Raw genomic sequence first — 46,698 nt, forward strand, 5'->3', positions numbered from 1 at the left:
GAGAGTATTTTTTGGATAGAAACAGTTCAAGACAAAGCAACAGGAAAAAGCTTTCAGCAATTACAATATTCTCAAAATACGATTATTGATTTTCCTGTAAAAGGAACTCCAAAAGGAGAAACCATACACTGGCCACATTTTAATGTAAATACATTAATCAAGCAGTAAATTGTTGATGTATACGCTTTCGTACTTCGACAAGCTCAGCATAAACTTCTGCGTCGTATACTCCTTGAAAGCGTACTTAATAATACAATCTTTTATACTTAAAAAAGGGAGATGCATAATATATGCATCTCCCTTTTTTAATAGTATATAAACACTATTACTCCTTTACTCCTATCAAATGAAAATCAAGATGCTTCTTGACAAGGTCTGCTTCTTTTACTTTGACAATGACTTCATCTCCTAAGGTGATTTGGTTATGAGTTCTCTGACCAATAATAGAGTAACTTTCTTGATCAAACTCATAGTGATCATCTTTAATATCACGTAGTCGTACCATTCCTTCACATTTATTAGAAATGATTTCGACATAAATTCCCCATTCGGTTACGCCAGAAATCACACCTAAGAATTCTTCATCTTTATGATCCTGCATAAACTTGACTTGCATGTATTTTATGCTGTCACGTTCTGAGTTGGTTGCCAGCTGTTCCATGGCACTAGAATGCTTACATTTTTCTTCATATTCTTCTTCATTTGCCGACTTACCACCATCTAGATAGTGTTGTAAAAGACGGTGTACCATCACATCTGGATAACGACGTATAGGTGATGTAAAGTGAGAATAATAATCAAAGGCTAGTCCGTAATGCCCTATGTTTTCTGCAGAATAGACTGCTTTTGACATCGTACGTATGGCGAGTGTATCCACCATATTTTGTTCTTTTTTACCTTTTACATCTACTAAAAGGTTATTAAGAGAATTTGTGACACTCTTACGATCTTTTAAATTCAATTTATATCCAAACTTCCCTACTACTTTTTCCAAAGCAGCTAGTTTCTCATCATCTGGCTCATCATGAATACGATATACAAACGTGTGCTTAGGTGATCTCTTTCCTATAAATTCTGATACTTTGCGATTGGCAAGCAACATAAATTCCTCAATCAGCTTATTTGCATCTTTTGATGTTTTAAAAAATACACCCGTTGGGTTTGCATCTTTATCTAAATTGAATTTTACTTCTACTTTATCAAAAGAAATAGCGCCATCTTTCATACGTTGTCCACGCATCATTTTGGCAAGTCTATCTAGTTCTAATGTTGCTTCGACAAGCGCATCTGATACTTGATAGGTTTCTCCAGTTAAGGATACTTCGGCTGGAATTACATTTGTTTTTGATTCTATAATGGCTTGTGCTTCTTCATAAGCAAATCGTGCATCACTATAGGTTACGGTACGTCCGAACCATGAATTAACAATTTTCGCGGAAGCGGGAATCATTTCAAACACGGCAGAAAACGTATATTTTTCTTCATGTGGTCGTAAAGAACAAGCACCATTACTTAGAATTTCTGGTAACATTGGTACGACTCTATCTACAAGGTATACAGAGGTAGCACGTTCATAGGCTTCATCATCTAGGATCGTTCCAGGAATCAGGTAATGGCTTACATCTGCAATGTGAATTCCAATTTCATAATTGCCATTATCCAGTTTTTGAAAACTCAACGCATCATCAAAATCTTTTGCATCTTTTGGATCTATCGTATACGTGAGAACATCTCTCATATCACGACGTTTTGCAATTTCAGCAGGCTTTATAGACGTATCTATTTTATTTGCATAATCTTCTACTTCTTGAGGAAATTCATATGGTAATCCATATTGTGCTAAAATAGAGTGAATCTCTGTATTGTGTTCTCCTGGTTTTCCAAGAACTTTGGTTACTTTTCCAAAAGGAGATTCGGCTTTATCTGGCCAATCTTCTAGTCGTACTACTACTTTATCTCCATGCTCTGCATCACCTATTTTCTTAAGCGGTACAAAGACATCGGTATACATTTTATTAGCTTCAGATGTGTGTACAAAGGCAAACTTTTTCTGTATTTCTATGACGCCTACAAATTCTTCGGTCTTACGTTTTAAAACTTTGACAATCTCACCTTCGTGTTTTTTACTACGGCGTTGTCTATATACATATACTTCTACTTCATCACCGTGCAACGCTTTATTCATATGTTGTGGAGGGACATAAATATCTTGCTCCATATCTTGTACCATCACATATCCTCCGCCTTTACCAGAAACATCAAGTATTCCTGTATAATAATTGCGATTAGGGGTTAGTTGGTATTTTCCTCTTTCAGGTTCTATCACCTGATCCTTGGCTTTTAATTGTCCAAGTTTTTTGATCACCATATTGCGACTACTCGTATCGTTTACATCGAGTTTTGCACAAATTTGTTTGTAATTAAAAGTTTTGTGGTGGTCTTCTTTAAGGATTCGAATGATCCTTTCTGTGAGGTTATTAATCTTTGCAGAACTCCGTCTGCGTTTCTTTCTAGTCATTTAAATTGTAATCATATTCATTTCTATCTCTATAGAAATTTATTTATTTTTTGCTTAATGAATTTTGTATTAATAATGCATTCGGATGAATGCGTTGTACTGTGAAGTCTATAAAAAATAGTATGAATTCTTTTGTAATAAATTCATTAAGATTACTGCAAAGCTACGTTTTAAATATTAAATGAATAATTCCGTATGTTATTTTACGGTTAAAAGAAGGTTTTGTTACTATATATAAACAAAAAGAGCTCACAGTATTTGCAAGCTCTTTTTAGATTTTATACGCTTTCGCGAAAGCATACTTAAAATGATTAGTATCTATTTTATTCTATAATTAATTTTCTAGATGCTTTCCCTTGTGTTGTATGCACTTCTACAATATAGATTCCTTTTGATAAGTTTGAAGTACTAATCGTTGTTTCTATACTTGTTTTTACGATTTGTCCTAAGCTATTATAAATGGTTGTTTTTTCTAATGTACTTCCATTTTCTAGATCTATCGTTATATGATCTGAAGCTGGATTTGGGTATAACTGAAATTGAGAAATATCAAATTCAGTTGTAGCAAGTAAACCACTAAGGTCAAACACACGAACATGACCTGAATTAACTCCATTAACTCCATCATTAAAATTTGCTCCAATAGCTAGAGTTGTACCTGTTGTATTTAAACTTATTGATCGACTTGATACATCAACTGCAGCTTCTCCGTCTATATCTATTCCTATTTGCGTCCATGTATTATTTATATTTTTAAATATTCTCACATGTCCAGAATTTTCCCCGTTTATTCCATCATTAAAATCGGCTCCAATAGCTATAATTGTACCATCTGAAGTTAATGATACGGAAGTTCCAAATCCATCATCTGCAGCTTCTCCGTCTATATCTTGTCCAACTTGTGTCCAGGAATTATTTACATTTTCATATACACGTGCATGACCAGAAGAGTTTCCGTTTACTCCATTATTGCTTCTTGCTCCTATAGCTACAATTGTACCATTAGCATTTAAACTTACTGAGTTTCCAGAAAAATCACCAGCTGCCTCTCCATCTATATCTTGTCCAACTTGTGTCCAAGAATCGTTTACGTTTTCATAAATACGTACATGACCAGATCCTCCTCCATTACCATCATTTAATCCAGCACCTATAGCTACAATTGTACCATCAGTATTTAAATTTACTGAACCTCCAGAAAAATCACTACCTGCTTCTCCATCTATATCTTGTCCAATTTGTGTCCATATGTCATTTATATATTCATAGATACGTACATGACCAGAATCAGAACCATTATCATTATTACCAGGAGCACTTATTGCTATAATTGTGCCATCAGTATTTAAACTTACTGAGTTTCCAAAAGAATCACCGCCTGCTTCTCCATCAATATTCTGACCTATTTGGATCCAGTTGCCATTAGTATTCATATATATACGAACTTGACCTCTATCATTTGTATCTTTTAAGGGTGCACCTATTGCTAATATAGTACCATCGCCATTTAAACTTACTGATCTTCCTGATTCATCACCTGTTGATTCTCCATCAATATCTTGACCTATTTGTGTCCAGGTACCATTTATATTTTCATATACACGCACATGGCCTATGGTAGAGTTTGTATTATTACCACTTAAATTTGCTCCAATAGCTACAATTGTGCCATCATCATTTAAACTTACTGATCTTCCTGATGCATCGCCTGTTGATTCTCCATCAATATCTTGACCTATTTGTACTTGTCCATAACTTAAAAAAGGAAATAATAAAATAATAAGTAATTGTTTTTTCATAGTTTTTTAATTTTTTGAAACAAAATTACGTTTATATTTCATTGATTTAAAAATATTTAGTTAAATACATTCATAAAAAAAGCCTACACTTAGTATAGGCTTTTTTATAATTATATACACTTTCGTACTTCAATAAACTCAATATAAATTTCTTGAAAGCGTACTTAGAATGGTTAATATCTATTTTATTCTATAATTAGTTTTTTAGAAGCTTTTCCTTGTGTTGTAAGTACTTCTACAATATACATTCCTTTTGATAAGTCTATAGTACTGATTGTTGTTTCTATACTTGTTTTTACGATTTGTCCTAAACTATTATAAATGGTTGTTTTTTCTAATGTACTTCCATTTTCTAGATTTATCGTTATATGATCTGAAGCTGGATTTGGGTATAACTGAAATTGAGAAATATCAAATTCATTGGTAGAAAGTATTGCACTTAGATCAAATACACGTGCAGATCCTGAATCTTCTCCATTTACACCATTATTACGACTATATCCTATAGCTACAGTAGAACTGTCTGAAGAAAGACTAAGACCCATACCTTCAAAATGCTGAAATGTATCTTCGCCATTAATATCAGTACCTATCTGAGTCCAAACATTACTCACATTTTTGTAGATACGAACATGTCCAGAATTTTGACCATTACCATCATTATTTTGAGATCCTATAGCTACAATAGTTCCATCTGATGAAAGACTTACGCTACCTCCTGATCTATCATCTGTTGCTTCACCTACAATATTATCACCTATTTGAATCCAAGTACCTCCTTGATTTCTATAGACTCCTACAATACCAGTTTCACTTAAAACTCTAGGTGCTCCAGCAGCAAAAATAGTTCCATCTGATGAAAGACTTACACTAGTTCCTAAACGACCATTTCCAGAAAAGCCATCTACATCTTGACCAATTTGGGTCCAGGTTCCTCCTTGATTTTCATATACACGTACATGACCGGTATTTGATAACCCTCCTAAATCATTTCTTGGTGCTCCAATAGCAACGATACTACCATCTGATGAAAGACTTAAACCAGCGCCAGAACCATCATCTTCACCTTCTCCATCTATATTTTCGCCTATTTGTGTCCAAGTATCACCTACAATCTCAAAAATACGTACAACACCTGCATTATTGCCATTAGCATCAACATTCCTACTAGAAATAGCTATAATAGTCCCATCTGATGAAAGACTTATATTTGTACCCGAAAAATCACCTTCATTTTCTCCATCTATATCCTGACCTATTTGGGTCCAAGTACCACCTTCATTTTCAAATACACGTACATGACCAGCGCTATTATCATCGCCATTATTACCGTCATTAAGATTTGCTCCAATAGCAACGATACTACCATCTGATGAAAGACTTAAACCTCTACCAGAAAGATTACTTGGAGCTTCTCCATCTATATCTTGGCCTATTTGTGTCCAGGTACCACCTACATTTTCAAATACACGTACATGACCAGAATTAGTTCCATTCCCAGCATTTCTAATAGCACCTACAGCAAGCACAGATCCATCAGAAGAAAGACTTACTTCATTCCCCATATTATCTGCTGCAGCTTCTCCATCGATATCTTGACCTATTTGTGTCTGTCCATACATAATGAAAGGAAACAAAAGGAATAGCATTATTTTTTTCATATCTCAATTTTTATTTAATAATCAAATATCATAGTAACATATAATACTTACAATAATGAGTACATAAACGTGATAGATTATTTCATATTCGCTTTAAATAAATTCATTTTATATTATTTTCTAAAAACAAATTTCAATACTTTATAAAAATAAAAAAGACTTACAAAGTATATGTAAGTCTTTAATTATAAGATATTTAAAGTATATTTATTCTATAATCAATCTTTTAGAAGATACTCCTTTATCAGTACGTATTTTTATAAAATACATTCCTTTTGAAAATTGAGATGTATCTATATTTGTCTGTTGAGTAGTAGTATATACAAGTTGTCCTACACTATTATACATTGTAATTTTTTGTAAAACAATTTCTTCTTCTTCCGGAAATTCTATATGTACAGTTGTTACTGCAGGATTAGGAAATAATTTAAATCTAGATGCTATTGTTGTCGTATTTATTGATAATAATAATCCATTTAAATCAAATACACGTACTTCACCTTTACCTCCATTACTAAAATTTGATCCTATAGCTACTATAGAACCATTTGAAGAAAGACTCACACTAGTACCAGCTTGATCTCCTGTCATATCTCCATTAATATCGTTACCTATTTGTCTCCAGATATTTTCTTGATTTTGGTAAATACGTACTTGCCCAGAAGCTAATCCATTATCATTACTAAGTCTAGCTCCTATAGCTACTATAGAACCATCTGAAGAAAGACTTAAACCTCTACCAAATTGATCTTCATCTATTTCTCCTTCTATATCATCACCAGTTTGAATCCAACTTCCTTCTTCTTGTTTATAAATACTAACATGACCTATTTGTTCATCATCATTATTAGTAATCATTGAAGAAATAGCTACTATAGAACCATTTGAAGAAAGACATAAATCTCTACCAAACTGATCTCCTATCTGGCCATTACTAATATCATCACCTATTTGAATCCAAGAATTTCCTTGATTTCTATAAATACGTACATGACCTAATGTAAATCCATTTTCATTATCATAAGGAGTTCCTATAGCAACTACACTACCATTAGCAGAAATACTTACTGTTGTACCTAATACATCTGCAGCTGTAGTTTGATTAATATCATTACCTACTTGAACCCAAGAATTTCCTTGATTTTTATAAATACTTACTTGACCAGCTATTGGACCATCTCCATTACTTAAATTTGCTCCTATAGCTACAATTTTACCATCAGAAGATAAGCTAACACTTCTTCCAAAAAAACGTTGTGAAGTTTCTCCACTTATATCATTTCCTATTTGGGTCCAAACTCCAGATACATTTTCATATACTTGAACAAGTCCGGAATTATTATTACTATTACTAGCACCTATAGCAAGAATATTACCATCACATGAAATACTAATAGAAGAACCAAAATGATCTCCTATTACTTCTCCGTCTATATTTTGTCCAATTTGTATCCAAGTATTATTTTGATTCTCAAAAATTTGAACCTGACCAGAATTAATTCCATTACCATCATTATTAAAAGCACCTACGGCAAGAATAGTACCATCACAAGATAAACTAGTAGAAGTTCCAAAGTGATCTTCTAAAGATACTCCATTAATATCTTGGCCTATTTGGATTTGTCCATAGGTTATTATTGGAAATAAAATAAAAAGTAGAAAAATTTTCATTTTACCAAAATATGATCCTGCAAAATACATAAATAATTATATAGACTAAAAATTGTTGAAGTAATTCGTTAACTAACAACTAAATAATACAGGTATTTTAAACAAAATAAGGGAAATTCTTAAAAAAAACTTAAATTTAATGTAACATTATATATAAAATAGCGTCTTTACAATGAGATAGCCTTATGACTTCTACAAAAAGACTAAATAAAACCACCGTTCTATTTATCCTAATATTCTTATTAGGGCTTATTGTCATTGGAGTATATATCAATAATTCTTTTGAAGAAGAAGGAAATCATACTTCTGTTCCTTCTCCAAAAATTGAAAGAATAGCTAGTTAAACTTAACATATCTTATAAAAGATCTAGCTTTAATAAACTATTTTTCTTCTCAAACTATCTATTACTTAATTAAGTACCTTAAATTTTAAAATTAATTTGTCTGCCTTTAATTATTAAATTAAATCATTTTTGAAATTAATTTCAGTTATCAACATATAATATATATATCAAATGTTTTTCTTTAATAATTTAAAAATAAATGATGATTATAATAGCATGTGAATAGCGGTATAACTTTTTAATCTAATTTTTTGATTTATCACTTACTAAGAGTTATTCACTCTTTATTAAAAATCAGATAAGAGCATAAGTACTGATATATTAGGATTTACAAATTCCTATTAACAATTGTTAAAAACCAAAGTTCACTACTTTTTGAGTATAACTCTTTTTGTAAGTTATTAAATTTTCAGTTTAAATAGACTTATATGATTGGTAAGAACTAAGTAAATAAAAAGTTGCGGTTTAACCGTAATAGTTGCAGTTGGAAAAAAATAGATAGAAACCAACTTGAGTTATAAGTAAATCTTAAAAGTTATTGACAATAGCTATCAACAGTTTATAAACAGGTAACATCGTTATCAATATATATCTTAATATTGTTTATTAAAAGTGTGTTCGCTTTCGCGAAAGCATACCACACAAACCTTATAGTTTCTATAACTTTGTAAAAACAAATATGAGACTCTTATGAAAATTGCTATTGGAAATGATCACGCAGGCCCACAGTACAAACATGCTATTGTAGCATATTTAGAAAATGAAGGTCATACAGTAACTAATTATGGAACTGATACAACAGATAGTGTAGATTATCCAGACTTTGGTCATTTGGTAGCTACCGATGTAGAAAACGATGTCGTTGATTTAGGAATTGTTATTTGTGGTAGTGGTAATGGAATTGCTATGAGTGTAAATAAACACCAAAAGGTACGTGCAGCTCTTTGTTGGATGAAAGAGATTGCAGAGCTAGCTAGACAGCATAATGATGCAAATGTAATCAGTATTCCTGCTCGATATACGTCAGAAAATCAAGCATTAGAAATGGTAAAAGCATTTATTACTACTGATTTTGAAGGAGGACGTCATCAAAGGCGTGTAGATAAGATTTCGCATTGTTAGAATTTTGAAAAACCGCTCCGCGGAAATAATATGCAAACCAAGCCACTTTTTTTTAAGGTTAAACGTTATCAAGAACTTACTAGAGACGAACTTTACGCATTGCTTCAATTACGATCTGAAGTTTTTGTTGTAGAGCAAAATTGTGTCTATCAAGATATTGATGGCAAAGATGATCAAGCACTTCATGTATTGGGATATAAGGATGATATACTAGTTGCCTATACACGTATTTTTCCTCCAGGAACGTATTTTGAATATGCAAGTATAGGTAGGGTAGTAGTACATGCTTCAGAACGTAAATATAAATATGGATATGACCTTATGAAGGCATCTATAGAAGCAACAGAAACATATTGTAAAGTAGATACTATTAAAATTTCTGCACAAACATATCTGAAAACGTTTTATAATAATCTTGGTTTTAAAGTAGTAGGAGAGGGGTATTTAGAAGATGGAATTCCTCATATAGGAATGGTAAGGAAACCGTAAATATTATTTTTTATAGTTCACCTCTTTATTAAAAGGCAACTTCAATTGATATTTTAAAATATCTGTTTTTGTTTCATCTACGATGTCTAATCCAAACACAATTTTTTTAGAGTCATCGTATAAAAATGTACCAAAAATACGATCCCAAATAGAGAGAATATTTCCAAAATTAGTATCCGTCCAAGGCATTTCTCTGTGATGATGAAAACGATGCATACCAGGTGTTACAATAACATAACTTAACGCTCTATCTATACGCTCTGGAACATTAAATCGTGTATGTGTCCAATACGTAAAGAAAATGGTGATAATGCGATACAATAAGTAAAAAGAAATAGGCATACCCGTAATGATTACAGCAAAAAGCGCAGCTATTTCTCTCATAATAAAATCCATGGGATGATGTCGTGTTCCTGAAGTAACATCAAGATGAGTATCACTATGATGTATCGTATGTAAGTGCCATAGCCATTTATTTTTATGTAAGAAATAATGGATACCATATTGAGCAATCAGATCCAAAAATAATAATGCGATAATTAATTCTATCCATATTGGAGCATCAAACCAATGTAATATACCAAACTGAATTTCTTGTCCCCATAAAAAGATGCCTGCAGTTATAATACCAAAGACAACATTAATTATCATAGTAAAAGAAAGCAAGGTTAAATTTGTTCTTGCATGACGCCATTTTTGATATGCATTTTTACGAAAAGGATAATACCCTTCTAATATCCAGAAAATAGTGATAATGCTTATAAGCCATATTAGTTTTTGCCAAATAGGCATATGTTCAAAAAAGTCAAGAAAGGCAGTCATTTACTTTTTCTTTGGTTTGGGCTTTTTTACATATGTCACAAGAATTTCTACACGACGATCTAGTTTTGTATCTCCTCCTAAAGGATATTTACTTCCAAAACCTTCATAACGCATTCGTTTTTTAGAAACTCCATTTTTAGAAAGATAGTCATACACAAATTTTGCACGTGCAACAGAGAGATTACGTTTTCCTGTTTTTAAATCAATAGCATCTCGACCTTTACCTATACAACAGACGTGTCCTTGTATTTTAAAAATAATATTATCGTGCTCTTTTAGGTACTTTGCAAGTTGCCTAAGACTCTTATATGAACTTCCTCGTATATAGCTATAATTAATTTTAAAAAGGATGTTCTCTAGTAAAATACGATCCCCTTTTACAATCGTATCAGAAAAGGATTTATAACGCTTTTCTTCAACAGCAGTAGTTAGTTCTTTTTCAGTTTTTTCCTCTTCTTCAGAAATGATACGAGGTTGTTTTATAGAAACAATGATTTCTACTTTACGATTTAATTTGCGTTGTATTTCGTTTGTAATATCATCAAGTCTAGTAAGTAATAACTCACCTTTACCATCTGAGTTTTTAATAATGCTATCTGGTACCCCTTGTGCAGAAAAAATGGCTTTAATGGCATCTGCTCGCTGTTGTGATAGTTTTTTGTTATAAGCATCACTACCACGATCATCGCAATAACCATATATAGAAATATCCTCTATCTTATCTTTAGGTAGACTGGCTATAAACCGATTAAGCTTTGCCGTTTCTTTAAGAATAAGGTCATATTGATCTGTGTCAAAAAACGTCTCATGAGATCTGTCTACTTGTGCTACACAGATTACAGAGCATAATGCAAATACGATATGTAAATAAAAGTGTTTAATAGACAAACTTATTTTAAAATGCCTTCATAGCGATTAGTGTCATTTAAAACACGAATAGCTTCGGCAATTTCTTTATTATTTATTATTTGATATTCATATAATCCATCGCGATAGAAATATCGTTTTACAATCTCATCTACTAGTAAATTCTGGATTTCTTCTTGACGATCATTAAGTTCTTTGTTTTTTGCTTGATCAATAGTGTTTTCCAATTGACGATATACAGAAGATAACTGATCTTTTAATCCATCTTTTTCTGCTTGTTGCAATGCTTTTTCAAATGCATTCTCTGTTTCTGTTTCAAACTTAAAATTTGTCTTTTTTAAGAATTTTTTAAAATCCTCAAAATCACTATTGGTAAAATTAAATTCGTTTAAGTCTGCGTATTGATGTTTATAATAATAAGTTGTAGCATACTCAAAAATAGCGTTGTCTTTTGCAAGAGCTTTTGTAATAGGACTCATTTTTGCAGATGTAATTTCTATATCTGGAAAAACACCTCCGCCATCAAATACTTTTCGACCATTTTTTGTTTTAAACTCTTTATAATCTTGTGATTCAGTGCGTACTGCATTTCCTTTTTCATCACGATTCCAATAGTCTAATGCTTGTATACAACGACCACTTGGAGTAAAATAACGAGAGATGGTCACTTTAAGCTGTGTTCCATAGGTAAGCGGTTTAGGACGCTGCACAAGTCCTTTCCCAAAACTACGAGCCCCTATGACAACAGCGCGATCATAATCTTGTAAACCACCTGTTACAATCTCACTTGCAGAAGCACTACGACCATTAATAAGTACAACAAGAGGAATTTCTGTATCAACAGGGTCTTCTTTTGTTTTATAGGTCTTATTGTATTTTTTTACAACAGATTTTGTGGTAGTAATTAATTCTCCTTTAGGTAAAAATAAATTACAAATACGTATAGCTTCTATAAGCAATCCCCCTCCATTTCCTCTAAGGTCTAATATGATGTTTTCTGCACCATCATTTTTGAGACTAATAAGGGCTTCCCTTACTTGAGAAGAAGCTTTTTTGTTGAATTTTGTTAAAACAATATATCCAGTCTTTCCTTCTATTAATTTATAAAAAGGAACAGCATCTACATCTACTTCGGCTCTTTTTATAGTTGCTTGAGCTGTTTTTCCTTGACGAACATATGTTACATTAAGGTCACTTCCAGGTGAACCTTTTAATAAATCACCAGCATCTCCTTCAAAATCTACAACAGAAATATCTCCTATTTTTATAATTTGATCCCCGGCTTTAAGCCCAGCCTTATCTGCTGGATATCCTTTACGAGGCTCTATAATAGTCATTACTTTATCTTTAGTACGTACGGTAGACCCAATACCAGAATACTCTCCACTACGGTTAATTTTTGCATCTTCTACTTCCTGCTCAGTCCAGTATTTTGTATAAGGATCGAGATCATCTAGCATACCTTCTATAGCAGCATCCATAAGATCGGCAGGATTTGTTTCATCAACATAGTTCATGTTGAGTTCTTTAAAAAGTGTTGTAAAGATTTCGATTTGCTTTGCAATTTCAAAAAAATCACTTTTAAAACTTACGGTAGTAAATAGTATAACGACCGCAATTACTGGGATGAGGATTTTCTTTTTCATAGACTTAAATATACCTTCTAAATAGACGAAGGTTTTAGTATAGATTACACCTAGTATTGATAAAAACCAAACTTTAGGAATTATATTGTTTACGCTTTCGCGAAAGCGTATTATTTCTTCTTTCTTTTTTTGATCCAACGCCGAATCATAAAAGCGCTAAGAACCACTAAGATAATAAAAGGCCAGACGTGTACCAACCCAAGCAAAAATTCTGAAACGTTACTCCATCCATTTTTAAAAGCATGTACCATTTTGCGACCATAAGATACAGTAACACTTCTTTCTGAACTTATTTTATAAAAACGAATAGAAATCGTGCTTTCTGAAACTTGACTTTGTAAGTATTGTAATCTGCCTTCTCTAGCTTCTATTTCTTCACGTATTTTTGAGAGCTCGCGTTCTATTTCGAGAATTTCTTTTACATTTTTTGCTTGAGAAAGTAGTTCTAAATAACGTTTTTCTAATGTCCGTTTTGCTTTAAGACGCGCGTTGAGATCTACAAATTCCTCGGTAACGTCACGTTGTAAAATGGTCTTTTCTTCAAAATAAGAAACCCCATCAGAAATTGTTTGAATTACAGAATCAAAGCTTTCAGATGGAACCCTTATCGTTAAACTATGATATTGAGAATTGTATTCTTTTCCTGTATTATCCCGTTGTATATATCCATTTGCTTTTTGTACAGCAGCAAGTATTTTTTTATGTGTTTTTTCAAGCTCTTGTGTTTCAAAACGAAGATTTCCTGTTTTGATAATTTTTTGAGAAGTGGTTTGGGTAGGAGAAGATGAAGGGACCCTTGTTTTTTCTAAGGCTTCTATTTCTAAGTTTTCAAAGCCATCAGAAAGAGAATTACCAGAAAAATTTATAATCCCTGAGAGTCCTGCATTATCGTAGCTTCCGTCTGAGTTTTCTGGTTGCCATCCAGCAGTATCCTGCTCACTAGTGTTACAAGATATTAGTATAAATAAACTAAGAATGAGTAGTAGTAATCGCATCATTAAATCTTTTTAAGAGTTTAATCATAGCACGTTCTATCTCTTCATATGGAATGACATCACGTCCTGTATAGATGATAAGTACTGCAAATGTCGTGCCTTTTGTATCTATTATATTTTTATGGGTACGGTATGCTTCTCGCATGAGGCGTTTAATACGATTGCGGGTTACTGCTAGTTTGTGATTTCGTTTTGATACAGAAACACCAGCCTGTATATTGATTTCTGGGTAGGGTAGAGGTGTTTCTATAAAAACCATACGCAACGGAAACGATTTTACAGATCGACCCTCTATAAAAAGCGCATCAATAAGCTTTTTAGATTTGAGTTTTTCTTGTTTAAGATAGGTTTGCTGTTGCATAGCTATTTATATCAATATGTATAGAAATATACTCTATACAAGAATACTATTTTGGTAGTCCAGCAGATGTGTCTTTTGTAAGCAAAAACTTATAGTATTTTGTAATTCCATTTTGTGTATAAGAAACAACAGCTTCATCTCCAGTAAGTTCAAAAACATTTTTAGAAACTATTTCTTGTTTTGGTTTCTCTTTTGGAGCACTATCATAAAAAGGAGAGTTAACTTCTCTATTTTCTCCAGTATCAATATGACCAGAGTATACTTTATCACCATTACTTATTAAATCAACCGCATAATTTTTATAATAAAGACTATCTAGTTGTATCGCTTCATTAGAACTAGGGGCCATGATAATGTTTATTGTATATCCAGCTCCTCCTCCTTTTACACCAGCAACCCATTTTGCATATGTAGCTTTTGTAAAAACCAAAGCATTTTCTTTTTCAAATTGAGGGCTTTTGTGTCCTCCACAGCTTATAAGAATAATAGCTGTTACTATAATAATAGGTGATATAACTGATTTCATGATTCGATCTTTATTGTTAATAGCATTCAATTTTGATGCCATAAACTATACCGTTATTTGATAGTATAAATCTAGTTGAAATTATATATCCTCACAACATTTATAAGATTCCTAATTTAAAATAAATTATTAAAGGGTTTTCTAATGCTTTTTAGACATTAGAAAACCCTTTATATACTTTAACAGTGATTCTTTAAGCGGACTTATCCATAAAGACTTCTGATAACTGATCTATGGTAACGGGCTTTATTAAAAAGTCTTTTACGAGGTTTATTGTTTTTGATCGTTCTATATCTGCAGGGTTTATAGAAGAGCTTACAATATATAAAGTAGAATCTTTTAATTCAGGAAAGTTGTATTTACTTAGATTATTAAGAAATTGCCATCCATTCATAACGGGCATATTTAAATCTAAAAGAATCACTTGAGGAATTTTACGTTCCTCTAGCTTTTTTAAAGCACCAACAAAGTAATCAAGAGCTTCTTTTCCGTTTTTAAAGATGAGCAAGTTTTTTACAAGATTGCGCATATTAATAACCTTTGTTATAAGATTTACATACATATCATCATCATCGATGATACACGCCATTTCTATTGGGTATTTCATTTTAAGGAGTTAATGAAATTTATAATTTAGTTACTTGTATTCTATAATTGTACTGTAAACTTTGATCCTTTACCAACACTACTTTCTACTGTGATCTTTCCTCCTAAGGATTCTATTTGGCTTTTTGTGAGAAAAAGCCCAAGCCCTGTTGCATCGTCATTATGATGAAAAGTCTTATACATTTGAAAGAGTTGTTTTCCATGTTTATCAAGGTCAATTCCTAGACCATTATCTTTAACCACAAGATAGTTCTTTTTGTCCTCTTCGTATGTAAAAATATTTATTTCTGGATCTCTATCTGGATGTTTATACTTTATTGCGTTAGTAATAAGATTATGTAAAATACTTTCTAAATAAGCAGATACATATGGAATTTCTTCAACCTCAGAGAATTCAGTATAATACACCACTTTGTTTTGAAGACTTATTTGTCTAATAGAATCTGTAACTCTTTTGTACACATCTTCTATATTTATGATCTCTTTTTCTTTGTTTATGTTCGTTTGTAATGTTACAATTTCATTTAGATGTTTTAATGTAACATCTAAGTTTGTTGCAATTTTTGAAAAATTAGCAAAAAGTTCTTTTTGTTCTTCATCTAGGTTTTTTGTTTCAAAAAGGGCAGTAGTTAGTTGTAAATTACTCACATGTGACCTCAGATTATGGGAGACAATATGTGCAAAGTTATAAAGTCGTTTATTGTGTCCTTCTATAAGATCTAAAGAAGCTTCTAATTGTAATTCCTTTTTCTTTTCCTTATCTATACTTTGAAAGACACCTCTAATTCCTATAATTTCTCCTTCATTATTTGTGACTGGTTTTCCATAAGCTTTTGCCCAAAATACTTCTTTGGTAAAAGTTACCATTTTAATTTCGGTAGAAAACGATTCCCCTTGAGCACAACCAAAAAATAGATTCGTTGCTTTTTGCATATGCTCTTCAGCATAAAATAAATAAGATTGTTTTAATGTAGGTATATAGCTATCAGGAACTTGTAGAATCTTTCTTGCTTGTTTATCGAAATAACTTTTTTTATTTAGAAAGTCAACGCTCCAACCTCCAGCTAATGTAAGATTAGAAATTTCTTTATAATAAAAGTCATCCATAGTAAAGAGGTTTTCTTTTACTATAGGTGTATTTTTTTGGGTTGTATATAATCGTTTTTTTAAAGATTTTAACTCCATACAATCGAAATTGAACGTTGTAAGGTAGTTTTTTTTTTTGAGTTTATATGTTTTTTAAAAAGAAAATTGGTATTTCAGCGATAAAAATATGTGTTTTATCGATTATTATAACTATTGATGTAATAAAAAACAACAAAACATTAAAGACTTGCGCTTTCTATTATTATTCAAGTTGTACTGTAAATTTAGCACCTTTACCTAGTTTACTTTCTATAAAGAAAGATCCTCCTATAGCCTCAACTTGACTTTTTATTAGAAAAATTCCTAATCCTGGTTTATCCTCGCCATATGAATATGTTTTATATGTTCTTGATAATAGATAATCTATTTTATGTTGATCCAAGCCTACTCCATTATCTTTAACAACAAGGTATTTTTTACCATCTTCTTCATATGTAAATATGTTAATCTCATTTTCTCTATCTGGATGTTTATTTTTCAAGGCATTAATAATAAGATGTAAAAGAATGTTTTTTAAATAAATTGGGATATATTCAACAACTTCGACTTCTGAGAATTCGGTATAAAATATTGTTCTTTTACAATAAGTAGATTGCTTTATTTTAGTAATAACTTCATTATAAACTTCTTGTATTAAAAGCCGCTTAGGCTCTTTGTGTACATTTTGTAAGGAGGTAATAGTGTTAAAATGTTTTAAAGTGCACTCTAAATTATCACTTATGCTTTTTATTTTTGACGTTAGTTCTTCTTGATCCTGTGTTGAGCCTTCTAGGTCTATTAATCTAGATGTAAGTTGTAAACTACATATTTGAGCATTTAAATTATGGCTTACAATATGCGCAAGTTGATGTAACCATTTATTGTGTCCTTTAATACGTTTGAGAGATTCTTGTAATTTTAATTCTTTCCCTTTTTCTATCTCTATATTTTGAAAAACACCACGTATTCCAATAATTTTTCCGTGTTCATTTTTTATTGCTTTTCCTTGCGCTCTAGCATAAAATACAGCCCCCGTATAAGTCATCATCTTTATTTCTGTCTTAAACGATTTTCCTTGTGCACAAGAATTAAACAAAATAGTTGCTTTTTCTATTTCATCAGGAGCATAAAAACGATAACCATCTTTTAAAGTAGGTGTATAACTAGAAGGAACTTTTAACATTTTTCTAGCTTGTTTGTCAAAGTGAGATTGTTTTTTTTCAAAATCTACACCCCACCCACCAGAAAGAGTGAGTTCTGAAAGTTCTTCATAACTATAACGGTCACATAAAAACCGAATAAAGTCAGGAGATGCGTTTTTTGAAGCTAGTGTATTACTATAGCTCCATTTTTTAAGTAGCATATATTACGATTTGGGACTCATAATATATTTAAATTATATAATAAAAACTAATATTTATAACTCTTTGTTGTTGATATACAGTAGTTTAGAGGGATATCCGTATTGCTTTTACGTATTTCCCTCATCTCGGGTTCAAAAAATGAAATGCCTATTTTTAAAACGTCAGATTTACACTCAGAAAGAAACTTATCATAAAACCCTTTTCCGTAACCTACACGATTACCTTTAGTATCATAAGCTAATAATGGTATAAAAACGACATCTATTTTTTCTGGAGCGATTTCAATACCATCTTCAGGTTCAGGAATACCATAGTTATTTATAACAAACTTTGTATTATCTGTCAGTAAATAATGTTGCATTGTATGTGTTTCCATATTGCTTTTGGATACCAAAATATGTTTGTCTTTTCCTTGAAGAATGTTAAGAATATAGGTAGTATCTATTTCTTTATGTCTTGTAATGGGGATAAAAACATGATAGTATTGATGGTCCCAAATATCTATTTCAAGCAATTTGTTTGCTATTTTGAGACTTTTTTCATCAATATCTTGCGCAGATAAGCTAGCACGAAGTTTTTTATACTTCTTCCTCAGATTCGGTTTTTCCATATCTAGTAGCTTTATCTGTTGAAATATTAAAAATAGCATCTCCTTGATATACTAGAGATGCTTCATTTACATTTATAATGTATCCTGCATGGGGAGCATTAACTGGATATCTAAACTTCCCGTAAGGATCTGTTATAGTAGCAATGTGTTGTCCTTTTTCTATAAATTGTCCGCAAGTAACTTTTACGTGCATTAGTCCACTATATTTTGCACGCATCCATCGGGTTGCTTCTACAACGACAGAAGGCCTTTTTATTTCAGGAATTTCTATGGTTGATCTCATCATTTTTAAATGATTTAAAAAATAAATAGCTCCATTTACTCCTATTCTAGCAATTTCTTTATCACTTACTTTTGATTTACCCCCTTCGTATAGTAAAATAGGAATTCCTAACCTTGAACAAGTAGCACGATACGATTTTGGTATTGTTTTAGAATGTAGTGTAAAAGGGGCATTAAATATTTTTGCAAATTGTGCGGCTTCTATATTTTGTGGACTTATACGTATTTGTGCAGCATTAAAACGACTTGCTCCTCCAGTATGAAAATCCAAACAATAGTTTGCAATAGGAAGTATTTTTTTTACAAACTGATAAGCAAAACGACTTGCTAAAGACCCTCTAGGATTCCCTGGAAAAACTCGATTTAAATCTCGACCGTCGGGAAAAGCACGTTTCATATCCAAAAACCCAAAAATATTAAGAACAGGAATACATATAATGGTTCCTATTTTAGGTTTATTAATTTTTTTTGCAATGATTTGCCGTACAATCTCTACACCATTTATTTCATCACCATGAATTCCAGAAGTTATAAGAACTACAGGACCTGGTTTTTTTGATCGCTCTATAATGACGGGAATTTCTACTGATGAGGTAGTGTATAATTTTGCAAGATTAAAGTTAATGGTAGCACTTTGACCAGGAAGAATTTCTTGCCCTAGTAGCGTAAGTATATTATCAGAATTTATAAATGCCATGTATAGTCTTATGTATTTCTCTCAATATAGGAAATAATTGCTGTTGCGATATCTGTACCTGTTGCTCTTTCTATACCTTCTAATCCGGGAGACGAATTTACTTCTAGTATTAAAGGGCCTCTAATACTTTGTAGCATATCGACACCAGCAACTCCAAGTCCCATAGATTGTGCTGCTTTAATTGCAACGCTTTCTTCTTCTTCAGAAAGTGTAATGATTTTTGCAGTACCTCCGCGATGTAAATTTGATCTAAATTCTCCTTCTTTTGCTTGACGTTTCATAGCGCCTACGATTTTTCCATCTACAACAAAAGCCCTTATATCTGCACCTTTTGCTTCTTTAATGTACTCTTGTACGATCACTCTAGCTTCTAAACCATTAAAGGCTTCTATTACAGATTCGGCGGCGTTTTCGGTTTCTGCCAGTACAACACCGAGCCCTTGAGTTCCTTCTAATAGTTTTATAACCAAAGGAGCTCCCCCTACATGTCTTATAGCATCTTTTACATCTCTAGAGTAATTTGTAAAAATAGTCTTAGGGAGTCCAAGTTTTGCTTTTGATAGGATTTGTAAACTTCTGAGTTTGTCTCTGCTTACTATAAGGGACTGTGATGTCGTGGTGGTAAAAGCACCCATCATCTGAAACTGTCGTACTACTGCAGTTCCATAATAAGTAATAGAGGCACCTATGCGAGGAATTATGGCATCTGTAGTATCGAGATGACGTCCTTTATAATAGACTGTCGGATTCTTTTTTTCAATAATCAAATCACATTTTAAAGGATCTACCACCTCTACACTATGACCTCTTTTTAAACCCGCTTCTACAAGTCGTTTTGTCGAGTATAAATGTGGATTACGAGAAAGAATTTTCAGATTCATATAACAAAAATTTAAAAGGAATCGTTTTTATAATTAATGCTTTTTGGTCTTTACTATTGTTTACAACACTTCTGCAATTTACATATTTTCAGGGATGTGTTTTATTAATTTATTTAAGAAACCTTTAATCGTGTTTTAAACGTTTTTTAACTTATTGGGATTGTTTCTTTTTACGCTTTCGCGAAAGCGTACTTTTTATGCATAACTCATAGGGTCTATCCAAGAGAATATATATCTTTGAGTATGGCACTTTCTAAGCTCGAGATACAATTAAAAACACTTCCTTCAAGTCCAGGGATATATCAGTATTATGATAGTGAAGAACGGTTGTTATATGTAGGAAAAGCTAAAAATTTAAAAAAAAGAGTACTCTCTTATTTTAATAAAACATTAGATAACGGTCGTATCCGAACGATGGTTAAGAAGATAGATAAGATACAACATATTGTTGTTGAGACAGAGACAGATGCGTTACTTCTAGAAAACAATTTGATTAAAAAATACCAGCCAAGGTATAATGTACTTCTTAAAGATGATAAAAGTTATCCTTGGATTTGTATTAAAAAGGAACGATTTCCTAGAGTATTTCCCACCCGACGTCTTATAAAAGATGGTAGTGAGTATTACGGTCCTTATACAAGTATGAAAACCGTTAAGACATTACTTGACCTTATTAAAAGCTTGTATAAACTTCGCACGTGTAATTATGATCTCTCTCAAGAAAAAGTAGCTGCAGGTAAATTTAAAGTATGCTTAGAGTACCATTTAGGTAATTGTGAAGGAGGATGCGAAGGAAAACAAAGCGAAGAAGACTATCATAAGCATATAGAACATATACGACAGATTGTGCGAGGAGATTTTAAATCATCACTACATCAGTTTAGAGAGCAAATGCAAAAACACGCTGCTGCTATGGAGTTTGAAGATGCACAGCGTATTAAAGAAAAACTAGATATTCTTGAGAACTATCAAGTAAAAAGCACTGTTGTAAACCCTAAGATCACTAATGTAGATGTGTTTTCTATTATAAGTGATGAAGGGTATGGGTATGTAAATTTTTTACAATTATCCCATGGAGCTATTATTAGATCCCATACACTAGAACTTAAAAAACGCCTAGATGAGACAGACAAGGAACTGTTAGAGTTAGGAATTATAGAAATCCAACAACGATTTGATTCTCAATCGAAAGAAATATATGTTCCTTTTGAGGTTGAAATAGGTGATGAGATAAAGAGAACAATCCCAAAATTAGGAGATAAAAAAAGGATTTTAGAGCTTTCAGAACGCAATGCCAAGTATTATAGAATGGAGCGTTTTAAACAAACCAAAATTGTTGATCCCGATCGTCATACCAATCGGATTATGGCTCAGATGAAAGTTGACTTAAGGTTATCAGAAGAGCCACGACATATAGAATGCTTTGATAACTCTAATATTCAAGGAACAAATCCTGTAGCAGCATGCGTTGTTTTTAAAAATGGGAAAGCTAGTAAAAAAGACTACCGTAAATTTAATATCAAAACGGTAGAAGGGCCAGACGATTTTGCAAGTATGGAAGAGGTTGTTTATAGACGTTATAAAAGATTACTTGAGGAAGAAGAACCTTTACCACAACTCATTATTGTAGATGGAGGAAAAGGACAACTCTCAAGTGGGTTAAAAGCATTAGAGACATTAGGGTTGCGTGGCAAAGTAGCTATTGTAGGCATTGCAAAACGACTAGAAGAGATTTATTATCCAGGAGACAGTATCCCATTATATCTTGATAAAAAAAGTGAGACACTTAAAATTATTCAGCAATTGCGTAATGAAGCGCATCGTTTTGGAATCACTTTTCATAGAAATAAAAGAAGTAATGCTGCGTTAGGAACAGAACTGGAAACCATTATAGGAATAGGAGAAAAAACTATTATAACCTTGCTTAAGCATTATCGTTCTGTTTCTAAAGTAAAAACAGCAACAAAAAAGAGCCTTATAGAAGTTGTAGGCTCGGCAAAAGCGGCCATTATTTATAATCATTACCACTTGAAAGAATGAAATTAAAACTCACATTCTTATTACTCTTTATAGTGCTTTCTATTTGTGCTCAAGAAAAGGGTGCTCAAGATATAAAAGTTGGCCTTGTTCTTAGCGGAGGCGGCGCAAAAGGGCTTGCACACATTGGTGTTCTTAAAGTACTAGAAGATGCTGGAGTACGTGTAGACTACATAGCTGGGACAAGTATGGGAGCTATTGTAGGAGGACTATATGCATCTGGTTATAGTGCAACACAATTAGATTCTCTTTTTAGATCAATAGATTTTAATAAAGTAATTCAAGATGAATTACCTCGTAAAGCAAAAACTTTTTATGAGAAAGAAGCTTCAGAAAAATACGCAATTTCATTGCCCTTTGACAACTTTAAATTATCACTCCCCAAATCTCTTTCAAAAGGACAAAACATCTACAACTTACTCGTAAGATTATTAGAACATGTAGATGACACCAGTGAATTTAAAAACTTACCCATTCCATTTTTTTGCGTAGCAACAGACATAGAAAAAGCAGAGCAAGTTGTACTTGACTCTGGATATTTGCCAGATGCTATAAGCGCTAGTGGAGCTTTACCCACGCTTTTTAGCCCCATAATGTTAGAAGATCGAATGCTTATTGATGGAGGTGTTGTAAACAATTATCCTATAGATGAATTGCGCGCAAAAGGAGTAGATATCATCATAGGAGTAGATGTTCAAGATGATTTACGTAAAAGAGATGAACTTAATACAGCTCCAGAAATATTATTACAGATTAATAATTATCGTACTATCGAAGAGATGAAGGGAAAACGAAAGGATACGGATATATATATTCGCCCAGATATTTCAGGTTATACGATTGTAGATTTTGATAAGAAAAATGAAATCATTGATCTAGGAAAAAAAGAGGGGTTGTTGCAACTAGAAGCTTTAAAAGATATTGTTAAGATGCAAAGTACGCTTTCGCGAAAGCGTATAGAGAGACCTAAACTTAAAGATAGCATTACAATAAATGCTGTTACCTTAAGAGGGCATAAAGATTATACAAGGTCCTATATCTTGGGGAAATTAAAATTGGATTTACCAGTTACATTAGACTATGAAAGTTTTAATAATGGGATTAATAACTTATCTGCGACAGAGAATTTTGAACGTATAGGACATCGTTTTCAATCTATACCAGAAGGGCGATTATTAAAAATAGACATACAAGAATCAAAAAGTAAACAATCTATAGGCTTAGGATTACATTATGACGACTTATATCGTAGTGCAGCACTTGTAAACTATACTAGAAAGCGAGTTCTTTTTGATAATGATATTGCCACGTTTGACTTAATTATAGGAGATAACATTAGATATGCGTTTAATTATTATATAGATAAAGGATATTATTGGAGTGTCGGGTTTAGATCTACCTATAATACATTTAATAAGGGTGTGAGTGCAAGACTTGTAGAAGAGGTAAATAATGTTGACTTAGGAGGTCTAACCAATGTCACATTGGATTATCAAGATTTGACAAATCAAATTTATTTACAAACCCTTTTTGTTAAGCAATTCTCTTTGGATCTTGGAGTTCAACATAAATTTCTCGATGTAGAGACAGAAACAGTAGATGATGATGATGATATACCAGGATCTGTTTTTGAAAAAAGTCATTTTTTTGGGGCTTATGGTCAACTTAGGTTTGACTCCTTAGACAATAAGTACTTTCCAAAATCAGGTTTTTATTTTGATGGGGATTTTGATCTCAATCTTTTCTCATCAGATTTTAATGATGATTTTACAGAATTTTCTATTGCAAATGCATACTTTTTATATGCCGAAGATATTACTTCAAAATGGACGCTACTTACAGAAATAAGTGGAGGTTTTAAAGTAGGGGGAGAAGATTTGAGATCATTAGATTTTTTCTTAGGGGGATACGGCAATAAGAAAATTAATAACCTTATCCCTTTTTATGGATATGATTTTATTAGCGCAGGAGGCGATGGATATGTAAAAGCTGGATTTTCTATAGATTATGAATTTATAAGAAAAAACCATTTTAATATAGCAGCAAATTATGCAAATATAGGATACGATCTTTTTTCTTCAGATCGCTGGTTATCAAGTCCAGATTTTACAGGATACGCTATAGGGTACGGAATGGAAACAATCATAGGCCCTCTAGAATTAAAATATACTTTTAGTCCAGAAATAGATACTGGAGAATGGTTTATTGCGATAGGTTTTCAATTTTAATCAATAAAATCATGTTTTTAAGTTAAAATTATGAATAATTGTCAATATTTTAACAATATTACTTAAAATAATGGCACGTTATATGTGTTTCATAATAAAATGTTTAACTAAAACCTATTTATTATGAGAATCATCATTGCAACGATCGCCACAGCAGCTATTTTACTAACTAGCTGCACAAAAAAACAAAAAGAGACAACTCCTAATGCTTCATCTACAACAGTAGAAACAAAGAATGAAATATCTTCAGAAAAACCTTTATTAGCACAACTAGATAGCTCAATAGAAGCTCCTGCTGTTCCTTTATTTTATGTAAATGCTACTAGTGGACTTTCTTTAAGATCTGGAACAAATTTGCAATCTAAAAAAATACTAACGCTTCCTTATGGAGCTCAAATAACCCACATAAGCTCACCAGAACATACGACAATGACAGTAGGAGGAATTACTGGTGATATGATAGAAGTAGAGTATCAAGGTGCCAAAGGGTTTGTTTTTGATGGATACCTTACAAGGCTTGCTCCTCCTCAGGATGGAGAATCTGTAGACGGATATGCAAAACGTATTTCTACAAAAGATAATAAAGTAAAAGTGACAACGGTTAAAAGTCCGAAAGGAGATATATATGGAATGACAACAAGCATCGAATTACCAACAAAGAATTGGACAGAAGCATATAGAATCACCAAAGAATTATTTGATTTACCAAAGAGTCTACAGCTAGATCTTACATCAAAAAAAGAATCAGAGGTCGTGGGTAATGTAAATAAAAGAGAGAAAATATTTAAGGATGAAATTGCAGTAAATAGATCTTCTGCATCAGAGATAAAGTCTATTATTTATACTTATCAATTAAGAGATTATAGTCGCTCTGTAACGATTGTTAAAAGTAAGAAAGGGTTTATTGTAAAAGAAGTTGAAACTTCTAAATAAGATATTATTTATACCATCAAAAAAAGCGTTCATTAGAACGCTTTTTTTGTTTTCTTATAAGATAAAGTCTTATACTTCAGAAACTCGTAACGTATTTACCATGCCTTTTTCTACTATAGGCATTGCAGCAAGGTTAATAAGCATATCTCCTTTTTTTACAAAGCCCATATCAAATGCAATTTGATTTACATCTTCTACCGTCTCATCAGTACTTACGTATTTATCATAAAAAATAGCTTTTACTCCCCATAATAGATTGAGTTGTGTTAATATTCGTCTGTTTGATGTAAAGACTAGGATATGCGCTTGAGGTCTCCACGCCGATATTTGAAATGCAGTATATCCACTATTTGTTAATGTAGAAATTGCTTTTGCGCTTATTTCATTTGCCATATGAGCGGCATGGTAGCAAATGGCTTTTGTAATGTATCTTTTTGTACGAATATGCGGCGGGTCTTGCGGTACCTGGATGAGGTCAGAATCTTCTACGTTTTTAAGAATAGAAGTCATTTTTTGAATAACTTGTACTGGATATTGTCCAACAGATGTTTCTCCACTTAACATAACAGCATCGGCGCCATCCATAACAGAATTTGCAACATCATTTACTTCTGCACGAGTAGGTGTAAGACTAGAAATCATAGTCTCCATCATTTGGGTTGCAATAATTACAGGAATACGCGCTTTTTTTGCTCTTAATACAAGTTGTTTCTGTATAAGAGGAACTTCTTCGGCAGGAATCTCTACACCCAAATCACCGCGGGCAACCATTAATCCGTCACAATAAGCAACAATTTTATCTATATTTTCTACCGCTTCTGGCTTTTCAATTTTTGCTATAATAGGAATTTTATGCTCAGAATGCTTATCTATTATTGCTTGAAGTTGCTTTAAATCTTCTGCATGACGTACAAAAGAAAGTGCTAACCAATCTACCTTTTGACTTATAGCAAAAATGGCATCTTTTACATCTTTTTCTGTAAGTGCCGGTAATGAGATATTAGTATTGGGAAGATTTACTCCTTTTTTAGAACGTAATGGCCCTCCTTGAATAACTTTTGCTTCTACTTCGTTTTTACCATCAGTTTTTACGACTTCAAACATAAGTTTACCATCATCTAGTAAAATACGCTCGCCTTTTTTTACATCTTGAGGGAACTTTTTATAGTTCATATAGACGCGATTCCTTGTTCCTTCAAACTCTTCTTTTGTAGAAAATGTAATTTTGTCTCCCGGATTTACAACAACCTCTTCTTTCATGCGTCCTACTCTTAATTTTGGACCTTGAAGATCTGCAAGAATAGAGGTATTATGACCGTGTTTTTCACTTAGCGTTCTGATCATTTTGATGCGTTCTATTACATCTTCATAATCTGCATGCGAAAAATTAATTCTAAAAACATCAACCCCTTCTTGCATCATTTTTAAGAGGATCTCTTTGGTGCTCGTAGCTGGCCCTAAAGTAGCAACGATTTTGGTTTTTTTTCTAGTTGGCATTATTCAAAAATTAAGTTTTCTTTTGTTTTAAGTTGAGCTATATCAATAGTATATGCTGTGACAATCTGTGGTATTTGATTAAGAGCTTTTAACGTTTTTTCTTGAGCAAAAGAACTTCCGTCTTCACATACTTTTAATAAATAATCTACTCGGGGTAAATCTTCTATAAAAAACCTACGCTCTATAGCATTTTCTGATTCAAATAAACCAGACAAATCACTACTTTCTTTAGTGATTTTTGTGCGATTACTTAAAAGATGATAGGTAATATATTGTTGTTGATTATGATATTCATACATAGGAAACTTAGCAGAAATGGTATTGTTATTTATTGTCAAATCTTTTTGACCCCTACTAAGTCTAAGATTTAAATGCTTATTTAGTAAATAAGCGAGATAATAAGACTCTATAACCCCATGTATAGCAATAAGTGTAAAATCATACCCAAAATCATCTTCTAATACTAACTTAAATGTCCCCATAACATTACTACGAAATTTAAAGATACATAAAACTACCCTTACTGTATATGGTTATTTATGACAATCTTCCATAAAAAAGTACGCAAACGTTTGAGTTTTGTAATTAAGGAGAAGTTTTATGCTGGAAGTGTAAAAGAAGCGATCGTTCCTTTGGTATGAGTGCTCTCAATAGATAGTATACCTTCATGTATTTCTACAAACTGTTTAGATAAAATTAATCCTAAACCAGATCCTTTTTCTTGCATTGTTCCTTTTTGAGTAGTAATTTTTGTTACATCAAAAAGATGAGTCAAATATTCTTCAGGAATACCAATACCAGTATCCTCAATACTAAATGAAAAGAATTGATCGATTTGGGATAGTTCTATAAGGATGATACTTTTACTATGAGAGTATTTAATTGCGTTTGAAAGTAAATTGCGTATAACAGTCGCTATCATGTTTTTATCTGCTAGTACTTTTATATCCGTACTTGCTTCTATAACGACATTTATATTTTTATGAAGCGCCTGTTGTTTTTGAATTCTAACTTGATCTTTTACAATACTGAGGATATCTATTTTCTGAGGGTTATAATGTATGTTCCCTGTTTGGATTTTTGACCATTTTAATAAGTTATCAAGAAGAGATAGACTATTCTTACTTGAATCTTCTAAGGCACCTATGATTTGAGTTGTTTGATTACTCGAAAATTGTTCTTCTTTAAGAACATCCAGAAAATTTACTACAGAAGAAAGAGGACTTCTAAGATCATGAGCAATGATTGCAAAAAATTTATTTTTAGTTGCAACAAGTTCCGATAGTTCCTTTTTCTGCTTGGCTATAGTTTTGTTTTTACGTTTATAAAAATACAATTGGATAATTACAAATAGCATAAAACCTAATAATAATAAATACCATAAAACTAACAGGAGTAGTACGATGGGGTTTCTTTTATTTGTTTTCTTATACGCGGTTTCTATGATAAACTTTTTATTGAAAAAGGGGATTTTTGTGCTAATAAAATCAGAATCTTGTGCCTCAAAATTTCTCCAATATTGTGCATCTTCCTTGGTGTTATATATGTGCCCTCCATCATAAACACGTTCTCTATCAAACTCAACACCAGTTGATGTTTTAAAGCGAAATACAAATTGTGTAGTATCTATGTTGTTATATAAACGATCTATAATAGGTTTGAAATCTTTTATTATAGAAAAATAACCTAAGTTTTTATTTTCTTTATCAAGAACACCAAATGCTATAGGCAATCCTACACGTCCTTCAACAATGTTATAGGGGTTAAAAGCAACATAATGATTGTTTTTTATCTTTTTTTCCATGACCTCGATTCCTTTTTTATTTACGAGACTTTCAACAGAAGTACCAATAAGATTACTAGGATTAATCTGATCTTTAGTAAAGGAATACTTGAAAACATGAGTTGTATCAACATAGGATATGACATAACTGTCGTCTACAGGAAGGCTTGAGAATTGATGGTTTATAAAATTATATAGTTCTTCTTGAGATGGAAATTGATCAGAAAATTTAGTGTATGAACGTATTCCGGACATTAACGTTGCATAATTGTTAAGAGCTTCATGAAGTTCTGAAGCTGCTTTTTTGTTTAAGTTTTCTAAACGGATTTGTTGGTTTGTTTTTTCCTTTTCTAAGATATAAGAATCAGCCCAAAACACAAACAATCCGCTTACAATAGCAAACAAGGCAAAAATAGAATAATATTTTTTAGGCAGGCGTATGAACATGTAGAGTAAAGGGACTATTAAACAACAAATGTAAATAAAATCTTAAAAAAGAGCTTTATTTGTTTTCTATTTGTCGCTGAAACGCATAAAAAGAACGCTTAGAGGCTATTTCTTCTGCTTTTTTCTTAGAAGTTGCCCTAGCTCTTGCGACTATCTTTCCATCGACATATAGCCTAACAGCAAAATGTTTTACAGTATCTTTTCCTGTATCTTCAAAAGTATCAAATTTAAAGATCTTCTTTTCTTTTTGACACCATTCAATTAATACACTCTTATAACTTATAATACGCCCTTCAAGTTTTTCTATATCAACATAAGGTTCTATGACACGTTTATATATAAATTTTTTACAATAAACATAACCTCTATCTAGATAGATAGCCCCTATAAGAGCTTCAAAAAGATTCCCGTGTATATTTACGCCAAAATTCTCTTTAGGAATGCTAGCTTTTACGTATCGGAGTAAATTAAGCTCAGCACCTAACTCGTTTAAATGTTTTCTACTTACTACTTTTGATCGCATCTTAGTAAGATAGCCTTCATTACCACCTTGCACTTCTTCAAAAAGATGTGCAGCTATAACGGCTCCCAGCATGGCATCTCCTAAAAATTCTAAACGCTCATAGTTTAAAGGGTTCCCATCTTCTTTTTTAAGACCCAAAGAACGGTGGGTAAATGCTTTTTCATAATGTGCAATTTCTTTAGGTTTAAAACCTAAAATACTTTGCATACGCATAAAAAAAATCCCGTTCATGTCTGAACGGGAAGAAAATATATTTTTTATGGCGCTCATAGTATTAAGCGTCCATTTTTTTAAATAGGACACAAGCATTATGACCTCCAAAACCGAAGGTATTACTCATGGCTATATTAATTTCTTTAGGTTGTGCCTTATTTAATGTAAGATTAAATGAAGGATCAATACGTTCATCTACAACACTATGATTTATTGTAGGAGGCACTAGACTATGCTTCATAGCTAGTATAGAAGCAATAGCTTCTATGGCTCCAGCAGCACCTAGAAGATGCCCTGTCATAGATTTTGTAGAATTGATATTAATGTTTTTTGCGTGATCTCCAAAAACCTTTGAGATAGCTTTTAACTCTGCAACATCACCTAGAGGAGTAGAAGTTCCATGCGTATTAATATGATCTACATCTTCTGGACTCATTCCAGCATCATTAAGACAATTATGCATGACTCGTTCTACACCAATTCCATCAGGATGCGGTGCAGTCATATGATATGCATCACTAGACATCCCTCCACCTATAACTTCTGCATAGATATGAGCTCCTCTTGCTTTTGCATGTTCATATTCTTCTAATATTAATGCACCAGCACCTTCTCCTAGAACAAAGCCATCACGTGTTGCATCAAAAGGTCTTGATGCAGCTTGTGGATCGTCGTTTCTAGTAGATAATGCATGCATTGCATTAAATCCTCCCATTCCTGCTTGTGTTACGGCAGCTTCACTTCCTCCAGTTACAATAATATCACAATGCCCTAAACGTATATAGTTCATAGCATCTATCATTGCATTTGCAGAAGAAGCACACGCAGAGACCGTTGTATAATTAGGTCCCATAAAACCGTGCTTAATTGAGATATTACCAGGAGCAATATCTGCAATCATTTTAGGAATAAAGAATGGATTGAATCGTGGTGTTCCATCGCCTTCAGCAAAGTTGATCACTTCATTTTGAAATGTTTCTAGACCACCTATTCCAGCACCCCAAATCACACCTACTCTGAATTTATCAACTTTTTCTAAGTCAATTCCAGCATCATTGATGGCTTCGTCTGAAGCCACCAATGCATACTGGGCAAATCTATCTAACTTTCTAGCCTCTTTACGGTTAAAGTGGTCTAAAACGTTGAAGTTCTTAAGTTCACAAGCAAATTTTGTCTTGAACTTTTCTGCATCATAATATGTAATAGGAGCACACCCACTTTTTCCTGTAGATAATCCATCCCAGTACTCTTGAATATTATTTCCTATTGGTGTAAGTGCACCAAGTCCAGTAACTACTACTCGCTTTAACTCCATAAATAATAAGACTTATTTTGCCTCTTCTATATATGATATTGCTTGACCTACGGTAGCAATGTTCTCTGCTTGATCGTCCGGAATCTGAATATCAAATTCTTTTTCAAACTCCATAATAAGTTCAACAGTGTCTAGTGAATCGGCACCCAAGTCGTTTGTGAAGCTAGCTTCGGTTACAACTTCGTTCTCGTCTACACCTAATTTGTCTACGATAATCGCCTTTACTCTTGATGCAATGTCTGACATAATTTCTAAATTTAATTTTTAATTAAGTCGCAAAAATAACAAACCTTTATGGTTTGACCACTTATTGCCACATAAATATGAAGGTAATTTACATAAATATTAAATAAGTTCTCTATAAAAAACCTTCAAATTGTTAATAATAATCGTTTGTTTTGCACATTATAACAGGATCATAAAGATATGAAACGTATTGTAATTTTTGCGTCAGGTAACGGTACAAATGCCCAGCGTATAATAGATCATTTTAAGGGGAGTACGGATGCCCAAGTCGTGCAAGTGCTCAGTAACAACAAGAATGCCAAAGTTTTAGAACGTGCAAATAAGAGTAAAATAAGTGCTTTTAGCTTTAATCGCACAGCATTTTATGACACAGATGACGTGCTACATCTTCTTAAGACAGTTACACCTGACATTATTGTACTTGCAGGTTTTCTGTGGCTATTTCCAGAAAAGATAATTACGATGTTTCCAGATAAAATTATTAACATTCATCCAGCACTTTTACCTGATTTTGGAGGTAAAGGTATGTATGGAAAGCATGTACATGAGGCTGTTTACGCTTTCGCGAAAGCAAATAAAGGCAAAAAAACATATACAGGAATCACAATTCACAAGGTGACTCCAGAATATGATAAAGGAGCATGTATCTTTCAAGCTAAAGTTGAGGTGACACAAGAAGACACTCCAGAAATGATAGCTCAAAAAGTACATCAACTAGAACATAAACACTTCCCTGAGGTGATTGAGGACTTGTTATTTGACACTAAATAATGATGAAATTTTCGCGAAAGCAGAGATAAAAGATCTTCGATTATGACGAATTAATATGGCAAAAAAAGAAAAATTTTACGTCGTTTGGCAGGGAAAAAAACCTGGAATATACCTTACCTGGAAGGATTGTAAGGCCATGACCGATGGATATACAGGTGCTCAGTATAAATCTTTTCTCACTTTTGCCGAAGCAAAAATTGCTTATAATAAAGATTATGCAGACGTAAAAGGATCGTCTAAAAAAAAGAAAACTCTTTCTGCTGAAGAAAAAGCCAAATATGGAGAACCTAATCTATACTCTATAGCCGTAGATGCTGCTAGTTCTGGAAATCCAGGCGTTATGGAATATCGAGGAGTAGATACTCAAACAGTAAAACAACTCTTTCATCAAGGACCTTTTAAACAAGGAACAAATAATATAGGAGAGTTTTTGGCATTGGTACATGGACTTGCCTATCTTAAAAAAATAGGGAGCGATCGTATTATTTATTCTGACTCACGTATAGCTATAGGGTGGGTAAAAAAGAAAGCGTGTAATACAAAACTTCAAGAAAGCCCTCGCAATAAAGATGTATACGATCTTGTACGTCGTGCAGAACAATGGCTTAAAACAAACACCTATACAACAACCATTGTAAAGTGGGAAACAAAGGCTTGGGGAGAGATACCTGCAGATTTTGGAAGGAAGTAATCACTTTAACATCCCAATGTGTAATTTTTTTTAAGTTTACCCCACTAAAGCCCCGCTATGAAGACATTGTTTTATCTTACCCTTTTTGTGTTACTACCTTTGAGTACAAGTGCTCCAGGGAAATGGAAGCTTAAAAAATCAAAAGATAATATAGAGATTTATACACGCGCATATCCGGATAGTCCCTTCAAAGAATTTAAAGCAACCTCTATTATAGACACAACATTTGATGCTCTTTTACAAGAATTATACGACGCTCCGACATATACACCCTCTTGTGACTTTAATGTGAGTTATCGTATTCTTAATGATTCTGATGATTCGCGGTTTTTTTACTATAAACAAGAAATGCCTTGGCCTATTAAAGATAGAGATGTTGTGACAGAATTAAAACTTGTCGAACAGACAGAAGATAGAATCTTATTATCTATAGAGACCGTTTCTGACATACTTGATCTTGAGGATAACTGTTTACGTATAGATAAACTCTCAGGTTTCTGGTTATTAGAACGAGAAGATAATGGGATAAGAGCAACACAGCAAATACATATGGACCCAGGAGGAAGCGTGCCTGCTATTATTGTAAATCCGCTACTTGTTAGAGGACCATTTAAGACATTTACAGAGTTACACCGTAAATTAGATTCATATAAAGAAATGACTCAAAATTGAACTAAGATTTCGTGTTTTTCTTTTTTTTTAAAACTATATCTTTGCAAAAAAAAATAGATGAGTAAATTAGTTATTGTTGGTACGTGTGCATTTGATGCTATCGAAACTCCTTTTGGTAAAACTGATAAAATTCTTGGTGGTGCGGCTACATTTATAGGTCTTGCAGCTTCTCAATTTAAAGTAGACTCTTCTATTGTATCTATTGTAGGTGAAGATTTCCCACAAGAATATATGGATCTTTTGACTAATAGAAATATTAACCTAGAAGGACTTGAAGTTGTAAAAGGAGGAAAAACATTTTTCTGGAGTGGTAAGTATCATAATGATATGAATACACGTGACACACTTGTAACAGAATTAAATACACTTGCAGACTTTAATCCACAAGTCCCAGCTGCATATCAAGATGCTGAGATTGTGATGTTAGGTAATTTACAACCTACAGTTCAATTAAGTGTGATCGAGCAAATGAGTAATCCTAAACTAGTTATTCTAGACACAATGAATTTCTGGATGGATATCGCACTAGAAGAGCTTAAAACAACACTTAAGAAAGTAGATGTTATTACAATTAATGATGAGGAAGCTCGTCAATTAAGTGGAGAATACTCATTGGTTACTGCAGCACGCAAGATTCAAGAAATGGGTCCTAAGTATGTAGTTATTAAAAAAGGAGAGCATGGCGCATTATTATTTCATAATGATGAAGTATTCTTTGCACCAGCACTTCCACTAGAAGAAGTATTTGACCCTACAGGAGCAGGAGATACCTTTGCAGGAGGATTTGCAGGGTTTTTAGCACGTAGTGGAGATATTACCTTTGAAAACATGAAACAGGCATTGATTTATGGATCTTGTCTCGCCTCGTTTACTGTAGAAAAATTTGGAACAGAACGGCTAGAAAATGTAACAGCCGAAGAAATAAGAAAACGTCTGCAACAGTTTAAACAACTTACGCAGTTTGAAATAGAACTTAATTAATACTGATGCGCTCCAATTTTGGGGCGCATTTGCTTTTACTATTAAAGTATACCTACTATGAGTGATGCAATAAAGCATGAATGTGGAATCGCCCTAATACGATTAAAAAAACCGCTTTCTTTTTATAAAGAAAAATATGGTACAGCATTTTATGGAGTAAATAAAATGTATTTAATGATGGAAAAACAACACAACCGTGGTCAAGACGGCGCTGGGTTTGCAAGCATTAAATTAGACATGGCACCAGGACAACGTTATATCTCAAGACAACGATCTACAGAGCAACAACCTATACAGGATATCTTTGCTCAAATAAATGGTCGTATTAATGAAGTTATGACAGAAAATCCAGATCGTAAAGATGATGTAGATTGGCAAAAAAGTAATGTTCCTTATCTAGGAGAAGTACTTATGGGACATGTACGTTATGGAACTTTTGGAAAAAACAGTGTCGAAAGTGTACATCCATTTTTACGCCAAAACAATTGGATGCATCGTAACCTGATTGTTGCAGGTAATTTTAATATGACAAATGTAAGTACGCTTTTTAATAAGCTTGTTTCATTAGGACAACACCCTAAAGAACATGCAGATACTATTACTGTCATGGAAAAAATAGGGCATTTTCTCGATGATGAAGTTGCAAAACTATATAAGAAGTTAAAGAAAGAAGGATATAATAAACAACAAGCCTCTCCTCAAATAGCAGAACGCTTAAAGGTTGAAAAGATCTTAAAAAGAGCTTCAAAAGATTGGGATGGAGGATATGCTATGGTAGGCCTTTTAGGTCATGGAGATGCTTTTGTATTAAGAGATCCAGCTGGAATTCGTCCTGCTTATTATTATGAAGATGATGAAGTAGCTGTTGTGGCTAGTGAACGTCCAGTAATTCAGACGGCATTTAATGTCCCTTTTGAGGAAGTAAAAGAATTAGACCCAGGAAAAGCGCTTATCGTTAAGAAAAATGGAGAATTAAGTATTAAAAAAGTATTAGAACCGCTTACGCGAAAAGCATGCTCTTTTGAACGCATTTATTTTTCAAGAGGGAGTGATGCCGAAATATATAAAGAACGTAAATTATTAGGAAGACTTTTGATGCCTGAGGTACTTAAAAGCATAAACCATGATACAAAAAACACAGTATTCAGTTTTATTCCAAATACAGCCGAAACTTCTTTTTATGGCTTGGTAGAAGCAGCCCAAGACGAGCTTAATAGACAAAAAGGTCAAGAAATACTTGAAGCAAAAGGAGATATCGATCAGGCAGGTTTAGAACGTATACTTTCGCGTAGATTAAGAACAGAAAAGATTGCTATAAAAGACGCAAAACTTAGAACATTTATAACAGAAGACAGTAGTCGTGATGACCTAGTTGCTCATGTATATGACGTAACTTATGGTGTTGTTAAGCCAGAAGACAAGCTCGTTATCATAGATGATAGTATTGTAAGAGGAACAACACTTAAGAAGAGTATAATTAAAATGATGGCCCGTCTTAATCCTGAAAAGATTATTGTAGTTTCTTCTGCACCACAAATACGTTATCCAGATTGTTATGGGATTGATATGGCAAAGCTAGAAGACTTTATTGCTTTTAGAGCAGCGATAGTACTTCTTAAAGAAAATGGAAGAGAAGAGATGATTAATGAGGTCTATGAAAAATGCAAGGCACAAGTAAATCTTAAAGATAAAGATGTGCAAAATTTTGTAAAAGAAATTTATGCTCCTTTTACAGATGAAGATATCTCTGCAAAAATTGCAGAATTGCTTAGTGATGAAACGGTAAAACCAGAGGTAGAAATCATTTATCAAACAGTAGAAAATCTCCATAAAGCATGCCCTGAAAATTTGGGTGATTGGTATTTTACAGGAGACTATCCTACCCATGGAGGGAACCGTGTTGTAAATAGAGCTTTTATAAATTATATGGAGGGTAATAGTGCTAGAGCCTATTAGTTTGGTCTTAAGTAAATCACAATTCGCTTCATTATTTGTGTATTTGGTCTAAAAATCGTGTATTTGGTCTAAAAGATGTTGCACGGTTGTAAATCAGTACTATATTAGCAAAGCCATAGCATAAGTAGGTTAAGTTCATGGTAGATTTGGGGCAAAAAAAGGTGGAACTTTCCGCCTTTTTTTATGCCATAAAATCAACCCTTATTTTAATTAAGACCTCTTCCTGTTTTCTTTCTGCAAATTCCTTCAATTTATATACCTTTACAAAAACAGTTTAATACACCATGGGACAACTCCTTTTTTGGGCAACTATTTCTATTTTCTTTTCATTTTTATGTTCAATATTAGAAGCAGTGCTTTTAAGCATTTCTCCTACATTTATTAATATTAAAAAAAGTGAAGGTAAGGGATATGCTTCTCGACTTGAAGAATTAAAGAAAGATGTAGATAAACCTCTCATTGCAATACTTACATTAAACACACTTGCGCATACCGTGGGAGCGATGATGGTAGGTAAAGTAGCTTCAGGCTTGTATCCTGACTTTGAATTTTTAGGAATTAATTTTGTTGGACTTGTATCTGGAATTATGACATTTCTTATACTTGTAGCCTCAGAAATTATTCCGAAAACGATAGGAGCTACCTATTGGAAACAGTTAGCAAACTTTACAGCAAAAGCACTCAAAGTCTTAATATTCCCTCTTAAATGGACAGGAATTCTTTGGTTATTACAACGCACTACAAAACTTGTAGGAGGCAAAGGTCATGGTAGTGTATTAAGTAGAGAAGATTTTACTGCGATGGCACAAATGGCTAGTGATGAGGGTGTTTTTGAAGAATCAGAAAGCAAAATCTTAAAAAATCTACTTTCTTTTAAAGAAGTGCTAACAAAGGATGTAATGACTCCTCGCACTGTTATGAAATCAGCATCTTCATCGACAACCATAAGTGAGTTTTTTAAAGCAAATCAAGAATTACGTTTTTCTAGAATACCCGTTTATGAAAAGAATATAGATCACATTACTGGTATTGTTTTAAAGAGTGAAGTTTATAGAGAGATGGCACTTGATAACCATGAAAAGACATTGGCAGATATTCAGCGACCTATAATGATTACAAATCGAAACCTCCCTATACCAGAACTTTTTGAAGAACTTATCTCTACAAAGAATCATTTAGCGCTTGTTGTAGATGAGTATGGAACCACTAGTGGATTAGTAACCATGGAGGACGTTATAGAAACCCTATTAGGTTTAGAGATTATGGATGAAAGTGATCATGTTGCAGACTTACAAACTCTTGCTAGAAAAAACTGGGAAAAACGAGCAAAAGATTTAGGATTATTAGATGAAAATACGCTCTCTGATGAATAAGAATATAATACTACTATTTCTTTGTTTAATACCCATGATGACCTATGCTCAACAAAACAACCCTAAAGATGCTTTTTTAGAAAAATGGAATAATTCTAAAGAGTATTTAATTGCTATTGCAGAAGCAATGCCAGCAGAACATTATACATATGCTCCTACTGAAAGAGAAATGAGCTTTGGAAATCAATTATTACACATGAGAGGTAATATGCTCTGGCTAGGAACCACATATTTTTCAAACAAAGCATTTGATAGAGCATCACTTACTAAAGATACCCCAAAAGAAAAAGAAGACATTATCAAGGCGTTAAAACAATCTTTTGACGATGTGTATGCTTTTGTAGAGAAGACTCCTTCAGAAGACTTAAAAACAACAATACAGTTTTTTGCAGGACCTAAATCTAAGCTTCAAATATTAAATTTGTTACAGGACCATCTTACACATCATAGAGGGCAGATTATCGTCTACCTTAATCTTAATGATATTGTTCCTCCAGATTATAGCGGGTGGTAAGATTAGCGTCGTGATTTAGAAAACACGTTATTTAAATTGCGTAAGATAGTGGTTAAGAATTGTGAGATGTCATAAGGTTTTAAAATAATATCATTCATCCCTGAGTCCATAATTGTTGCTCTCATCTCGTCTAGTTCTACAGCTGTAAGAGCAACGATGGGAATCTCTTTATTAAACACTCTTATCTGTTTAGTAGCCTCGACACCGTCTATTTTAGGCATATGGATATCCATAAGTATAAGATCAAAATTATTTTCTTTTACAAGTGCAATAGCTTGCTCTCCATCATCTGCTAAAGAACATTTAAATTGGCGTTTTTCCAGAATCTTTTGAGTGATTTTCTGATTGATACGATTATCATCTACAACAAGAATATGTACATTTTCAAAAATGTGTATCGCTGTGCCTTCTTTAGGAGTTTCTTTTTTGATTTCTTGTTGTTCATCAGTATTATTTGCTTCTAGATTAATAATAAAAGTAAAAACAGATCCTTTACCCATTTTACTTTCTAACATTATCTCACTTCCATATAATGCTAAAAGCTTTTTTACAATTGGTAATCCAAGTCCAGTACCTTGGTAATTATAGTTTCGGTTTTCTACCTGAGAAAACTCTTCAAATATTGTTTTTTGTTTACTTGAGGGAATACCAATACCATCATCTTTAATAGTAAATTTTGTTTTATATAAACCGTCTTTTGTTTTCTCTATAAGATCAATATATAACCAGATGTTTCCGTTCTCATTAAACTTTATAGCATTACCGATAAGGTTCATAAGTATTTGAGAAAGCCTCACGTAATCTCCAACTTGTTTATCAGGCAAATTCTGATCGATATGTAAATGTATTTTATTTTTATTTTGCTCTAAACTAAACTCAAAAGAACGAGCAATACTATTGGCAAGGCTAGATAATCTGTAAGAGGTTTTTTCTAATTTAATTCCATCGGCATCCATTTTATTAATGAGAAGAACATCATTTATAAGCGCTAGTAAGTAATCTGCCGAAAATTTTAAAGATTTAAGATCTTCCTTATTATTTACAGATGTTTCATCTTCTAGTAAAATGGAAGCAAGTCCAATAACCCCATACAGAGGAGTGCGTAATTCATGGCTTACCGTAGAAAAAAACTGTGTTTTAAGTTGAGAAAGACGCTCAGCATTATTTTTAGCTGTCATGAGCTGATTATTCTTTTCGTGAAGACGTTTGATATATTTTTTACGAGATTTAAATGCAAAAAAGATAGCAACAAGCGCAATTAATAAAATGATGGAAGCAATAATAAATATATTACGTAAGTCGCGAGATTTTTCAAAAAGTTGATCATTAATGATTTGCTCTTTTCTAGCAGAAGCAATAGTATGTTCATATTCTTTAATATTAAATAGAGTATTTGCCGCTTGAATTTCTCTCAATTTATCTGCTTCAAACTTTTTTTCATCAAGTTCTTTAGCTTTTTTCAATAACCCATATGCTTTCTCATAATCTTCTTGAATTTCAGAAAGCTTTGCATAATGTTTATAAAACTCTAAGGATTCAGCAGCAAACTTCTCTTTTTCTACTACTCTTTGTACTATAATAAACGCTTCCTCAGCAAGATTGTAATTTCCTTTCTGAGTGTGGTATCTACCAAAAAGAGTCCTTAGGTTTGCTATATCTCTTGGAAAGACCTCCTCTTTTTCCAGAAGTTTTTCTGCTTTAATAAGATATGAAAGAGACATGTCGGGCAGGTTCTCATCTAGATAAGTCCATGCAATATTAATGAGAGGAGTTATATTTTTTTGTTCAAACCCTTGAAGGTTATTAATATTAATGCTTTTCCTATAGTAGTCAATGCCTTTTTGGTAATTTTCTTTTTCGTCAGACTCTACATTTCCAAGGTTTATGTAAACCCAAGATAATAAAGAGTCTATTTTTTCTTCTTTTACAATAGAAAGTGCCTTCTCATAATTCAACCTTGCTTGAAGTGTATCTTTCATCTCCGTATTAATTGTACCCATAAGGTCATACCCCATAAAAGTAAAATACGCGTTGCTCTGATCTTTCCCTTCAGTTATAATTTGAGAGGCAATTTCTATAGCATTTTTATACTCAAGATTATCTAAATTATCGTAAGCTTGAAAATTTAGAGTTTCAATACTATCCTTAGAAATAGGGTTTTGTTGCGCATAAGAAATGTAACTTACAGAAAAGAAAAAAAGGAAGATATAATAGAATTTATACTTCATGTTTAATGATTATGGGGTATTGTAAAATTACTCATAAAGAATTGCATACACAAAAAAGTATAATCTTCAAACTTTTTTGGTTGAGGCTTTTAAGAATTATATACCTTTAGGTTATGAATCAGGCATACATAAAAACACCAATAGGAAATATAGAGATAGAAGGGGACGATCAAGGTATAACGGCCATTACATTTTTAAATGAAGAGATAGTTCCTACTATAAAAATCCCTGTAAGTTTACAAGAAGCGGTAACACAACTGGATGAGTATTTCAAAAAACAAAGAGTGGTTTTTTCATTAAAACTAAACCCAAAAGGAACAGATTTCCAATGTAAGGTATGGCAAGAACTACAAACAATTCCTTTTGGAAAAACAGCGTCTTATTTAGATATGGCAAAAAACTTAGGAGACCCTAAAGTTATACGTGCTGCTGCAAGCGCAAATGGCAAAAACCCGATTTCTATTGTAATCCCTTGTCATAGAGTTATAGGAAGTGATGGATCTCTTACAGGATATGGAGGAGGATTACATCGCAAAAAATGGCTACTCGACCATGAAAGCCCTGTCCGTCAGGGGTTACTTTTTAATTAAAATAGCACAAACTATTTTTAAAACCATATATCAGATTTATGAGATTTATAAAAAAGTTTTTAAAAGGATTTATTAGTATTCTTCTCCTTTTGGTTGTTCTGGCATACATTACCGATTATGAATATATATTAAAAGGAATTAGAGTTGTTTATATGACAGGTCATGTTACGGCATATATAGACGATTATCCTCATTTTGAGAATGCCGAGATTTTAAATGCAACGCCACAACCATGGCCATTACATGCTAAGTATAATACAATAAAGGCGACACCTAGATTGCAAAACACACATGAAGAATTAGGGACTGTTGCTTTTCTAGTTATAAAAAATGATAGTATTTGGCACGAAAAATATTTAGAGGATTCTGAAAAAAAATATGGCCCTACATCAAAAACCAATTCTTTCTCTATGGCAAAGAGCATCACGAGTGCATTATTAGGGAAAGCAATTCAAGACGGGTATATTAAAAGCCTAAACCAGCCACTCGGTGATTTTTTTGATCAATATGCGTTAGATAAGACAACCGTTGGGGACCTTTCTTCAATGTCTTCAGGACTAGATTGGGAGGAAAGCTATACAAGTCCGTTTAGTGTAACCGCAAGAGCGTATTATGATGATAACTTAGCCGAGACAATCCTTAATCAGAAAGTGACAGAAACCCCAGGAAAATCTTTTAAATACCTAAGTGGTAATACACAACTTTTAGGAATGGTTATCGAGAAAGCGACAGGAAAAAAACTAGCGTCTTATCTATCAGAAAGCTTTTGGAAACCATTAGGAATGGAACAACCTGCGTTATGGCAAGTAGACGACGCAGACCATCAGTTAGTAAAAACGTACTGTTGTATTTCTAGTAATGCTAGAGATTTTGCAAAATTCGGGAAACTGTATAAAAATCATGGAAAGTGGAACGGAAAAGAAATCATTGACTCTTCATTTGTGGCCACTTCAACACGTCCAAGATTCCCAGAAGATGATGTGTATGGGTACGGTTTCTGGCTTAGTGATTATATGGGTAAGCAAATTTTTGTTATGCGCGGTATTCTAGGTCAATATGTAATTACAATTCCAGAAGACGATATGATTATTGTTAGATTAGGACACAAAAGAGGCAATTTCATTTCTGGAGAATCCTTTACAGAAGATTTTTATATCTATATAGATGAGGCATATACAATGCTCAAAAATTCTTAAAGAGATGTTATTTAACGTAATCTTTTGATTCAGAAATTGAATTCCTTTTAGTTTTGAGTAACTAATTAACATAAATCATGAGGATTACAATATTATTTCTTGCAGTATTTTTTACTTGTATTACGTCTGCACAACAAGCAACATCATTTAATTTAGATTTTGAAAAAGTTTCTAAAGAGACACCGTCTCAATGGAACAATTTTGGAAATGGAGATTACAAAGTAAGTATTGATTCGACCGTTGTACAACAAGGAAATTATTCGGCTTCAATAGAAAGCTCAGAAGAAGGGAAAGAATTTTGGGCTTGGGGACTTACTATTCCTGTCACTTTTGGTGGAAAAAAAATAAAACTTACGGGATATGTAAAGACAGAGAATGTGTCTGGTGGTCATGGAGGTTTATGGATGCGTATTGATCCTCGGGTAGGTTTTGATAATATGCAAAATAGAGGAATCAAAGGAACCACAGAGTGGGAAAAATATGAGATAGAACTTGACTTAAAACCTAACGAAGCAAAAAGTATAGTAGTAGGAGGAATTCTCGTTGGAAAAGGAAAAATATGGATAGATAATTTAAAAGTAACTATAGACGGAAAACCACTTGATAAAGCTCCTAAAAAAGAATTATCTGGAGCTCAAAAAGATGTAGAGTTTGATACAGGATCTCAATTTACTATTGCTAAACCAACAGCACAAGAGGTTAAAAACTTAGCTATATTAGGAAAAGTATGGGGATTTCTTAAATATCATCACCCAGCAATTGCCAAAGGAGATATTAACTGGGATTATGAATTATTTAGGGTTCTGGAAGATATCGCTTTCGCGAAAGCGGACTCAGAAAGAGACAAACGTATCCTTACTTGGATAGATACATATGGTCCCGTTTCTAAATGCAAAAGGTGTAAGGAGACATCGGAAGATGCTTACTTAAAACCAAATACTACTTGGATAAGCTCAAGTAACCTTTCTGAAGAGTTGCAAGAGCGTTTACACTATATCTATGCAAATAGGTCTCAAGGCAAACATTATTATATAGAAGGAGCTCCTCAAATAGGAAACCCTGTATTTGCTCATGAGAACCCATATACCGATATGAAGTATCCAGATACAGGATTTAGATTGTTATCACTATATCGATACTGGAATATGATACACTATTATTTTCCTTATAAGGATGTAATAGATAAAGATTGGGATGTTGTATTAAAAGAATATATTCCTCGATTTATAGAAGCAAAAAATGAATTAGAATATGAGATTGCTGCCTTACAAATTATAGGAGATATCAAAGACACACATGCAAATTTATGGGGAGGAGATGATCAATGGGAAGAAACAAAGGGGAGTAAGTACCCTCCTGTTCATACACGATTTATAGAAAATAAGTTAGTCATTGTAGATTTTTATAATCCAGAAATGAAACCTTCTCTTGGGTTAGAATTAGGAGATGTTATTACAGCGGTAAATGATGTAGCTACTTTAAAAATTACAGAGGATAAAATACCCTATTACCCCGCATCTAATCAAGCTGCAAGAATGAGAGACATCTCATCTGAAATACTTAGGGGAGATGGAGACTTTCTTGATATTACTGTTTTAAGAACAGGGAAAGAGATTAAAGTAAAGATGCCTTTATTTGAGAGAAAAGACTTAGATATTTATAGTTGGTACAGAACTCCAGAAGATACTGTGAAAAGTTATAAAATGTTAGCAAATAATATAGGGTATATCACACTAGCAAATATTACGAGAGATGATCCTAAAGAAATTGCAAAGGAGTTTGTAAACTGTAAGGGGATTATTATTGACATTAGAAATTATCCTTCAGCATTTATGCCTTTTGCATTAGGTCAGTTTATTGCTCCTAAAGGAACAGAGTTTGTGAAGTTTACTAAAGCAAATTATGAAAACCCAGGAGAGTTTATTATGGGAACTACTCTTAAGATAGGCGCAGGAAATATAGCTAAAGAAAAATTTCAAGGAAAAACTGTAATCTTAGTTAATGAATTAAGTCAGAGCCAGGCCGAATATACTGCTATGGCTTTTAAAGCAGCTCCTAATAGTACTGTTATAGGAAGTACAACTGCGGGTGCAGATGGTAATGTATCTATTATCTTTTTACCTGGAGGACTGAGAACAATGATTTCTGGCATAGGTATATTTTATCCTGATGGTTCTCCTACTCAACGTGTAGGTATTCTACCAGACATTGAAGTAAAGCCAACGATACAAGGAATAAAAGAAGGAAGAGATGAACTTATAGAAAAAGCAATAGAAATTATTGAAAATTAATATATAAAAAGACTTTGTTATTTTAGAGCTTTAAAAATAATATATGATATCAAAATTAAAGCTTGAAAACATTCTTTTCTTGGATATTGAGACAGTCCCTCAAGCGATTAGTTTTGATGAGTTAGATAGTACTACCCAATCTTTATATGCAGATAAAACCAAATATTTGCGAAAAGAAGAATTCTCGCCAGAAGAATATTATGAGCGCGCTGGAATTTGGGCAGAATTTGGAAAGATAGTATGTATTTCTGTAGGATATTTTAAAATTACTGGGGATCATAGAACGTTTAGAACCACCTCTTTTCATGGAGATGAAGATCAACTCTTAAAAGAATTTAAAAACCTATTAGAAGCACATTTTAATAGTTCGAGACATCTACTTTGTGCTCATAATGGTAAAGAATTTGACTTCCCTTATATCGCTAGACGTATGATTATACATGGAATTGAGTTACCATATAAGCTTAATTTATTTGGAAAAAAACCTTGGGAAGTACCACATATAGATACATTAGACTTATGGAAGTTTGGAGATTATAAACACTATACTTCTCTTAAACTACTCACACACATTTTAGGAATACCTTCCCCTAAAGATGATATTGATGGAAGTGAGGTTAGATCTGTATATTATGAACAAAACGATATAGATCGCATTATCGTTTATTGTGAAAAAGATACAGTGGCGGTAGCTCAAATACTTCTTAAATTACGCAATGAGACACTGCTAGAAGAACATGAAGTTATTTCTGTATAACAAACAATCTTTAAATTATTCTAAAAACAAAAACCCCAGCAATTGCTGGGGTTTCTACTCATAATTGAATGGTTAGTGTCAAAAAATATTTCTATCTCTTGATGAACCTTTTATTTAATGCCTTACCGTCTACTTCTATTTCTAAAATATAAACTCCTGCATCAAGATTTGAAACGTCTACAGTTTCTGTAAATGCTCCTTTACGTACAACTTGTCCAAGCATATTGTATATCGTAAGTTTTTGTGCTTCTGCACCAGTAACGTTTATACCAAGTTGTCCTCTAGTCACCGGGTTAGGGAAAATAGAAAAATCAAAATTAGCCGCATCACTAATACTATTATCTGTTGTTGCTCCTGGACCAAATCCATTTACACTAGATGTTACATTTACAATATAATCCTCTACCTCTCCGAAGTTAAAACTTTCGCAGGCTGTAGGCGCTGCGTTATACTTCATCGTTACGCGCATCCTTGTTGGTCCTACTGATGCTCCAGAAGGAACAGTAATTGTTCCATTAATAGAAGTTGCTTGTGTTGGCGCTTGTGTAAAGGCAGTTTCTCCTGCATCTCCAAAATCACCATCTCTATTCCAATCTATAAATACAGCATACGCTTCATTAAAAACAGTACCAGGCCAAGTAGGAGTGATTGTTATAGAAGTGCTTCCACTTAGGTTTGTAGAAAGATTTGTAAAATCTTGGTAACCTCCAGCTCCAGCTCCAGAAGCATTATTAATACTTCCTATCTGTACTCTGCTAATAAATTCTTCACTATTGTTTTGTCCATTAGATGCACAGTATCCAGATGGCGGATTTGGATTACCTCCGCCTCCAGCAACAAGCTGTGTGTTATCTATAGCAACATCAGATTGCCAAGTACCACCAGTTACACGGTTAAAACGTAGTTGAATAGCACCACCTAGGTAAGCAGCAAGATCAATACTAACGTTGTTCCATTGGTTTCCTTGATTTCCTGTTTGGTTCCAGATACTCGTCCATGAAGTTCCATTATCAGTACTTACTTCTAAGTCTACACTACCTCCATCAGTAGATCCAAACATATGATAATCA

The 46,698-nt window shown here is 32.9% G+C and carries 42 protein-coding genes (1 of these 42 cut by a window edge); 18 read left to right on the plus strand and 24 right to left on the minus strand.

From position 1 onward, the window contains the following. Nucleotides 1-168, plus strand: the 3' portion of a protein-coding gene (locus ABJD27_RS21915; protein WP_348164674.1) for a heme-binding protein. The gene continues 687 nt to the left of window position 1, outside the view; only the last 168 of its 855 coding nucleotides appear in the window; the start codon falls outside the window, past its left edge; its stop codon occupies nucleotides 166-168. Nucleotides 169-325: 157 nt separating this feature from the next. Here ABJD27_RS21915 and rnr read toward each other — a convergent pair whose 3' ends face one another. The 4 genes from rnr to ABJD27_RS21935 all read right to left on the minus strand — a co-directional run bounded on the left by rnr (nucleotide 326) and on the right by ABJD27_RS21935 (nucleotide 7,649). Then, a complete protein-coding gene (gene rnr / locus ABJD27_RS21920; RefSeq protein WP_348164677.1) occupies nucleotides 326-2,518 on the minus strand; it encodes a ribonuclease R in 2,193 nt (730 codons plus the stop codon). A 323-nt stretch (nucleotides 2,519-2,841) separates the two neighbouring features. After that, a complete protein-coding gene (locus ABJD27_RS21925) occupies nucleotides 2,842-4,317 on the minus strand; it encodes a T9SS type A sorting domain-containing protein (RefSeq protein WP_348164680.1) in 1,476 nt (491 codons plus the stop codon). Nucleotides 4,318-4,502: 185 nt separating this feature from the next. Continuing rightward, nucleotides 4,503-5,978: a T9SS type A sorting domain-containing protein gene (locus ABJD27_RS21930; protein WP_348164683.1), complete on the minus strand. Its 1,476-nt coding sequence runs from the start codon at nucleotides 5,976-5,978 to the stop codon at nucleotides 4,503-4,505. 207 nt (nucleotides 5,979-6,185) lie between these two features. Continuing rightward, nucleotides 6,186-7,649 carry a T9SS type A sorting domain-containing protein gene (locus ABJD27_RS21935; RefSeq protein ID WP_348164686.1) on the minus strand — a complete coding sequence of 488 codons (1,464 nt, stop codon included), beginning with the start codon at nucleotides 7,647-7,649 and terminating at the stop codon, nucleotides 6,186-6,188. Between the two features lie 185 nt (nucleotides 7,650-7,834). Here ABJD27_RS21935 and ABJD27_RS21940 point away from each other — a divergent pair, with 185 nt between their 5' ends. The 3 genes from ABJD27_RS21940 to ABJD27_RS21950 all read left to right on the plus strand — a co-directional run bounded on the left by ABJD27_RS21940 (nucleotide 7,835) and on the right by ABJD27_RS21950 (nucleotide 9,604). Continuing rightward, complete coding sequence (locus tag ABJD27_RS21940) at nucleotides 7,835-7,993, plus strand: hypothetical protein (RefSeq protein ID WP_348164689.1); 159 nt, start codon at nucleotides 7,835-7,837, stop codon at nucleotides 7,991-7,993. Nucleotides 7,994-8,683: 690 nt separating this feature from the next. Continuing rightward, nucleotides 8,684-9,115: a ribose 5-phosphate isomerase B gene (rpiB, locus tag ABJD27_RS21945; protein ID WP_348164692.1), complete on the plus strand. Its 432-nt coding sequence runs from the start codon at nucleotides 8,684-8,686 to the stop codon at nucleotides 9,113-9,115. Nucleotides 9,116-9,145: 30 nt separating this feature from the next. Then, nucleotides 9,146-9,604: a GNAT family N-acetyltransferase gene (locus tag ABJD27_RS21950; protein WP_348164695.1), complete on the plus strand. Its 459-nt coding sequence runs from the start codon at nucleotides 9,146-9,148 to the stop codon at nucleotides 9,602-9,604. Between the two features lie 3 nt (nucleotides 9,605-9,607). On the opposite strand, the gene ABJD27_RS21955 is transcribed toward ABJD27_RS21950, so the two are convergent. The 12 genes from ABJD27_RS21955 to rimK form a co-directional block, all read right to left on the minus strand. Then, nucleotides 9,608-10,426 (minus strand): sterol desaturase family protein, encoded by an 819-nt coding sequence (locus ABJD27_RS21955; RefSeq protein WP_348164698.1) that lies wholly within the window; start codon nucleotides 10,424-10,426, stop codon nucleotides 9,608-9,610. Then, complete coding sequence (locus tag ABJD27_RS21960) at nucleotides 10,427-11,314, minus strand: OmpA family protein (protein WP_348164701.1); 888 nt, start codon at nucleotides 11,312-11,314, stop codon at nucleotides 10,427-10,429. Nucleotides 11,315-11,316: 2 nt separating this feature from the next. Next, nucleotides 11,317-12,939, minus strand: a complete 1,623-nt coding sequence (locus tag ABJD27_RS21965; protein ID WP_348164704.1) for a S41 family peptidase — start codon at nucleotides 12,937-12,939, stop codon at nucleotides 11,317-11,319. A 110-nt stretch (nucleotides 12,940-13,049) separates the two neighbouring features. Next, nucleotides 13,050-13,937, minus strand: a complete 888-nt coding sequence (locus ABJD27_RS21970) for a DUF4349 domain-containing protein (RefSeq protein ID WP_348164707.1) — start codon at nucleotides 13,935-13,937, stop codon at nucleotides 13,050-13,052. After that, the gene (gene rnpA, locus ABJD27_RS21975; protein WP_348164710.1) at nucleotides 13,909-14,295 is read right to left on the minus strand and encodes a ribonuclease P protein component; all 387 of its coding nucleotides are present in this window, start codon (nucleotides 14,293-14,295) and stop codon (nucleotides 13,909-13,911) included. Before rnpA ends, ABJD27_RS21970 begins: the two co-directional genes overlap by 29 nt. A gap of 46 nt (nucleotides 14,296-14,341) precedes the next feature. Next, nucleotides 14,342-14,821 (minus strand): hypothetical protein, encoded by a 480-nt coding sequence (locus ABJD27_RS21980; RefSeq protein WP_348164713.1) that lies wholly within the window; start codon nucleotides 14,819-14,821, stop codon nucleotides 14,342-14,344. 193 nt (nucleotides 14,822-15,014) lie between these two features. Continuing rightward, a complete protein-coding gene (locus tag ABJD27_RS21985; protein ID WP_348164716.1) occupies nucleotides 15,015-15,428 on the minus strand; it encodes a response regulator in 414 nt (137 codons plus the stop codon). A 41-nt stretch (nucleotides 15,429-15,469) separates the two neighbouring features. Beyond that, nucleotides 15,470-16,612 carry a HAMP domain-containing sensor histidine kinase gene (locus tag ABJD27_RS21990; RefSeq protein WP_348202095.1) on the minus strand — a complete coding sequence of 381 codons (1,143 nt, stop codon included), beginning with the start codon at nucleotides 16,610-16,612 and terminating at the stop codon, nucleotides 15,470-15,472. A gap of 163 nt (nucleotides 16,613-16,775) precedes the next feature. Then, nucleotides 16,776-17,915, minus strand: a complete 1,140-nt coding sequence (locus ABJD27_RS21995; RefSeq protein WP_348164721.1) for a HAMP domain-containing sensor histidine kinase — start codon at nucleotides 17,913-17,915, stop codon at nucleotides 16,776-16,778. 47 nt (nucleotides 17,916-17,962) lie between these two features. Then, nucleotides 17,963-18,526 carry a 5-formyltetrahydrofolate cyclo-ligase gene (locus tag ABJD27_RS22000; RefSeq protein ID WP_348164724.1) on the minus strand — a complete coding sequence of 188 codons (564 nt, stop codon included), beginning with the start codon at nucleotides 18,524-18,526 and terminating at the stop codon, nucleotides 17,963-17,965. After that, the gene (locus tag ABJD27_RS22005; RefSeq protein ID WP_348164727.1) at nucleotides 18,495-19,505 is read right to left on the minus strand and encodes a succinylglutamate desuccinylase/aspartoacylase family protein; all 1,011 of its coding nucleotides are present in this window, start codon (nucleotides 19,503-19,505) and stop codon (nucleotides 18,495-18,497) included. Before ABJD27_RS22005 ends, ABJD27_RS22000 begins: the two co-directional genes overlap by 32 nt. Before the next feature lie 8 nt (nucleotides 19,506-19,513). Continuing rightward, entirely contained in the window at nucleotides 19,514-20,386 is an 873-nt protein-coding gene (gene rimK / locus ABJD27_RS22010; protein WP_348164730.1) for a 30S ribosomal protein S6--L-glutamate ligase, read from the minus strand. A 243-nt stretch (nucleotides 20,387-20,629) separates the two neighbouring features. Between rimK and uvrC the strand changes: the two genes are divergently transcribed. The 3 genes from uvrC (at nucleotide 20,630) to ABJD27_RS22025 (ending at nucleotide 25,584) form a co-directional block, all read left to right on the plus strand. Continuing rightward, complete coding sequence (gene uvrC / locus ABJD27_RS22015) at nucleotides 20,630-22,426, plus strand: excinuclease ABC subunit UvrC (RefSeq protein WP_348164733.1); 1,797 nt, start codon at nucleotides 20,630-20,632, stop codon at nucleotides 22,424-22,426. Next, a complete protein-coding gene (locus tag ABJD27_RS22020; RefSeq protein ID WP_348164736.1) occupies nucleotides 22,423-24,651 on the plus strand; it encodes a patatin-like phospholipase family protein in 2,229 nt (742 codons plus the stop codon). The genes uvrC and ABJD27_RS22020 overlap by 4 nt, the downstream gene beginning before the upstream one ends. Before the next feature lie 123 nt (nucleotides 24,652-24,774). Next, complete coding sequence (locus ABJD27_RS22025) at nucleotides 24,775-25,584, plus strand: hypothetical protein (RefSeq protein WP_348164739.1); 810 nt, start codon at nucleotides 24,775-24,777, stop codon at nucleotides 25,582-25,584. A 69-nt stretch (nucleotides 25,585-25,653) separates the two neighbouring features. On the opposite strand, the gene pyk is transcribed toward ABJD27_RS22025, so the two are convergent. The 6 genes from pyk to ABJD27_RS22055 form a co-directional block, all read right to left on the minus strand. After that, nucleotides 25,654-27,081, minus strand: a complete 1,428-nt coding sequence (gene pyk / locus ABJD27_RS22030) for a pyruvate kinase (protein WP_348164741.1) — start codon at nucleotides 27,079-27,081, stop codon at nucleotides 25,654-25,656. Beyond that, nucleotides 27,081-27,563: an IPExxxVDY family protein gene (locus ABJD27_RS22035; protein ID WP_348164744.1), complete on the minus strand. Its 483-nt coding sequence runs from the start codon at nucleotides 27,561-27,563 to the stop codon at nucleotides 27,081-27,083. Before ABJD27_RS22035 ends, pyk begins: the two co-directional genes overlap by 1 nt. Nucleotides 27,564-27,679: 116 nt before the next feature. Further along, nucleotides 27,680-29,311, minus strand: coding sequence for a HAMP domain-containing sensor histidine kinase (locus ABJD27_RS22040; protein WP_348164747.1), 1,632 nt, complete (start codon nucleotides 29,309-29,311; stop codon nucleotides 27,680-27,682). A 55-nt stretch (nucleotides 29,312-29,366) separates the two neighbouring features. Then, nucleotides 29,367-30,104 carry a ribonuclease III gene (gene rnc, locus ABJD27_RS22045; protein WP_348164750.1) on the minus strand — a complete coding sequence of 246 codons (738 nt, stop codon included), beginning with the start codon at nucleotides 30,102-30,104 and terminating at the stop codon, nucleotides 29,367-29,369. A gap of 4 nt (nucleotides 30,105-30,108) precedes the next feature. Further along, the gene (gene fabF, locus ABJD27_RS22050; RefSeq protein WP_348164753.1) at nucleotides 30,109-31,362 is read right to left on the minus strand and encodes a beta-ketoacyl-ACP synthase II; all 1,254 of its coding nucleotides are present in this window, start codon (nucleotides 31,360-31,362) and stop codon (nucleotides 30,109-30,111) included. Nucleotides 31,363-31,374: 12 nt separating this feature from the next. Continuing rightward, the gene (locus ABJD27_RS22055; protein WP_008269813.1) at nucleotides 31,375-31,608 is read right to left on the minus strand and encodes an acyl carrier protein; all 234 of its coding nucleotides are present in this window, start codon (nucleotides 31,606-31,608) and stop codon (nucleotides 31,375-31,377) included. Between the two features lie 180 nt (nucleotides 31,609-31,788). Here ABJD27_RS22055 and purN point away from each other — a divergent pair, with 180 nt between their 5' ends. The 7 genes from purN (at nucleotide 31,789) to ABJD27_RS22090 (ending at nucleotide 38,566) form a co-directional block, all read left to right on the plus strand. Next, nucleotides 31,789-32,379: a phosphoribosylglycinamide formyltransferase gene (purN, locus tag ABJD27_RS22060; protein ID WP_348164756.1), complete on the plus strand. Its 591-nt coding sequence runs from the start codon at nucleotides 31,789-31,791 to the stop codon at nucleotides 32,377-32,379. A 55-nt stretch (nucleotides 32,380-32,434) separates the two neighbouring features. Beyond that, nucleotides 32,435-33,070, plus strand: coding sequence for a ribonuclease H family protein (locus ABJD27_RS22065; RefSeq protein WP_348164759.1), 636 nt, complete (start codon nucleotides 32,435-32,437; stop codon nucleotides 33,068-33,070). A 57-nt stretch (nucleotides 33,071-33,127) separates the two neighbouring features. Further along, complete coding sequence (locus ABJD27_RS22070) at nucleotides 33,128-33,742, plus strand: START domain-containing protein (protein ID WP_348164762.1); 615 nt, start codon at nucleotides 33,128-33,130, stop codon at nucleotides 33,740-33,742. Nucleotides 33,743-33,799: 57 nt separating this feature from the next. Next, entirely contained in the window at nucleotides 33,800-34,723 is a 924-nt protein-coding gene (locus ABJD27_RS22075) for a PfkB family carbohydrate kinase (RefSeq protein WP_348164765.1), read from the plus strand. A 57-nt stretch (nucleotides 34,724-34,780) separates the two neighbouring features. After that, nucleotides 34,781-36,679, plus strand: coding sequence for an amidophosphoribosyltransferase (locus tag ABJD27_RS22080; protein ID WP_348164768.1), 1,899 nt, complete (start codon nucleotides 34,781-34,783; stop codon nucleotides 36,677-36,679). Between the two features lie 284 nt (nucleotides 36,680-36,963). After that, nucleotides 36,964-38,052 (plus strand): hemolysin family protein, encoded by a 1,089-nt coding sequence (locus tag ABJD27_RS22085; protein ID WP_348164771.1) that lies wholly within the window; start codon nucleotides 36,964-36,966, stop codon nucleotides 38,050-38,052. Then, a complete protein-coding gene (locus ABJD27_RS22090) occupies nucleotides 38,045-38,566 on the plus strand; it encodes a DinB family protein (RefSeq protein ID WP_348164774.1) in 522 nt (173 codons plus the stop codon). The genes ABJD27_RS22085 and ABJD27_RS22090 overlap by 8 nt, the downstream gene beginning before the upstream one ends. 2 nt (nucleotides 38,567-38,568) lie before the next feature. Here ABJD27_RS22090 and ABJD27_RS22095 read toward each other — a convergent pair whose 3' ends face one another. Next, the gene (locus tag ABJD27_RS22095) at nucleotides 38,569-40,794 is read right to left on the minus strand and encodes a response regulator (protein WP_348164777.1); all 2,226 of its coding nucleotides are present in this window, start codon (nucleotides 40,792-40,794) and stop codon (nucleotides 38,569-38,571) included. A 113-nt stretch (nucleotides 40,795-40,907) separates the two neighbouring features. On the opposite strand from ABJD27_RS22095, the gene ABJD27_RS22100 reads away from it, so the two are divergent. The 4 genes from ABJD27_RS22100 (at nucleotide 40,908) to ABJD27_RS22115 (ending at nucleotide 45,628) form a co-directional block, all read left to right on the plus strand. Continuing rightward, complete coding sequence (locus tag ABJD27_RS22100) at nucleotides 40,908-41,384, plus strand: methylated-DNA--[protein]-cysteine S-methyltransferase (RefSeq protein ID WP_348164780.1); 477 nt, start codon at nucleotides 40,908-40,910, stop codon at nucleotides 41,382-41,384. Between the two features lie 38 nt (nucleotides 41,385-41,422). Next, the gene (locus ABJD27_RS22105; protein ID WP_348164783.1) at nucleotides 41,423-42,580 is read left to right on the plus strand and encodes a serine hydrolase; all 1,158 of its coding nucleotides are present in this window, start codon (nucleotides 41,423-41,425) and stop codon (nucleotides 42,578-42,580) included. A 77-nt stretch (nucleotides 42,581-42,657) separates the two neighbouring features. Then, on the plus strand, nucleotides 42,658-44,871 hold the full coding sequence (locus ABJD27_RS22110) for a S41 family peptidase (protein WP_348164786.1): 2,214 nt from the start codon (nucleotides 42,658-42,660) through the stop codon (nucleotides 44,869-44,871). Nucleotides 44,872-44,914: 43 nt separating this feature from the next. Further along, nucleotides 44,915-45,628 (plus strand): 3'-5' exonuclease, encoded by a 714-nt coding sequence (locus tag ABJD27_RS22115; RefSeq protein ID WP_348164789.1) that lies wholly within the window; start codon nucleotides 44,915-44,917, stop codon nucleotides 45,626-45,628. A gap of 91 nt (nucleotides 45,629-45,719) precedes the next feature. Here the strand turns inward: ABJD27_RS22115 and ABJD27_RS22120 are convergent. Next, a partial coding sequence (locus tag ABJD27_RS22120; RefSeq protein ID WP_348202096.1) for a GEVED domain-containing protein occupies nucleotides 45,720-46,698 on the minus strand: 979 nt, incomplete at its 5' end.

The organism is Dokdonia sp., assembly GCF_039945015.1.
Classification (GTDB): domain Bacteria; phylum Bacteroidota; class Bacteroidia; order Flavobacteriales; family Flavobacteriaceae; genus Dokdonia.

Excerpts from the sequence above, each read along its gene's own strand:
- ABJD27_RS21990 (WP_348202095.1), bottom strand. The coding sequence starts at position 16,612 with ATGGAGTTAAAATCTTTAAAAAAACGATTATATACAACCCAAAAAAAT.
- ABJD27_RS22005 (WP_348164727.1), bottom strand. The coding sequence starts at position 19,505 with ATGGCATTTATAAATTCTGATAATATACTTACGCTACTAGGGCAAGAA.
- ABJD27_RS21970 (WP_348164707.1), bottom strand. The coding sequence starts at position 13,937 with ATGATGCGATTACTACTACTCATTCTTAGTTTATTTATACTAATATCT.
- ABJD27_RS22055 (WP_008269813.1), bottom strand. The coding sequence starts at position 31,608 with ATGTCAGACATTGCATCAAGAGTAAAGGCGATTATCGTAGACAAATTA.
- purN (WP_348164756.1), top strand. The coding sequence starts at position 31,789 with ATGAAACGTATTGTAATTTTTGCGTCAGGTAACGGTACAAATGCCCAG.
- ABJD27_RS21995 (WP_348164721.1), bottom strand. The coding sequence starts at position 17,915 with ATGCTACTTAAAAAATGGAGCTATAGTAATACACTAGCTTCAAAAAAC.
- ABJD27_RS21930 (WP_348164683.1), bottom strand. The coding sequence starts at position 5,978 with ATGAAAAAAATAATGCTATTCCTTTTGTTTCCTTTCATTATGTATGGA.
- ABJD27_RS21985 (WP_348164716.1), bottom strand. The coding sequence starts at position 15,428 with ATGAAATACCCAATAGAAATGGCGTGTATCATCGATGATGATGATATG.
- ABJD27_RS22035 (WP_348164744.1), bottom strand. The coding sequence starts at position 27,563 with ATGGGGACATTTAAGTTAGTATTAGAAGATGATTTTGGGTATGATTTT.
- ABJD27_RS22020 (WP_348164736.1), top strand. The coding sequence starts at position 22,423 with ATGAAATTAAAACTCACATTCTTATTACTCTTTATAGTGCTTTCTATT.
- ABJD27_RS22110 (WP_348164786.1), top strand. The coding sequence starts at position 42,658 with ATGAGGATTACAATATTATTTCTTGCAGTATTTTTTACTTGTATTACG.
- ABJD27_RS21940 (WP_348164689.1), top strand. The coding sequence starts at position 7,835 with ATGACTTCTACAAAAAGACTAAATAAAACCACCGTTCTATTTATCCTA.
- pyk (WP_348164741.1), bottom strand. The coding sequence starts at position 27,081 with ATGCCAACTAGAAAAAAAACCAAAATCGTTGCTACTTTAGGGCCAGCT.
- ABJD27_RS22090 (WP_348164774.1), top strand. The coding sequence starts at position 38,045 with ATGAATAAGAATATAATACTACTATTTCTTTGTTTAATACCCATGATG.
- ABJD27_RS22095 (WP_348164777.1), bottom strand. The coding sequence starts at position 40,794 with ATGAAGTATAAATTCTATTATATCTTCCTTTTTTTCTTTTCTGTAAGT.
- fabF (WP_348164753.1), bottom strand. The coding sequence starts at position 31,362 with ATGGAGTTAAAGCGAGTAGTAGTTACTGGACTTGGTGCACTTACACCA.
- ABJD27_RS22115 (WP_348164789.1), top strand. The coding sequence starts at position 44,915 with ATGATATCAAAATTAAAGCTTGAAAACATTCTTTTCTTGGATATTGAG.
- rnr (WP_348164677.1), bottom strand. The coding sequence starts at position 2,518 with ATGACTAGAAAGAAACGCAGACGGAGTTCTGCAAAGATTAATAACCTC.
- ABJD27_RS21935 (WP_348164686.1), bottom strand. The coding sequence starts at position 7,649 with ATGAAAATTTTTCTACTTTTTATTTTATTTCCAATAATAACCTATGGA.
- ABJD27_RS22070 (WP_348164762.1), top strand. The coding sequence starts at position 33,128 with ATGAAGACATTGTTTTATCTTACCCTTTTTGTGTTACTACCTTTGAGT.
- rimK (WP_348164730.1), bottom strand. The coding sequence starts at position 20,386 with ATGAATCTGAAAATTCTTTCTCGTAATCCACATTTATACTCGACAAAA.
- rnc (WP_348164750.1), bottom strand. The coding sequence starts at position 30,104 with ATGAGCGCCATAAAAAATATATTTTCTTCCCGTTCAGACATGAACGGG.
- uvrC (WP_348164733.1), top strand. The coding sequence starts at position 20,630 with ATGGCACTTTCTAAGCTCGAGATACAATTAAAAACACTTCCTTCAAGT.
- ABJD27_RS22100 (WP_348164780.1), top strand. The coding sequence starts at position 40,908 with ATGAATCAGGCATACATAAAAACACCAATAGGAAATATAGAGATAGAA.
- ABJD27_RS21980 (WP_348164713.1), bottom strand. The coding sequence starts at position 14,821 with ATGAAATCAGTTATATCACCTATTATTATAGTAACAGCTATTATTCTT.
- ABJD27_RS22025 (WP_348164739.1), top strand. The coding sequence starts at position 24,775 with ATGAGAATCATCATTGCAACGATCGCCACAGCAGCTATTTTACTAACT.
- ABJD27_RS22065 (WP_348164759.1), top strand. The coding sequence starts at position 32,435 with ATGGCAAAAAAAGAAAAATTTTACGTCGTTTGGCAGGGAAAAAAACCT.
- ABJD27_RS22040 (WP_348164747.1), bottom strand. The coding sequence starts at position 29,311 with ATGTTCATACGCCTGCCTAAAAAATATTATTCTATTTTTGCCTTGTTT.
- ABJD27_RS22085 (WP_348164771.1), top strand. The coding sequence starts at position 36,964 with ATGGGACAACTCCTTTTTTGGGCAACTATTTCTATTTTCTTTTCATTT.
- rpiB (WP_348164692.1), top strand. The coding sequence starts at position 8,684 with ATGAAAATTGCTATTGGAAATGATCACGCAGGCCCACAGTACAAACAT.
- ABJD27_RS21925 (WP_348164680.1), bottom strand. The coding sequence starts at position 4,317 with ATGAAAAAACAATTACTTATTATTTTATTATTTCCTTTTTTAAGTTAT.
- ABJD27_RS21965 (WP_348164704.1), bottom strand. The coding sequence starts at position 12,939 with ATGAAAAAGAAAATCCTCATCCCAGTAATTGCGGTCGTTATACTATTT.
- ABJD27_RS21955 (WP_348164698.1), bottom strand. The coding sequence starts at position 10,426 with ATGACTGCCTTTCTTGACTTTTTTGAACATATGCCTATTTGGCAAAAA.
- ABJD27_RS22000 (WP_348164724.1), bottom strand. The coding sequence starts at position 18,526 with ATGGAAAAACCGAATCTGAGGAAGAAGTATAAAAAACTTCGTGCTAGC.
- ABJD27_RS22080 (WP_348164768.1), top strand. The coding sequence starts at position 34,781 with ATGAGTGATGCAATAAAGCATGAATGTGGAATCGCCCTAATACGATTA.
- ABJD27_RS21950 (WP_348164695.1), top strand. The coding sequence starts at position 9,146 with ATGCAAACCAAGCCACTTTTTTTTAAGGTTAAACGTTATCAAGAACTT.
- ABJD27_RS22105 (WP_348164783.1), top strand. The coding sequence starts at position 41,423 with ATGAGATTTATAAAAAAGTTTTTAAAAGGATTTATTAGTATTCTTCTC.
- rnpA (WP_348164710.1), bottom strand. The coding sequence starts at position 14,295 with ATGCAACAGCAAACCTATCTTAAACAAGAAAAACTCAAATCTAAAAAG.
- ABJD27_RS22075 (WP_348164765.1), top strand. The coding sequence starts at position 33,800 with ATGAGTAAATTAGTTATTGTTGGTACGTGTGCATTTGATGCTATCGAA.